The organism is Roseimicrobium gellanilyticum (assembly GCF_003315205.1).
Lineage (GTDB): Bacteria > Verrucomicrobiota > Verrucomicrobiia > Verrucomicrobiales > Verrucomicrobiaceae > Roseimicrobium > Roseimicrobium gellanilyticum.
The window spans coordinates 173,015-230,685 of the sequence record NZ_QNRR01000008.1 but is presented as its reverse complement, the minus strand read 5'-3'; the positions used below and the strand labels follow the sequence as shown (position 1 = coordinate 230,685).

Sequence of the window (57,671 nt, the reverse complement as noted above, 5' to 3'; positions counted from 1 at the left end):
AGTGCCGGAGGTGCGCATGGCACCTTTTCAAACGCGGCAACCCGCCGGAAACAAGCAAAAACTTCGTTTCGAAAACTTGCTTCCCCATCTGTCATATTCGCGTGTCGTTTGACAATGGATTCAGACATTTTGTCTCACACCATAACTCGGTGTTTTACTTCTGATTTTTTGAATTTTGAAGCGACCCGCATGTCTAACATAGTGAACCCCCACTACAGTCATGCGCGCCTCCTCGCCCATACTGCGCTTCCCGTGGTTTAGTATTGACGGACTGCTGAAGCGATTTCACGACCCTGCTCCCGCCTCGGCCCAGGACCCTCCCAGAATCGGTCTGGCACTCTCCTGCGGCGGTGCGCGAGGCCTAGCACACATTGGTGTCATCCAGGTCCTGGAGGAGGCACAGATACCCATTTCTGTCATCATGGGCAGCAGCATGGGGGCCTATGTAGGCACCCTGTGGGCCGCCGGGGTTTCCGGACAGGAGCTTACCAAGCTGGCTGCTGAGATCCGCGATCGTCGTACGCTGATGCGTTTGATGGATCTCGCCCTGCCTCCGCTCAAAGGATTTCTTCGAGGCCACAAAGTCCGCAAGCACCTGGAACGCACCCTGGGGGACATGACCCTGGGGGACCTTGCCAGACCCGTGCATGTGGTGGCCACCAATCTCGACACGGTGTGCGGAGAGGTGCTTCCTGCCTCCACCCCGGCTGCGGCCGCGGTGCAGGCGAGTTGCGCCATTCCCGGCATCGTGTCACCGGTTTTACTCAATGATAAACGCTGGATCGATGGCGGCGCTGCGGAACCCCTTCCCGTGGAATTGCTGCATAAGGTCGCGGATCTGGACTATATTATAGCCGTGAATGTGATGCCCACTCTGGAAGACATCTCTTCCAGCAAGATGCAGAGCTATCCCATCCCCCCGCCCATCCCGTCCTCCATGATGTCCCGTTTCTTTGGGACACTCAGCCGGAACCTGAACCTCTTCGCCTACGGTAATGTACTGGATACCTTCAAGCGCTGTCTGACGAGCTCGCAGCTCCGCGTCATCGCACACGAAGGCGCCCGTGCCGACGTGCTCATCCACCCCTTCTGCCAGGAGTCACGCTGGTACGACTTCGAAAACTTCAACCGCTATATAGAATCGGGCCGCACCGCCGCACTGGAGGCACTGCCGCAGATTCGGAGGCTGCTCCAAATCCCGCGCCCCGAGGCGCCCTCCCCCTTGGAGCAGTCGCCACACCCAGGCATGGTGCTGGGGCCGAATGATCAGAAGGCAGGCTATGCAGTCGCCGCAGCTGCCGAGTGCGGCCAGCCGGAATGATTCCCATCATTTTGTATCATGTATCAACATCGCCATCAACCCAACCTCATGAACGACAACAGCCATGAAACCATTCCTCTCCTCTCCACTGTGGGACGCCGGGACTCCGGAGTTCTGGAAAGCCTGGCAAGTCCGCCGCCTCCGCGAATACCTGAAACATAGGGTGCTGCCCTTCTCGGCGCACTATCACAAGATGTTCGAGGAGCACGGGATTCACCCGGATGACATCCGCTCCTTCGAAGACTGGGCAAAGGTCCCGCTCTCCAGCAAAGGTGACCTCGCGGGCAACCGGGAAAAGCAGCGCGAGTTTGTGCTCATTCCTGATCAGAAGGTCCTGAAGCGCGAGCCGCGCACGATCTTCAATGCCATCTTCCACGGCAGGCAGTATGCAAAGGACAAGCTGGAGGCGGAGTTCCGCCCCATCCTGCTGACCAGCACCACAGGCCGCAGCAGCGACCCGGTGCCTTTTGTATACACGAAGCATGACCTCGCCCACCTCGAGCTCGCAGGCAAGCGCATCATGGAAGTCGGCCGCAGCGACCGCGAGTACCGCCATGTGAATATGTTCCCTTATGCGCCGCACCTCGCCTTCTGGCAGGCGCACTACGCAGGACTGGGACTCGGTACTTTCATGCTCTCCACCGGTGGCGGGAAGACTCTCGGCACGGAGGGGAACATCAATCTCATCGAGCGCATCCAGCCCGATGTCATCATCGGCATGCCCACTTTCATGTATCACGTCCTGCGTCAGGCCGTGGAGGAGAAGCGGCGCTGGCCGAACATCAAGCGTATCACGCTCGGTGGTGAAAAGACACCCCAGGGGCTCCGCGCCAAACTGCGCGAACTCTGCGCCCAGCTCGGCTCGCTCGGTGTGCACATCATCAGCACCTACGCCTTTACGGAAGCCAAGATGGCCTGGCCGGAATGCCCCACCATGCCTCATGAAGGCGCGAGTGGATTCCACCTGTATCCGGACCTCGGAATCATCGAGCTCATCAATTCCAAGACGGGAGAAGTGGTGCCGGATGGCACGCCCGGTGAAATCGTCTACACCTCGCTGGATGCCCGCGGCACCGTGGTGCTGCGCTATCGCACCGGCGACATTGCCGAAGGCGGCATCACGTGGGACATGTGTCCGCACTGCGGCCGCCACTGCCCGCGCCTCATCGGCCCCATCTCGCGTGTGAGCGAGGTACGCAGCCTGAGTCTGGACAAGCTCAAGGGCACCCTGGTGGACTTCAACATGCTGGAGCATCTGCTCGATGACCAGCGCGGTGTCGCCGCCTGGCAGATTGAGCTGCGCAAACGCAACGATGACCCGCTGGAGTGCGACGAGGTGCTGCTGCACGTGACACCTGACGACGCGGTCAGCGAGAGCACCTTGCGAGAGCACCTGAACCGCCGCTTCCTGGAGGTGACCGAGTTGAAGCCGAATGCCATCACCTTTCACCCGCTCGCGGAGATGCGTGACATGCTCGGCGTGGGCCGGTTGCTGAAGGAAGAAAAGCTCGCGGACCGTCGCCCCAAGGTGGGCACAGCCAGCTCTGCGCCCTCGTCCCCCTCGCCGTCCTCACAGCAGTCGTCTGTGAAGTGATCTGCTGAGGCGTCCAATTCCCATCGGGGGCGCGAGCCCCTGATGGCAGGATCCAATTTCACCCTGATCTTTCCCATGAAATCTCTGGTTATTCTCGATGGTGCCAGGACACCCTTCTGCCGCTCTGGTTCCGCTCTCTCGGAAATGCATGCCGCGGACCTCGGCCGACTCGCGGCTTCAGGCGCGCTTATCCGAAGCGGCTTCGATCCTGCCTTGGTGGATGAGACCATCTTCGGCTGCGTCGCCCAGCCGGCGGATGCAGCGAATATCGCCCGCGTCATTGCCTTGCGCACTGGCATCCCGAAAGAGAAGCCCTCCATGACGGTGCACCGCAACTGTGCCTCCGGCATGGAGGCCGTGACCACCGCGCATCAGAAACTTGCCGCGGGACAGGGCGAAGTTTTTCTCGTCGGTGGTGTGGAGAGCATGTCCCAGATGCCACTGCTCTTCCGCCATGAAGCAGCACTGAAGTTTGCCATGCTGGGGCGGGCAAAGACCTTCGGCTCCAGGGCTCGCGCCATGGCGGCCTTCCGTCCGCAGGACTTCATGCCGCTGCTCGCGCTGAAGATGGGCCTCACCGATCCCGTGGCCGAACTGAACATGGGGGAAACCGCTGAAGTACTCGCTCGCGAGTTCGGTATCACACGCTCAGAGCAGGATGCCTTTGCCGTGAAATCCCATCTGAAGGCGGCGGCGGCCGCAGCATTCCTCGCAGAAGAAATGGTGCCCGCCTTCTCCGGCACGCGCGAGGTGAAGGCCGTGATGCAGGACAATGGCGTGCGAGCAGACAGCTCCGTGCAGAAGCTCGCGAAATTGCCTACCATCTTCGACCCGCTCACCGGCACGGTCACCGCGGGCAACTCCTCACAAATCACAGACGGAGCGGTCGCTATGATCGTATGCAGCGAGGAGAAAGCATCCTCACTCGGCATGCAGCCGCTGGGTCGCATGGTGAGCTATGCCTACACCGGTTGTGATCCGGAGCGCATGGGCCTCGGTCCAGTACAGGCCAGTGCGCTTGCACTGCGCCGTGCTCGCTGGACGCTGGCAGACGTAGATCTTATGGAGCTCAATGAAGCCTTCGCCTCGCAAGCATTGGCTGTGTTGAAATGCTTCCGCGATCCAGCCGCAGCAAAACGCGCTGGTCTCGATACCCCTCTGGGTGAGGTTGACGAAGCGCGGCTCAATCCTCAAGGCGGCTCCATCGCCCTCGGCCACCCCGTCGGTGCCACAGGATCTCGACTCATCCTCACTGCCCTGAAGCAACTCAAGCGCACCGGCAAGAAGCGCGCCCTCGTCACCCTCTGTGTCGGTGGCGGCCAGGGCGGCGCCGTCTGCCTCGAATCCCTCTGAAATAAGCCATTCCATCTCTCCACCCCTCACCCCCATGGACCTTTTCGTACTCGATCCCACACAGGACCCGGTGGAAGACACCATCCTGCGCCCGCAGCCTGCGCATGCGCATCGTGTGCATCGCACGCAATGTTTCCACCACGAGGTGGATGCAGACGGCATCTGCTGGCTCACCTTCGACACGCCGGACTCCGCGGCGAACGTGTGGAACCTGGACACGCTGGATGAGTTCGACTGCCACATTGAGGAGTTGCATCGCGATACGGACATCCGCGCGCTCGTCATCCGCAGCGCAAAGGACCGCGTCTATGTGGCCGGCGCAGACCTGAAGGCCGTACAGACTCTGCCTCAGGATGAGCTGAACGAATTGCTCTCCCTGGGCCAGGACGTCTTCACACACCTTGAATCCCTGCGCATTCCGAAGATCGCCCTCATTCACGGCGCCTGCGTTGGCGGCGGTTTTGAAATGACCCTCGCCTGCGACTGGCGCATCGCCAGTGATAGCGATGCCACACGCATCGGTCTGCCTGAGACACAACTCGGCCTCGTTCCCGCCTGGGGAGGTTGCACACGATTGTCGCGCCTCATTGGCCTGCCAAAGGCCATGGACCTCATTGTGCGTGGCAAGCTGCTGAAGTCGAAACACGCCAGGCGTCTCGGCCTAGTGCATGAAGTCGTGCCCGTGGAGAACATGGAAGCCCTCGCCCGACGCTTCGCCTTCAAACCCACCGGAGCGAAGAAGCACCACTTCCACTTCACTCAGGTCTGGCCCGTGCCGCAGTACCTGCGTCTGCGGGCGAAGGCGATGATTCATGGCAAGTTCCCCTGGACGCGCAAGCATGCTGCCGCGCCTGTGAAGGCCGTGGAAGTGATCACCCGCGGCGCAGCAAAGTCCTTCGAGCACTCACTCGCGCTGGAGCAGCAGGCCATTCGTGAGCTCACCGCGACAGATATGACCCGCCGCTTCATCGGCGCCTTCCTGCGCAAGGAGGCCGCGTCGAAGAAGCTGCCCAAGGCATGCATTGGCGCCAATCCACGCCCCGTGATGAACACTGCCGTCATCGGCTCCGGGGTCATGGGCTCAGGCATTGCGTACACCATCGCGGGAAAGGGCACCCGCGTGCTCATGACGGACACCAAGCCGGAATTCCTCGCTCGTGGCATGGGCAACATCCAGAAACTTGTCTACACGGGTCTGAAGAGTCACGCCCTCACCCGCAAGCAGGCTCGTGAAACGATGGATCGCATCGGCACCACCGCTGAAAATGTCCCGCTCCATCGCATGGACGTCATCATCGAAGCCGTGGTCGAAGACATGGCGGTGAAGAAAAGTCTCTTCAAGGAGCTCGCCAGCCGCTGTCATGAAAAGACCGTGCTCGCCACGAACACCTCCGCGCTCTCCGTGACTGAGATGGCGGCGGACGTTCCCAATCCTGAGCGCGTCATCGGCCTGCACTTCTTCAATCCCGCCCACCTCATGCCCTTGGTGGAGGTGATTGTGACAAAGCACAACACGCCCGAGGTCATCGCCACAGTGGTGAAGTTTGTGCAGTCGCTCGGCAAGACGCCCATCCTCGTGCAGGACCGTCCCGGTTTCGTGGTGAACCGCATCCTCATGCCCTACCTCCTGGGCGCAGTACAGCTCGCCGAAACCATGCGCGATCCCTGGGCGCTGGATGACGCCATGACCGAGTTCGGCATGCCGATGGGACCGCTGCGCCTGCTGGATGAGATCGGCTTCGACGTCGCTCTTCACGTGGAGAAGACCATGCGTGACGCCTTCGGCGATCGCATCCCGCGCTCCACGCTGCTCACGAGCATGGTGCACGCCGGCATGCTGGGCCGAAAGAATGGCCGCGGCTTCTACCGCGCCTTCGGCAGCAAGGCGGGTGACCAGCCCAATCCCGAGGTGATGAAGCTGCTCAGACCCCGAGCACTCTCCGCATTCGCCAATACGGATGCCATGGCAGAGCACCTGAACGGCCTCATGCAGAAGGAAGCCGCGCTCGTGCTCGAAGAAGGCGTAGCCTCCAGCGCCGGAGACATCGAACTCGCCATGATGCTCGGCTCCGGCTACCCGCCTTTTCAGTCCCTGTTCCCCTCCCAATCGAACCCATCCCCACAAATAACTTAACACTTGTTTAACAAATAAATCGAAACAAAATTTCCAACCCTCACCCGCTCCTTCTCATCGAATCCCCATCTGCGCCCTCTGCGAAATCTGCGGTCAACTCAGTCAGCCCCACAACGGCCACATCCACCCGCTGAAATCCAACGCCCTACAAAACGATAGTTCGTTTGGCCGATTTCTGAATTCTTTCCTCCCCTCACATCTCCACATCTTCACCATGGATTGCCATGAACTCCACCAACACCCCATCCGATGAGAATACGAAGTCGGTGATCGACACTTCCAAGATGTCGGCCGGGCAACGCGCTGCGCTCGAAATGACCGAAGCAGCCCGTGACGATCGCGAGCGCAACCTTGGCTTCGCTGCCTCCATTTTCAATGGCGCCCCGGACAGCTCGCGCCTCCTCCCCTTCCCTGTGCAATCCCTGGAAGATCGCGACCAAGGCGATGCCTTCCTCGCGCGGCTGAAACGATTCCTCGATGAGCATGTCGATCCCGACGCCATCGACCGCGAGGGCGAGATCCCGGATGACGTGCTGGATGGCCTGAGGAAACTCGGTGCCTTCGGCATCAAGATTCCCATGAAATACGGCGGGCTCGGACTGAGCCAGACAAACTACTCACGCGCCGCGATGCTGCTCGGCAGCTACTGCGGCAATCTCGCCGCTCTGCTCTCCGCCCATCAATCGATTGGCGTGCCACAACCACTGCTCATGTTTGGCACCGAAGAGCAGAAGGCCAGGTACCTGCCTCGCTGCGCCGGTGGTGAGATCAGCGCCTTCGCACTCACCGAGCCAGATGTCGGCTCCGATCCCGCGCGCATGAAGACCATGGCCTTTCCAGACGGGGATGACTTCATCATCAACGGCGAGAAACTCTGGTGCACAAATGGCACCAAGGCCGGACTTCTCGTGGTGATGGCGAAAACGCCCACGCCAAAGAATCCAAACGCCACCACCGCCTTCATCGTGGAAGCCCATGCCCCGGGTGTGGAAGTGGTACGCCGCTGCCACTTCATGGGACTGCGAGCTCTCTACAATGGCGTGATGCGCTTTACCAATGTGCGTGTGCCGCGTGCGAACATCCTCGGAGGTGAAGGCCGCGGGTTGAAGGTGGCCCTCACCACGCTGAACACAGGTCGCATCACCCTGCCCGCCGCCTGCGCGGGACTCGCCGCACGTTGCGTGGAAGTCTCCACGGAATGGGCCAGGACCCGCGAGCAATGGGGCGCTCCCATCGGCAAACACGCCGCCATCGCAGACAAGCTCGCGCGCATGTCTGCGCATCGCTTCGCCATGGAAGCCATGGTGCGCTATGTGAGCTCCCTCGTGGACAAGGACAAGATGGCCGATGTGCGCCTCGAAGCCGCGCTGGCCAAGCTCTGGGGCTCCGAGAAGTGCTGGGAGATCGTGGATGATACGATGCAGATCCGCGGCGGTCGTGGCTACGAAACCGCCGACAGCCTCCGCGCTCGCGGCGAACCTGCCATTGCTGTGGAGCGCTTCTTCCGAGATGCACGCATCAACACCATCTTCGAAGGCAGTAGCGAGATCATGCGTCTCTTCATTGCACGTGAAATGCTGGACCCGCATCTGCGTCTGGGTGCGGCCATGTTCAATCCCACCCTGTCTCTGAAGGATCGTGCGAAGGTCTTCTTCCGCGCCGGGAAGCACTACGCCACCTGGTATCCCGCGAAGTGGATTCCCCTCTCTGATGATGCCGATGATCGTGCCCTGCATCCCTCATTGGAGTGGCCCATGCGCATCGCCCGCTCCCGCAGCCGCCGCCTCGCCCGCGGCATCTTCCACGCCATGCTGAAGTTTGGCCCGAAGCTGGAGCGTCAGCAACTGGTGCTCGGCCGCCTCGTGGACATCGGCACCGACATCTTCGCCCTGAGCTGCGCTGTCTCCCATGCCCAACGGATCATTGAAGACGCCATGACCACGCATGAAGAAGTGGATCGCGTCACCGAACTCGTGAGCTACCTCGGCAGACTCGTGGAAGCCAGAACTGGCGATCTCTTCCGCAGCCTCTTCAGCGTCACCGACAGCAAGGGCTACTTCGTCGCCAAGCGCATGATGGAGTCATAAGAAAGTAGTCCGCCGAGCCTCGGCGGTCAGCCACCCTACCATCACCCCTCCATCAAAAACGTCTCCTCAATCCCAAAAACCTCACTTCTCCTTCCCACTCTTCCCCTTCTCCTCCCCATACGGCGCACCCCAGATCCACGGAATCACCTGCGAGCGCTTCGCCCACACCTCCCACTTCGCAGCCATATCCTTGACCACATCCTGATGCTGGCCCGCAAGGTCATGCTGCTCCGTGCGATCCGCCTCCATGTCATAAAGTTCCCATTTACCGCGCGGTCCCTTTGCCACCAGCTTCCACTTCCCGTCACGCACTGCCCGGTTCCCTTCATGCTCCCAGAAGATGGGCTGCGAGCGCACCACTTTGCCACCCAGGAAAGGCGCCTTCAGACTCACCCCCTCCATGGGAGTGATCGCAACACCACCCAACTCCTTCGGATAAGTGGCCCCGCTCAGATCCACCACCGTAGCCATGATATCGATGAGGTGCGCCGGTTCCTTCACCAACCGACCCGGATGGTCCGTGCCCGCTGGCCAGTGAGCGATCAATGGCGTGCTGATACCGCCCTCGTGCACCCAGTGCTTGTATTCGCGGAAGGGCGTGTTGCTCACATTCGCCCATGCCTCGCCATAGCCGCAATACGTATCCGCACCTCCCGGCATCACGCCATACCCCTGGCGCATGGGATAGCCATCGCGCGTCTGCTTGGGAATCATGTCAGGCTGCAGATAGTCAGCCGCCAGCGGAGGCAACGAGGGCTGCGGGTAGTCTGCCGACGGTGAGGGCTTCTCCGCACGTCGCTGCGCCGGACCACCGGCCGCGTTTGCATTCTGCTTCTTCTTGTTCCCACCACCAGTGCCTCTGCCGATGGTCTCCGCGCAACCACCATTGTCCTGCATGAAGAAGATGAGCGTATTCTCATAGCGCCCCTGCTTCTTCAGTTCCTCCACGATGCGCCCGATCCCCTGATCCATGCAATCCGCCATCGCCGCATACACCTCCATGCAGCGCTCTTCGTATTCGCGATTCTTCACCGCCTCCCACTTGCCTCCCGCCTGCGGCGCGATGGCCCAGCTCTCATCCACCACACCCAGCTCCCGTGCCTTCTTCAGTCGCGCTGCCCTCACGGCATCGTAACCCGCAGCATACCTGTGTCTGTACTTCGCCATGTCTGCCTCCTTCGCATGCATGGGCCAGTGTGCCGCGGTGTACGCCACATACATGAAGAAGGGCTTGTCCTTGTTTTCCTTCGCATGGTCCGCAATGAAACGCACCGCGTGATCGCTGATGGCATCCGTGTAGTAATACTGCTCCGGCTTGTAATCCGGATCTGCGTAGGGCGAGATGAGCGTGTTGTCCTTCACCAGCGAGTTTGGATCAAAGAAACTGCCCGCCCCATGGATGGTGCCGTAGAAGCGCTCGAAGCCACGCTGCAGCGGCCAGTTGCCCTTCTCGTTCTCACCCTGCGGATTCACCTTCTTCGTCACATGCCACTTGCCCACCATGTAGGTGCGGTAGCCCGCGGGTTTCACCACCTCCGCCATGGTCGCACCGTTGCGGCTGAGCTCGCCGCGATAGCCATCCAGCCCCTTGTCATCCATCATGTGCCCGATGCCTGCCTGATGCGGATACAGTCCTGTGAGCAAAGCCGCACGAGTCGGACAGCACCGTGCTGTATTGTAGAACTGCGTGTACTTCAGCCCACCCTTTGCCAGCGCGTCCAGATTCGGGGTTTCAATTTCGCCGCCGTAGCAGCCAATGTCGCTGAAGCCCATGTCATCGCTCAGGATGACGATTATGTCGGGTTTCTCAGCGCGAGAAACCTGGGCTGCAAGCACGATGGAAAGAGCCAGGGAAAGAAGGAAGCGGCACATCATCCGAAGCTAGACGACGTGGAGCCTCCTGCCCTTGCATCTTTTCCCAAGATGCGTTCTCACTCCTCCCGCTTTCCCTTGCCCAGTTCGTCGGCCCTTGCAGCATCATAGTTCGGATTCGGCACGGGCATTCTCGCACCCACCTTCTGCCTCCATTCCACCAGGGCTGTGCGCAGCTCCTCCGTCTTGGCCTTCTCCATCTCAGCCATGTTCAGCTTCTCACCGGGATCCGCTTTCAGATGGTAGAGCTCCAGATCGCCACTCTCAAAGAACTCGATCAATTTCCAGTCGCCACGACGGATGGCGCTCGCTGGCGTGCTGTGATGGTAGTGCGGCAGATGCCAGCACAGGGTCTCGCGAGAGAGCGGCGCCCTCGGGTCCTGCAGCAGGGTGGCCAGGTTCGTGCCGTCCAGCGCTGCGGCACCCGCTTCCTCAAGATTTACCCCAGCGAGGTGCATCAAGGTGGGATACACATCCATGGTGATGGCTGGCACGTCACACACACTGCCGGGCGGCACGTGGCTGGTCCAGCGCATGATTGCCGGAACCCGGATGCCACCTTCGTACAGCATGCCCTTTTCACCACGGAGGGGTCTATTCGTCGTCACGACCTTGCCACTCTGCTCGTGCTCGAGTCCCCCATTGTCCGAGAGGAAGATGATGAGTGTCCTCTCCGCCAACCCGGTGCGCTCCACGGTGTCCATGATGCGGCCCACGCTTTGATCCAGTTCTTCCAACAATCCGGCGTACGTGGGATTGCAGGGATAGCCCGCGGTCTTCGCCTTGCCCTCATACTTTGCCTGGAGCGCTGGTGTGGTGGAAAGCGGGATGTGCACGGCAGCATGAGAGACTTGCAGAAGGAAAGGCTCCTTCTTGTGCTCCTCAATGAATGCCGTCGCTTTTTGGGAAAGGAAATCCGCCATGCGCTCCGCCTCCGATTTGCCGTTCACCTTGGGTGACGCAACGTTCCCCTTCGCTTCCAAAGCGGTCTGCCAGCCCTGCTTCTCCGGCCCAAAACCCTCGCCTCCCAGATGCCACTTGCCAAAGTAACCCGTCTTGTATCCTGCCGCACCCAACCGCTCGGCGAAGGTCTTCACCTCCAGCGGCAGCTGCCTGGGCACCTCAGGATCACTCAGCTTCGCAAAAGGACGCCGATGTCCCGGGATATGCTGCGTGATCCCAAAACGCGCCTGGTCCTGCCCGCTCTGCAGGTTCGCACGCGTGGGTGAGCACACCGGCCCCGCGTAGAACTGCGTGAACCGCATGCCTTCCTTCACCAGCCGATCCAGATGCGGCGTCTCATGAAAAGGATGACCATACGCAGGCAGGTCCGCCCAGCCGAGGTCATCTGCAAGGATGATGATGATGTTCGGCTTCTCCGCCGCGAAGATTCGCGGGCATGGCACTGCGAACAAAAGAAGCAGCAGGACAAAAGATCTCATGGTCTGAACAGAGGATGCAGGGGTGGGCCGCACTACTTCTCCAGCGAAAGCAGATAGTCCGCCACCCGATTCGCAGGCTCCGCAAACTTCACCCCACGCACCATTTCCTGCGCCCTCGCCAGCGGCACATGTCCGGCCGCGCGCATGGCATCCAGCGCATTCAATGCGGCAACCACTTCGTACCGCGAACCATTGCGGATGACTTCCGCAAGGGCATTGGCCGCTGCATCGGACTCGCCCAGCCAGCCCAGGGCTTCCGCGGCAACGATGCGCACGTCGTTCCACTCATCCTTCAGCCGCGCGATCAGTGCGGATTTCGCCGGCATGGCGTCCTTCTGCAACACCAGACAACCCACCGTGCCCCAGTAGCGCATCAAAGGCTGATCCGTGTACATGGACTTAATCAGTGGTTGTACACGAGGAGGATTTTGCGCAATCGCGAAATCCGCAACACTGATGATTTCCGCCAGGGGATAGGCATCCTTGTTCTGAGCAAAGTCGAAAATGGTCCGCTTGCTCGCGAGCTTCTCATACATGCCTTCTGGTATGAATCCTGTGTCCCGCACCGAGAGCATTTCCTCAAGAAGCTTCTTCCGCATTGCTGCGACAAGCTCTTTCTGTGCCGGGTCATCAATGAGATTTTTGTTCTGGAATGGGTCATTGCCGATTTCGTACAGCTCTTCCGAGGCCTTCAGTTTCCAGTAGGCAGACTGCACCTCGTTGCATCGCCCCGCCAGATATTCCGCATACCAGGAGCGCATGCTGGGCTGCTGCTCGAAGGCATACTCGTAGTACTGCCCCCATGGACGATGCGGCGAGTAGTTCTTGATATAGAGGTATTGCTTGTCCCTGATGGCGCGGGAGTTGTCATAGCGCGCATCCATGCGGCCTCGATACAGGAACACATACTCACGCGGTGTTTCCTTCTTCTCACCGAGGAAAGCACGTCCCTGGTAGTTCGCAGGCTTCTCCACCCCGCACAGACTGAAAACGGTTGCGGGCAAATCCACGAAACTCACCGGGTCCTCCACCCACTCTCCGGGCTGCGCAGGCCGCCACTGCTTCCACTTCTCCGGGATGCGCACAATCATCGGCACGCGCGTGCCGGAATCATGCAGGTGCCGCTTCCCTCCTGGTAGCGCGCCACCATGATCGCTGTAGTGGAAGACGATGGTGTCCTCTGCGAGCCCCGCATTCTCCAACTGATCCAGCATCTGCCCCACCTGCTCATCCATGAGCGTCATCTGGTCATAGTAGTTCGCCCAGTCACGGCGAATCTCGGGTGTATCAGGGTGGTAGGGCGGCAGCGGCATCTGCTCAGGCGGAATGCGGAAGTCTGTCTTCCCTTCTTTCGGCGCCACCTGGCTTTCGTGCGTGGTGGTGAAGTTGAAGACGGCGAAGAACGGCTGGCCCTGCGCACGATTTTTGTAGTGCGCATTTTTGCTGCTCTCATCCCAGATGCCCTGGCGGTCAGTGAGGTTGTAGTCCGTCTTCGAGTTGTTCGTGCAGTAGTAGCCTGCGGCCCGCAGCACTTCCGGGTAAAGCTGGAACCCTTCCGGAATGGCCACCTTGCTGCGATGATGTTGCACGCCAAGCGCACAGCCATTCATGCCCGTGATGAGAGTCGTGCGCGCCGCCGAGCACACCGGCGAATTCGCAAACGCATTCCGATAGCGCACGCCCTCCGTGGCCAGCTTGTCGAGATGGGGAGTCTTCGCGAGCTTGTCCCCATAGCATCCGAGGTAGGGACTGTTGTCCTCACTCGTGAGCCACAAAATATTCGGCCTCTCAGCCGCACGCACGACACCCGGCAGCACCGCCATCAGCAGCCCTGCCAAACCAACACCAAACGACACCCATCGGAAACGCATCCCCCGAGAACGCCATCCCCAACCGCGTCTTGCCACCGAGGGCAAAATTCACGCGTCTCACTAACTACTAACCACCAACCCCTTCCATAATCTCCACCACCACCTTGTCCGTCACCATCTCACTCAGCCGGACCGCGTCCCAGTTCGCGAGGCGGATGCAGCCATGGCTCGCCGCGCGGCCAATCGTTTCCGAGTTGTTTGTGCCGTGGATGCCAATGCCCTTTTTATTGAGCTGCATCCAGAGCACGCCCACGGCGCTGGAGGGTCCCGGTGGGATGAGGTGGTATACATCACTGCGTACCCCCGTCTTCAGCATGGACTCATCCCGGCGGAAGAGCGGCAGTGTGGTCATGGTCTCGATCTCCCACGTACCCACCGGCGCAGGCAATGACTCGGATCCGGGAGTAATGGGAAATGCCGCGAGCACCTTCCCGTTCTCCATCACGTCCAGCATCTTTTCCTTGGTGTCCACCCGCAGCATGCGTTTCTGGAATTGGGGCTTGGGCTGGATGCGGTCCTTCACCTTCAGCTTCTCAACCAGAAACGGCGTCACGTTCGGCACCCTCACCACATCGCCCGCCTTCAGGGCATCCATGTTCAGTCCCGGGTTCAGCTTGCGCAGGTAGTCCCCATCGCAATGGAAGCGCTCCTTCAGGAAGTGCACCATGGTGGGATACGGACTCGACTTCTGCTTTGACTGTTCCTCAGGCGTAGCCCCCACCTCACCGACCTGGCTGAAGTCTTCTTCCTTCACGGTGTACTCGGTGAAAACATCAAAATCGGTGGGCAGATCCACGGCTGCATTCGCAGCCACGCCATTCCGGTGCATCTGAAGTCGCTTGAGCGCCTTCCCGGTGAACTCACCCCATTTCCCATCGATCTGCCCGGGCGGGAAGCCTTCGCGGTCCAGGTACACCTGCAGCCGCTCAATTTTCTTCGGGTCCTCGCTCTTCTTCACCTCCTCCACCGGAATGGCCTTCGGCACCGCTGGCTGTGCAATACCCCGCATCGGAGCCATGAGTCCACACGCCATCACGCCACACCACACAGACATCCAGGGGGATTTCATATCAAGAGTCATCAGCGGGGAACCTCCTTAACACAATCAAACATCGCACCGCCGCCCATCTCTGGACGATCACCTCACGCCCCTCATTCAATCGCCGCAATCCAGGGACCAAGAACCCATCCAAACGCATCCACCTCATTTTCCGGTACCGATTCACTCACATGAAAACAGACCTGTCTGACAAGCATGTGGCCATCCTTGCTGCGGATGGTTTTGAACAATCCGAGCTGGAGGAGCCCCTCCACGCCCTCGAGCGGGCCGGAGCGAATGTCACCATCATCTCACCCCATGGCGGGCGCATCCAGGGCATGCACCACCTGGAAAAGGCCGATGAGTTCGACGTGGACATCCCGCTCAAAAGCGCGCACTCCGAGGACTTCGATGCCCTGCTGCTCCCCGGTGGCCTCGCCAATCCGGATGAACTGCGCTCCAACGAGCAGGCCGTGGAATTCGTTCGCGAATTCGCCGATGCAGGCAAACCCATCGCCGCCATTTGTCACGGTCCGTGGATTCTCATTGAGGCCGGCATTGTGAATGGTCGCCGCCTCACCTCCTGGCCGGCCATCCAGAGCGACATCCGCAACGCCGGCGGAGAGTGGGTGGACGAACCGGTGGTCGTGGATCACGGTCTCGTCACCAGTCGCAAGCCGGATGACCTGAAGGCATTCAATGCAAAGGTCATCGAGGAAATCGCGGAAGGCGGCTACCATTCCTCCACTGGCAGGACTCCTGCTGGTTGAAGTGGGAGGTCTGGACGACCACCTGCAGACCGATGTCTCACCCATGGGACGACGAAGAGGGGCAGAACTGCCCCTCTTTTTTTCGGGGCTTACAGAAGGCCGAGGGAGTATCACCACCCGCCATTGCCCCCGGGCCAAAAAAAACGGCGACCAGGTCGCCGTTTCCGGGTCGCTCCGCTGCTTTGCGATTGCTCCCAAAGCAGCCAGAGGGCCACATCTCACTCGGTCAGGGGCTACAGCCTCCCCATCAAAAGGAGAATGATCAGAATCACGAGCACCAAGCCGAGGCCACCGCTAGGAGCGTAACCCCAGCCCGAACTGTAGGGCCAGGACGGCAGGGCGCCGATGAGGAGAAGGATCAGGACAATGAGAAGAATGGTTCCCAAGCTCATAGTATTCAGGGGGTTGTTTCACCCACTGAATCGCGAACCGGCAGATCCGCGGTTGCACCAACCAAGAACCAAGAACCAAGAACCAAGAACCAAGAACCACCCCCTCACTTCCCTTCATTCACCTCGTGCTCGAACTTCCGGCTGTACCGCACAAAGGCGAAATAGGCTGTCGACACCGCAATCCAAAAGCCCGGAAAGCCATCCAGAAAGCCCCGGCGCAGAAAGTAAGCCCGGAAGAAACGCCAGAACGGACGCGTGACATTCGCTCCCACCGACCACTTTTTCCCCTCCGCCTTTTGCCGGGCGAGGAAGACATCACTGAAGGTATTGATCTTCTCCACGTACCGGCTCATCGAGGGGAAGGAATAGTGGTGCAGGTCCCCCTCGAGCCGCATCGTCGGGCCTGCGAGTTCGATGTAATCGTGCTCCGGGCTGCCGCCCCACTTGGATTTTTCACGGCGGAAAAGTCGAAGTTTCCGATCCGGGTACCAGTCGCCATGAGTGATCCAGCGTCCGAGGAACCAGACCTTCCGGTTGCACTCCGCTCCATCGAACCTGTCCGCCAGCCCGTCCTGGAAGAAGCGCTCGATGCTCCGGCGCAGCTCCGGTGACAACTCCTCATCACAATCCAGCGCCAGCACCCACGGTCGGGTGCACAGGCCGAGGGCCACATTCTTCTGGTCGCGGTGTCCCAGCCAATCCTGGTGGCTCACCTTCGCCCCGAACTCTTCTGCGACCTCGCGGGTGCGATCCTTGGACCCCGAGTCCACCACCACAATCTCCTCCGCCAGGTCCGCGGCACTTTTCAGGCAGCGGGCGATGTTTGCCTCCTCGTTGCAGGAGATGATGGAAATCGAAAGCGGAAAGGCCATGGGGAAGACAGCCCCAGTCAAGGAGCCAACAGGGCGGAAGTCAACGGGCGGTTGATAGTCTGTGGCGGATGGTTGACAGCCTGAAACTGAGCGGGGCAGGACGCAGGATCCAGCACAGACGCAGGCAAGGGTCGAGGGGGCAAGATATGGGCGTCGGTCAGTTTTCGGACCACAAATGAGGAATCATCCATCCATCGTGCCACTTGCCCGCTATTGTGGATCCTCTTATATTTTTAGCAATGGACCTCCAGCTCAGTAATGCTGTTCTCACCGCCACGTTCAGCAACGAAATCCCCAATCTCGTCACCGGCACCATTCAACTCGCGGGCGCTCAACACGTTATCAATGTAGAATTACAAGGCAACTTCCTCAGTGACATCGCTGGATGCAGTCTTGAAATTGTCAATCACGTCCCAAAGACCGACAATGCCCTGCTGGCAAAGCTTCACCGGCATCAAATTGGCACGGTGGGCGAGATGACTGCCTCACGAAGGATTACACAGACCCTGCGGAAAAGCGCTCCACCCGCCAGCATCGTCATCGCTCCGCCGAAAGGCAGCCTCAAGAATTTGCTGTTCTTTGAGTGGTTCAATGAACAGCGCCAGCGAGTGCTCATTCACGCCTGGCACTGGAACCTGCGGGTCTCCCCACCTCGCTGGACTCTCTCCCGCGCTCAAGAGCTCGCCCAGATCAAAGCTGCCCGACTCCGCCGGAAGGAACACCTTTTGACGCGCGGAGAGGGGTAAGTGACAATCGCACCTGCGTAATTGATCGCAATCCGTGGGGAGCAAAGGCCCCACGAACTGCGTAATCGTAGGGTGCCATGAGCTTGGATCTGGAAAGCACCGCATCCACCCGCAGCTCCCACAGCCATGCCGGCCGCTGGCTGCATCGTCTGCTCACACAACTGGTGCAGCAGTCCACACGGGACATCCACAAGGTGCCGCAGTGGGAAGAGCAGGGAGTCCACAGCCTGCGCAAGCGGATGAAGAAGCTGCAGGCCATGCTACGCCTGGCTGCACCCGTGGCCCCGGAGTCCTCCATGAAATCCGTTCTCCGGGATGTCCGCGATCTGAAAAACCTTCTCTCAGGTCAACGGGACACCTTGGTTCTCACGAAACTGGCGCGTAAACTTGATACTCCAGTGCCTGATCTGCACGCGGAGTTCCAGTCGTCTGGCGGCAAAGTCCGGAAGGCCATGCTCCTCTCCGAGCAACTACTCATCGACATCGGCTTGCTCGATCTGTCCCAGCTCACTTGGGACATGGTAGGAGCCATGTATGTGAAATCCTACAAGGCCAGCCGCAGGGCGTGGAGGAGAGCCCAAGAGGACCCCAGCGCGGAGAATCTCCACGATTGGCGTAAAAAGGTGAAGCGTCTCTACTACCAATCGACCGCGCTGGAGCGGTGGCTTCACCACCCCAAACGCCTTCGCCGCACCCGCAAGCTCGGCTCCCTGCTAGGAGATTGTCACGATTTGGACGTGTTTAATGACTCCGTGCAAACGGGCAGAATCCATCCGGAGAGTGGATGGAAGTCCAAAGTGAAGCAGGAGCGCTCCTCCCTGCTCTCGCGAATTGAGCAGCGGGCGGAAAAAGCCTTTTCACGTCCTTCATGCAAAATCAAGACTGAGATGCGTCACGCATTGCCTTAGCTTTCTCCGGCGTGGTAGTAGCCTCAGAAACAGGCTTGTTCTTTAACAAGCTTACAGCGAGACCACCTGCCAGTGTGAGGAGGAGACCAAGAATCTGGGTGAGATTTAACGACTCTCCCAGAATGAACCAGCCCAGGAAAACGGTGCCCAGCGGGCCGACCATGCCTATGATTGCAAAGGCCTGAGAGCCCGCTCTTTTCAAACCGATTCCGAACAGATAAGACGGAATCACCGTGCCAGCAATTGCAAGCGCGATTCCGCACCCGTATGCACCGGAAGAAAGATTTACAAGCAACGATGGCGGGTGCGTGAGGCAGAAATGGATGAGCACGAAAATTGCGGAAAAACCTACCACGCACGAGGTAAATCGGACCGGACCGATGCGAGAAACGACCTGACCACTTAACATGACAAAAACGGCATAACTCACCGCGCTCGCGAAAACGAGGAGGGCACCATAGAGGGTTTCAGAGCTCGAGGCAGCAGCCTCCGCTTGGTATCCGATGACGATGCCAAGATAGGAAACAGCCATGGCCCCCACCACCACGAGCCGCAGCGGCTTCTTGAAAAAGAGCACGGATCCCAGGATCACGATCGACGGGTAGGTGTAGAGGATCATCCGCTCCAGACCCACGCTCACGTGCTCCAGCCCCATGAAGTTCACCACTGAGGACAGGTACCATCCGAAGAAGCCGAGCAAGGCGAGCATTCCCCAGTCTTTGCGTGAAATGGGGCGCGGATTCTTCCGCGCATCCAGCCAGCCACCGATGAGGAAGAAGGGCAGCGCCATTGCCATGCGGAGTGCCAGCACCGTGACCGCATCCATCTGGTAGCGGAAAGCCAGCTTCACAAAGACCGCCTTGGAACAAAAGAACAGGGAGCTCGCCGCCACGATGCCATAGGTGGCGAGCGAGGACCGGAGGGGAGATGATGATGGTGGTAGTAATGACTGGGACATGGAGTGGTCTGGCAGGGGTAGGGGCTGGAAAACAAAAAACCCGCTCACCGGGGAGGCGGGCGGGTGGTGGGGAAACTTGGGAAACCGACTGCTGCTGCTGTCTCGCGTTTCGCTCGGCTGCGTCAATGCATCACCGCGTCACCACTCCGCCCGTCCGGCTTGATGAGCCAGAGGCGGATGGCGCTAATAATGATGGCGGCGATGGCGCGCATGAACGGTCACTCCATAAGGTACGAATGCTGGCCCGTCAATGGCAGGAACAAACGCATCCCTGCTCTACTGCCCTGCGCTCTGACTCCACTGGAGCGCAACGCGAGGCCTTAGTTTTTCTTCACCATGCCCAACGCGGCTTGACACTTCCGCGGCGCGCAGGTCCAATCGCCAGAGAGCCATCTCCCCTACCCCCACCCCCGACCAGCATCCTCCCACATGCACACCCACCCCACGCTGAGCCGCCGCCATTTCGCCAGGAGCCTCGCCCTCGGAGCTCTCAGCAGTCAGCTTGTCAGTTGTGCCAGCAAATCGACCGGCCTTCCTGAGCACCTGCCGGACCGGGACAAGCGGATGAAGCGCGGCTACCTCTACTTCCTCGATGGCGCTGGCGGTGGCACGGAAAAGAAGAACTGGTCCGAAGGGGTGAAGGAAGGTCTGTTGGCCGCAGGCTACCGGGGTGCAGGCGAGATGTTCTCCTGGGAGACAGGCAGGGGACTCGTGGCCGACCAGGACGCCCCCGTGGCCTACAAGCGCGCGGGCGCGAAAAAGATGGCCGCCGAGGTCCAGCGCCAGACCGCCGCCTTCCCCGACGCCCCGGTCAGCATCCTCGGGTTCTCCGCCGGCACCGCCGTCGCCATTTACGCACTGGAGTATCTTCCCGAGTCCGTGGATGTGGAGCACGTGGTGCTCCTCGGCTGCTCCATGAGCGAGGACTATGATCTCACCAAGGCCCTCCGGCGGGTGCGAGGCAAGGTCTACCTCTACACCTCCACCCACGATCGCATGCTCCGCTTCCTCATGCCATTTTCCGGTACCGCCGACCGGAAGAAGCATGACCCTGGCGCGGGCATCCATGGCTTCATCCTGCCGCGTGGGGCCAGCTCCGAAACCCGCCAGCTCTATGCGGAAAAGGTGGTCGCCATCCGCTGGACCAAGGAACTCGAAGCCGATGGCGACTACGGCCACCATTTCGACAACATCAAGATGGAGTTCATCCGCGACCATGTAGCACCGCTGCTCATGGGCAAGACAGTGCCGGGGCTGAGCCAGTAGCGACGCTTGCAGGCCTGGGCGGCGGCCGGAGGCTACTCACCCCCTCGCGTCGGGGTGCCCAAATCCTGTGCTTTCCTCAGATCGGACACCGCCTTGTCAGACTCGCCCATCTCCCGGTACAGCTTGCTTCGCTGAAGGTAGGCCCAGGGCTCCTGGGGTTCGAGCCTGATCATGGTGGTCAGCCGTTCCACGGCTTCCTCCCTCCTGCCAGCCTCGATTGCATCGTAAGCTTTTACTCCCTGCCAGGTGGGAGACCACGGTGCCCACCAGAGTGGCACGAGAGCCAGCCCAGCCAGCACCACCGCGCCAGCCGCATAGGGAAGACGAGGTCTCCGCACCACAAAGCACTCCGCCATCACCACTCCATAGACCAGCCCCGCGAGGTGCGCTCCGTTGGCGATGTTCATGAGCTTCCCCGCAGTCAGGAAAAAGCAGGCGACCAGCCAGATGAAGAATACCTTGACGGTCTGGGGTACGATGATGCTCTGAAACCGCGGGTAGACCATGCGGGTACGCCACATGAAACCAAAGATGGCATACAACACGCCCGATGCCCCAATCCCGGTGGTGTCGGAAACCGCTAGCTGCACCGTGGAACTGACGATGGATGCCCCCAGATAGAAAACAAGGAAGCGCGAGGAGCCGATTTCATCCTCCATGAGCCTCCCCAGCAACCAAAGCCAGTACAGGTTGAAGAAGGCATGGATCAAATTGATGTGCACGAACGTGGAGCTCATGGTCCCCCACCACAGCCCCTCCCAAATCCGCTCGGCAGTGAAGAATCCAAATCGGGAAAGCACCTCCAGGGATTTGGTCTCCTCCAGATTCACCCCGATAAAGATACCGATGCAGGCGAAAAATGCTGCCCAAGTCACCCAGGTAGGTTTCGTGATCAGGGGGACAGGCGAGGGCGCACCTTCAGACTCGTGAAGTGCATGGTCGTGGGTGCTCTCCTGTTTTTGCTCCATCGAAATGTACTATAGGTAGTGAACCGGTCCGGACAAGCCGGACACGCTTGGACCTTACTCCGCTTCCGCCAATTTTTCGGTTTCAGCCTGGGCGGCCTGCTCCAGTTCCGCAGCCTTCGCAAAATCCTGCTCAGCGAGGTCAAACTCCTCCATCTGCTCATACACCCAGCCACGCTCCTGGTAGGCCCACGCGTTCTGGGGATCCCGTTCAAGCACATGATTGAGTCTTGAGAGACCTTCCTCAAGACGGCCATCGTTGGTGGCGTTTGCAGCCATGGCAACCTGCCAACTGAGGGACCATGGCGCCCACCAGAGCGGTACAAGCGCCAAAACCACACCTACCGTCAGAGCCGGGACCAGAATGATGCGGGGTCTCCGTACCACCAGACCCTCCGCCACCGCCATCCCGAGAAGCAAGCCACTCACATGCGCTGAGTTCTCCGTTTCAAGCAAGTCCGCTTCGTCTAACACCAGACACACAACCACCCAGACAATGAAAGTCAGCACGGTATCCCTCACCATCACGGGCTGGAACCGCGCGTAGCTCCCTCTTGCCCGCCACATGAACCCAAAGAGGGCGAATAGCACGCCGGAAATCCCAATGCCTGTATCATCTGACATGGCCAGCGTCACCGTGGAGGTGAGCATCGCAGCCACCGCGAAAAACACCAGAAACCTCACCGAGCCCAAGGCAGCCTCCATGGATCGACCGAGCACCCACAACCAATAGAGATTGGGAACCAGATGAAGCAGATCGTAATGAACAAAAACTGAGGTGAAGGTTCCCCACCACTCACCTCCCCAGATCCAGGTCCCTGGCACATAGCCAAAACCGTAGAGGTCATCCCCAGACTCAATCTTTTCCTGAAGATTGATGCCGACAAAGATCACCACGCACGCCAGAAAGAAGGCGGTCGTCACCCAGGTCCGCCACCATGGCCACGCAGGGTATTGCGCGAGCACTTCTACAGCGCTCGAGGCCAGTGCAGGCTCCGTGTATGCCTCCTTTTCCAATTCAGGAGCCCTCCGTGGAAGATGAAGCCGGGGAAAAGCTACCCCCTCGTCAGACCACGTGTGTCCGAGGTCTCAGCACCGCTGAGATTCAGGCCACCCTGCTTGGCATCCGTGAGATTCGCACCATCGAGATCCGCCTCGCTGAAATCAGCCTCGGTAAGATCCGCTCCTACGAAGCTCGCACCGGAGCACTGGGCACCCTCGGCAAAGGCGTGGCTGAGATCCGCGCCATCGAGTTGTGCGCCCTGCAGGCTGGTCTCGCAGAGATTGGCATCGCGCATGTTCGCATTGATGAAGCGCGCGCCATCCGCATCCGTGCCTTCGAGGTTCACTCCACGCAGATCCGCACCGGTCAGATCCGTGCCCACCAGGGTCGCCCGATCTAGGCGCGCATCCGGAAGGATGGCTTTCGCCAGGTTCGCTCCCGTGAGGTCGGTCCCCGTGAGGTCGGCATTCTTTTTGGACAGCTGCTTGCCAGACGCTCCATTGCTGGAGAGCCATTCCGAGTGCGCACGCAGTTCCTGGGGTGTCAGGTCTTGGGACATAAAGGTATGGCCAGTGTTACCCACACCTACGCGGGTCCGTCACGCGATTTTCTCTAAATTTCAACGGGTCGGGGCGCGCAGGGATTGCACGAAGGAGGGTAAAAACGCAAAGCAGCGAAGCAGCAGAGGAGCAAAAGGAAGTCGAATGACCGGAACTAAGGGTAGGCAGTACATCAGGGGCAGCTGTGGGCGAACTTGAAATGCCCTCCCGACCCTTCACCTCCCATGACCCACTCATTCGATGTTCTTTGCTGCTCTGCTGCTGTGCGTTCCAACGAAATCAGCGCACCCACCCCCACGTAAGTCCTCACTTGCGCCGTCACGCTTCTGCTTAACCATGCACGCATGCAGATTTTCATCACCGGCACGGATACGGATGCCGGAAAGACCTACGTGACTTGCCGCCTTCTCGAAGCCTTCAAAGCCAGCGGGCGCGTCGCCGTGGGATGCAAACCCTTCTGCTGCGGCAGCCGTGAAGACGTCGCCAACTTGCGCGCCGCCGGCGCCGATGGCTTCAGCATGGATGAACTCAATCCCTGCTGGATGAAGATCCCTGCATCACCCTACGCCTCCTCACTCATCGAGAACCAGCCCATCGAGCCGGGTGCCGTGCTCGCCGCTTGTGTCTCCCTGCGCTCCCGCTCTGAACACATCCTGGTGGAAGGCGTGGGTGGCTGGGAGGTGCCCATCACGGAGAAGTACACCGCCGCCGACTTCGCCGAACACCTTGGCTGGCCCGTGGTCGTGGTGGTGAACAACAAACTCGGCGCGCTGAACCACACCATCCTCACCGTGCGGAACATCAATGCCCGCGGCCTCACCTGCCCCGGCATCATCCTCAACTACGCCTCCGCCGAACGCGACGCCGCCAGCATCTCCAACAGCATGATCCTCGACCGCATGGGCATCCCCGTCCTCGGCGAACTCATGCATGGCGAAACGGATGCGGCGGAGCTGCTGCGGGCGGTAGAGGCGGCAGTTCCCTGAGTCGATGGGAGGTCTGAAACTGGCGTATCTTCACGCCTCAGATCTCAGTCCTCGTCCTCAAGCCAGAACACTCCCGCAGCGGTGGCCCCAAGGGCCAAGATGCCTCCATCAAAGGTTGCCTCGGTCGCTGGCATCCATCCCCGGTTCGTGCCGCGGCCCCAGTCTCCGTTGGTGAAGAAGCGGCCATCAGCCGGGCATGCATCCAGAAACTCCCGGATGGATAGCGCAACCATGGAGGCATCAAGCCTCGGAAGATTGAAGGACATGTACTCGCCCAGAATGGTGGCCAGCACGATCTCTGCATTGCTACGATCCACTTCCTCCCAACTGGTTCCGATAGGTTTTAATCCCACGGCCATCGCAGCGTCATCCACACTGGCGAAACATCCAGGCACCACTCGCAGGTGCAGCGCCATCGCGATCGGCTTCGACTGATGCAATCGGGAGAGGGCAAACTCAGTACTCATGAGGAAGATGCGTGGAGAAGCGGACCTGTGATATGGATTCGCTCTGGCATGAACTTCACACGCCTCCGTCAGTAGTCATTGTTGAAGAATGCATAGAACAGCGTGTCCGGATTTCCCATGTTGGACTCCGCCGGCGGTTGCAATCCCAGCGAGCGCAGCTGCAGACAGGCCTCCTCCCTCGTCAAAACCTTGATTCCATGCCGTTGCATCACCCCAAGCAGTTCCATTTCCACGTCTGACCAATCAGGCGAAGGCAAGGACTCAATCTCCTCCGGTGCCAGCCAGCCCGATCCTGTCGAGTGGCTCCCCGCATACACCCCCATGGCTCCATAGACAGCGACCGGGTAACTTGTGCACAGGTACAGCAGCAGTCCCGTCCCACGGTACGATATCCGATCCAGACGAATGGAACGTTCGTCCCGTGGAAACACCAGGTATGTAAGGAACGTGCTCCCATAGGCCTCGTCATCCCTCATGAAGCACTCGAACAGGCTCGACCCCTCGAGCTCAGAAAGGCAGGGTCGATAAAACTCACGGCTCGATGTGATATCCATCGCAGGCTTGTCTGTGGAGAGCATGCCTAGCAACGCGTCGAGGGTGGGTGTCATGGGCATGGCTGGCTATTCTGGTTTTAGTTCCGCAGAATGCCAGACAAGAAAGTCCCCGGTACTCCGGATGGACTGTGCAAGCGTACCTTTCCTGCACACACACTCCTCTCTTGACCACCGCCTCCTGACCTCGGACTGTCACACCCCTCAACACGCCAATGTCCTCTCCTTCCACATCCCCCACCCCCGAGTCCCACGGCCATTTCGAAACGGCTGCCATTCATGTTGGGCAAAACTGGAAGGATGAAACGGGTGCGGTCATTCCGCCGGTGTATCTCACCAGCACCTTCGAGTACGGCAACTCCGGCGGCTTCGACTACACGCGCAGTGGCAATCCGAATTTCCGCAACCTCCAGCAAACGCTCGCCGCGCTGGAGGGCTGCAAGCACGCCTGCGTCTTCGCCAGCGGAGTGAGTGCCATCACCGCCGTGGTCTCCACCTTGAAGGCCGGTGACATGGTAGTGTTGGAGGAAAATGTCTATGGATGCACCTACCGCCTCTTTGCCCGGGTGTTTGAGAAGTTCGGCGTAAAGACCGCCTACTTCGACCTAAGCAATCCTGCCAACTACCACCACATCACGGACCTCAAACCCGCGCTGGTGTGGATCGAGTCGCCCACCAATCCACTCCTCAAGGTGCTCGACATCGCCGCCATCTCCGCCGTGGCGAAGGAAGTGAACGCCCCCGTGGTGGTGGACAATACCTTTGCCTCCAGCTACGTGCAGCAGCCCATCGCGCTCGGCGCGACGTTGTCCCTCCTGAGCACCACAAAGTACTCCAACGGTCACTCCGATGCCCTCGGCGGTGCAGTTTGCACGAATGATAACGAGTGGCAGGAGAAGATGATCTTCGCCCAGAAAGCGCTCGGCCTGCAACCCTCCCCCTTCGATGCGTGGCTCACCTCCCGTGGTCTCAAGACCGAGGCGGTACGCATGGAGCGTCACGCGTCCAATGCCCTCGCTTTCGCCGGACGTCTGGAGCGCGTGAAAGGCGTGAAGTGGGTACGCTATCCCTTCCTGCTCTCCCACCCCCAGCATGAGCTGGCCATCGAACAGATGCGCAATGGCAGCGGTATCGTCACTGCCGACCTCGGCCTTTCGCTGGAGCAGACCATGGCCTTCATGGAAGCCTCCCGCTATTTCACCAAGGCCGAGAGCCTCGGCGGCATCGAGAGCCTCATCTGCCACCCCGCCAGCATGACGCATGCGAGCATCCCGCGCGAAGTCCGCGAGGCCGTAGGCATCACCGATGGTGTCGTGCGTTTCTCCGTGGGCATCGAGCACATCGAGGACTTGTGGACGGATGTGGAGCAGGCCCTGCAACGCGCTGGCTGATTGCAGTGCTGCGCGAGCAGTCTCGCGACAACAAATAGGTGCAAGAATCGACCATCTTTGAGACGAATCAAAGATGGGCCTTTTCACGGCTTTCGCTCCCCCGCACCCCCACGTTTTCTAGTGAGACATCGTCGCTTCCGTCTTCTGCCACTTCTGCTGGTCTCTCTCGCCACGACATCCTTGCGTGCCGACATCCTCACCTGGGACGGCGACACTACCGCCGCAAACCTGCAGGACGGAAGCGGCACCTGGAACACCACAGCTCCAGACAGGTGGTTCAATCCTGCAGCGCTTCCAACTCCAGGCTACCAGCCTTGGAACAATGCCACACCGGACAGTGCCATCTTCGGCCAGGGTGGCGCTGGTCCCTACACAGTGACACTCGGTGAAGCCATCACGGTGGAGGACATCACCTTTCAGACAGCGGGATACACCATTGCCGGCGGTGGAAATGCGCTCACGCTGGCGGCGGGCTCCAGCATCACCACCACGGCCAATGCCACGATCAGCGCCTCCCTTGCCGGCACGAATGGTTTCACCAAGGAAGGGACAGGAAATCTCACCCTGGGTGGCGGAGCCGTGGCCAATACCCTTACAGGCACGGTCACCATCAATGCCGGCACGCTCACGATGAGCAAGACGGCGGGCGTCAATGCCATCGCCGGCGACATCACGGTGGCAGGCGGCACCCTGGCATGGAGCGCGAGCAATCAGATCGCGGATACTGCGAGCATCACCGTAAGCGGCGGCTCCCTGACCTTCAATGGCGCCAGCGAAACCTTCGCCAACTACACCCAGACTGGCGGCACGGGCATCCCCAATGGGTCCAACTCCGGCATCGTGACTCTCACTGGCACCCTCGCCATTTCCGGTGGCAGCGGGATGACCCTGAACAGCAATGCCCGGTGGTCTGTGAACAAAGTGGACTTCACCGGATGGTCGGTCACCGGTGACGCGATCCTCTTCGGTGGAAATGGCCTCAACCGTCTGACGTCGCTGACCGTGGGTTCCGGAGGCATGACCCTCACCGGCCAGCAAATCACCCTGAATGTCGCCACCACCACCAATGCCTTGGGTGCCGCACTGATCCTGAACGGCGACCTCAATGCCAGCGGCACCAACCTCATCCGCGCCAGTGGCAATCCCTCCGCCATCCCCGGGGCGGTGACACAAATCGATGTTGGCTCTGTGAATCGGAATTTCAACATCACTGCCGGCACCACCACCATTCAGAACGGCCTCGCCATTGTCGGAACGGGCGGCTTCACCAAGACCGGCGCAGGCACGCTTGCCCTCGATACCACCACGAATGGCAACCTCATCGCGCCCGGCAGCATCACCGTACAGGGAGGCACCCTCCAATGGGTCAAGGGCGGTCAGGTCGCGGACACGGTCGGCATCCTTGTGAATGGCGGCGTGGTGAATTTCAACGGCCAGACCGAAACCATCGCCAGCTTCACGCAAACATCCTCCACCACCGCAGGCAGTGTGACCGGGAATAATGCCTCACTGACCATCTTGGGCGAGTTGAAGATCTCCAGTGGCGCCGGCACCGGCACGGGATTCACCATAAACTCGGGAGCACAGGTCAGCGCCAATACCGTGGATCTGCGCGGCAGCAACTACAACGGCTCGGGAGGTACCTCCAACATCTCTCTTCTCATGGGTGCCAACACCAGCACCGTGCTAACGGTGGGCACGGGCGGGCTGTTGCTCGACGGCCAGTTCATCCAGATGAACGCAGGGTCAGGAGGCAATCGCATTGTGCTCAATGGCGATGTCACAGCCTCCGGCACGAACACTTTTCGCATGAATGCCGCCACCCTGATCGCTGGCGCGTTTCATGAAATCGATCTGGGCGGAGGTATTCGCACTTTCAACATCAACGGCGGCACCACCTCCATCAACAGCACCGGCTCCAATCAGGGCATAGTCATCGTGAATGGCTCGCTCACCAAGACGGGTGCAGGCACACTCACCTTCAACGGCCTCGCATCCAATACCTACACTGGTCTCACCACCATTTCCCAGGGCATCCTCAGCATGGCCAAGACAGCCGGGGTAAACGCCATCGCGGGAGACATTCTCGTGAACGGCGGCACGCTCTCCTGGGGACAAAACAATCAGCTCGCGGATACCACCAACATCACCGTCACCAGCGGCACCATGCTGTTCAACGGTCGAAGCGAAACCTTTGCCAGCTACACCCAGTCTGGCGGCGGCCTCCCTGTCAGCAGCACGGACAACGCGGGCTCCGTGAATATCACGGGCACCATGCGCATCTCCGGCGGAAACATCTACACAGTCAACAGCGGCGGGCAGACCACCGTGGGCAAGGCAGATTTTACTGACTTCACCGGCAATGTCCTGCTGGTGGGTGGCAATTCCAGTTCTGTCGTCACCACCTTCACCGTGGGTTCAGGCGGCCTGTTCCTCAATGGCCAGACCATGACCTTCAACAAGGGCACGGCCGCAGGCAATCAGGGCAGTGCTCTGATACTGAATGGCAACGTCACCGCTTCCAACAACAACACCATCACCCCCAATGGTGATAGCAATGGAGTCTCTCAAATCGACTTGGGAACTCAAGTCCGCACCTTTGACATCACGAGCGGAACGACCACGGTAAACATGAATGTGGTGGGAACAGGGGGCGGCATCAACAAGACTGGTGCAGGCATCCTGGCCTTGAACGCAGTGAATTCCTACACCGGCAAGACCACCGTGAGCCAGGGCACCCTCACGCTCGGTGCCTCTGGCCGCATTGACTCCAGCCCGTGGATTCAGGTGGACTCGGGAGCCACGCTCAATGTCAGCGCCATCTCCGGCGGTTACTCGTACGCCTCCGCAGGCACTGGCGTCATCAGCGGCAGCGGCACCATCCAGGGCAGCCTGAACATCGGCGCGGGCAAGGTGCTCAAGCCCGGCACCACCTCTGATCCCGCGAACATCGCCACCGCTGGCGATGGCGTCGGCACACTCACCGTCACGGGGAATCTCACCTTCAATCCCTCCAGCCTCTCCACCGTGGCGGAGTTCAAAATCCAGAGCCCCTCTTCCTCCGACAAGATCGACATCGGTGGCTCCCTCTCGCTGGATGCGAACAGCAACATCGTCGTGACCTTTGACAACGCGAATCCCTTCACGCTTGGTGCGGGTCAAAGCTGGACTCTCATCGACTGGGTCGGTGCTCTGAATGCCGCGGGCTTCAACCCCGGCGACAACAACCGCACCGGCAACAATTTGGATGGCAATGAAGGCAATCTCGATCTCCCCGAACTCTCCGCCGGCCTCTTCTGGCAGGTGGAAAACTTCACCGGCTCCAGCTCGCTCACGGTCAGCATCGTGCCGGAACCCGGAAAGGCATTGCTGTTCGTATTTGGCATGGTCGGCATGCTCTTCCGCCGGAAGCGGCAGTAGCAAACGGCCGCTGTCGGAGTGAAACGCAAAGCAGCAAAGAGGTGAGATATGACGAGCCACGTACGCTCTGGAGGATGGTCCCACCGGCGCCCATGCGTGTGACCTGACCCTCCCTTTGCTCCCATCATCTTTGCTGCTTCGCTGCTTTGCGTTTCACCTGAGCATGCGCTACTAACCCCGTCCCGTGAGCACACGCAATCTCCTGACCGATCCCCTCTGCAAGCCCGAAGACCTCGGCTCTGCCGTACCACCCACACCGTACGGCATCTCGGTGTGCCTGCCTCTCTGGGAGCACGTTATCGGCTACGAGGAAGGCGACCAGCGGGTGGTGGAGAAATTCAAGAGCGGCTACCCCCGATTCTTCGTGCCACCGGCCATCGCCGCAGTCTTCACCGCCGCGGAGAAGGAGCATGCCAAACCCGGTGAGCGCGCCCTCGTCTTCCCGCGCCTCGTGCATGCGGAGCGTTGTGCGGAGTTCATCGAAAAGAACAACGCCGGTCCCGCACGTGTGGCAGAGTTCGGCAAGGAGTCCTTCGGCGTCACTCTCTTCCCCGAGGCCTCTTACAAGACCGCACGCCTCTTCTGGCGCTTCTGCGGTGAGGTGCTCAGCATCCGCCAGAGCGAAGCCGCCCTCGGTACCGCGCACAACGAATACACCGAGAAGGAAGGTCACATCGCCACGGAACTCATCAAGCAGCGCCTCGCGGACATCACGGGCCAGAACAAGGAGGACGTCTTCCTCTTCCCCTCCGGCATGGCGGCGAACTACGCCGTGCACCGCATGCTCTCCACCATCCTGCCAAATCGCAAGACCGTGCAGCTCGACTTCCCCTATGTGGATGTGTTGAAGCTGCAGGAGCGCTTTGGCGCCGGGGCGCATTTCCTCCCGTTCGCGGACGATGGAGACTACGAGAAACTTCGCGCCATCATCAAGAGCGAGCCGCTCGCCGGCATCTTCGCCGAACTGCCCAGCAATCCCCTGCTGAAATGCGTGGACCTCCGCAAGGTCACCGAGATGCTCTTCCTCGAAGAGAAGGACGTGCCCATCATCGTGGATGACACCGTGGGCTCCAATGTGAACGTGGACGCCTTCCTCATTGCGGACATCGTCACCACCAGCCTGACCAAGTCCTTCTCCGGCGTGGGGGATGTGCTTGCAGGCAGCGTGATCATCAACAGCGAATCCCCCTGGCACGACGAGTTTGCCGCCTTCCTCCGTGCGCACGCCGACCACGAACTGTGGCGCGGCGATGCCGTGGCACTGGAGCAGAACTCCCGCGACTACGTGGAGCGCATGAAGACGGTCAGCAAGAACAGCGTGGCCCTCTACGAATTCCTCGCCGAGCATCCCTCCGTGGAAAAGGTGTATCACTCCATCGCAGATGATAGTGGATTGTATGATCACTTGCAGAAGGTGGACGGCGGCCACGGCTGCCTGCTTTCCTTCGTGCTGAAGGATCGCGACAGCACCCAGCGTGTGTACGACGCCATGCAGTTCAGCAAAGGCCCCAGCCTCGGCACGAACTTCACCCTCGTGTGCCCCTACACCCTCCTCGCCCACTACGACGAACTCGACTGGGCCGCCCGCTGCGGCGTGGACCGCTTCCTCATCCGCGTCTCCGTGGGACTCGAGCCCACAGAACTCATCATCGAGCGCATGAAGCAGGCGCTGGAGGTATAGGCCTCCAGAAAAGACCCTCCATCTCGCGGCTCCAAGGGTTTGAGAATACCTTCTCACCTCCTTGGGGTGCTTTGCGTCGTGGAGTGCGTGTGGCAAGCGCTCAAGCGCGACACCGCTTTCGAACGGAGCGGGCTGACATCACGTACCCCATCAGCTCGGCAGGAACAAATCCCGGCCATCGGATCAGTCTCCGAAGTTCCACTGCGTCTCTGTGTCTCTGTGTTGAATCCAGTGCACCCCGCCACACCCAGCACCCTCTTCCCGACCCAAGCGCAAACTCTCGCCATTTCCCCACACTCCATGTAACCTTCCCCCCGCCCCACGCGTCTCAGGTGGCATCTCACCCATGAAGCCCCTCCGCCTTCTCCCCGTCCTGCTTGCCAGCACGCTCGCCATCCCTGCATCGCTCCGTGCAGACGATCCGCTGGCCAATCAGTTCAAGGCCTTCGACAAAGACGGCGACGGACGTGTCAGCATGGCGGAACTGGAAGAGAAGCCCATGCTCAAGAAGCTGGACCAGGACGGTGATGGCTTCGTGACCTTGGAAGAAACCCGCTCCGGCATGGCCCGCCTCCGCGGCGCCGTCGCGAATCGCATCAAGAACGGCAAAGACGAGCAGGGCACCGTGCCACTCGAAGTCCTCTTCGGACAGGTGGATGCGAACGACGACGGCAAGATCAACAAAGAAGAACTGCCCAACCCAGAGTGGTTCAACAAACTCGATGGCAACAAGGACGGCATCGTGGTGCTCGACGAAGCCCGCACCGTGCTCGGCAGCCAGGTCTCCCGCAAGTACCTGCCCCGCCCTGAAAACTCCGCGCCCATCGCGAAGCCCGACGAAAAATCCCTGAAGGAACAACCCCAGCAACTTAAGGGCTCAGACCATGGCATCGGCCATCTGGTGGCAGACATCACCTTGAAGGATCTCTCCGGCAAGGATGTCACCCTTTCCCAACTCAAGGCAAAGAACGGCCTCATCATCGCTCTCTTCAGTGCCACCTGTCCCATTAGCAACAAGCTCGGTGCGGAGTACGCCCGCCTCGCCAAGGAATGCAGCGAGCGCGACATCGCCTTCGTCCTCCTCAATGCCGTGCCTTCCGACAAAACGGAAGACCTGCAGAAATTCACCAAGGATCATCAGATCACCGCCGCCGTGTTGAATGATCCCCAGTCCACTCTGCTGCGCACCCTCTCGGCCACGACCACCACGGAAGTATTCCTCATCGATGCCGCTCGAACACTGAAGTATCGCGGTGCCGTGCATGACCAGTATGGGCTGGGCTACAGCAAGGATGCTCCCACGAAAGAGTACCTCCGCATGGCGATGAATGACCTTGTCAAAGGGCAGCCCATCTCCATCGCCGCTACCACCGCACCCGGCTGCGCGCTGGATCTTCCCGCCAATGACAAGCTGGCCACCGCCAATACGAACGTCACCTACCACAATCAAGTCTCCCGCATCCTGCAGAATCACTGCGTGGAGTGCCACCGCGCCGATGGCGTCGGCCCCTTCCCGCTCGAAACCCTCGCTGACGTCATCGACAACGCCGGCATGATTCGCAAGCAGGTGGAACGTGGCACCATGCCTCCGTGGTTTGCAGCGAAGAGCGATGCTTCCAACGAGAGCCCGTGGGCCAACGATTGCTCTCTCTCCACACGCGACAAGACTGACCTGCTCTCTTGGCTCACCAGCAGTGACCGTCCCGCCGGCGATCCGAAGGAGGCTCCTCTGCCCCGCCAGTTCTCCGGTGAGTGGACCATCGGAAAACCCGACGTCGTCTTTGCGCTGCCCAAGCCTTTTGCCATCAAAGCGGAAGGCACCATGCCCTATCAAAAGGCCACCATCACCACTTCCTTCCCCGAGGACCGCTGGGTACAAGCCTACGAAATCATTCCCACCGCACCGCAGGTCGTGCATCACGTGATTGTCCGTGTGCATGAGAAGGGCTCAAAGATCTCAGACCGCGATGAAGGCAGCGATGGCTACTGGGCCGCCTATGTTCCCGGGAATACGCATCGCATCCTGCCGCCTGCCCACGCGAAGCGCCTGCCTGCCGGCTCCACCATCAGCTTCCAGATCCACTACACGCCGAATGGCACGACCGTGGAGGATCAGCTGAAGATCGGCATGATCTTCTCCAAAGAACCACCCGAGTACGAAGTGAAAGTGGCCGCCGTGTCCCACCCCCGCATCCGCATCCCTGCTGGTGCCTCCGATCACGTTGAAGTGCGCAATCAAGGCGTGCCCACCGACATGCTCTTCAGCGCCTACATGGCCCACATGCATGTGCGAGGCAAAGCCTTCAAATACGAAGTCACCTACCCGGACGGCAAGACCGAGACCCTGCTCGACATTCCCCGCTATGACTTCAACTGGCAGCTCGCCTATGACTACAAGCAGCCCAAGTTTGTCCCTCGCGGCAGCGTCGTGAAGATCACCGCCGTGTACGACAACAGCACGAACAATCCCGCCAATCCCGACCCCACCAAGGAAGTCCGTTGGGGTGCCCAGACTTATGATGAGATGATGATCGGCTACGTGGAGCACTTCGTGCCACTGCCGAAGGCGAAGGTGGCGGTGAAGTAGCCCTGGTGGTCCCATCAAAGTGGTCCGACACACTCCGTGTGCGGTCAGGCCGCGTCGCACACCCCGACGCGACGACTCCCCCAGCATTTCACACCACTCACCAACAAACTTGGACTGCTGGAGCTTGCTCCAGCTTTCCGCAGGCAGCTTGCTGCCGTGAAGCCAGCGCTGAGTCAGTCATCCTCCAGTGCGGGTGCACCATCAATGTAACTTCACGCAGAGCAAGCTCTGCTCCCAAAAGCTGGAGCAAGCTCCAGCACTCCAAGAAGCTCTCTCGCCACTCAACGAAACAAACGACATCACACGCCATAGCGCGCTGCGCCAGTCCCAAGGACCGGGAACGCCTCATTCCCGAAAGTGTGGCAAAACCTCCCGACGTCCTTTCTTCGGTAACATGTCGCACCCGCCAAGGAGTGGGGGCATTCCTGCCCCCATTTCGGTCTGTAGCACACCTTCTCCAACAAAGGCGATAGTACCTTCAGACTAGGCAACGCGTCGGAGAACACTCAACGCCAAATCGGCATGCAACACCAATTGGGGCAGGAATGCCCCCACTCCTTGACAGCATGCAACGCTCTCACCTCATATGAGAGCCGAGCCATCCTGACACATGCCATCCGCACACGGAGTGTGCGGACCACCATCACGCTCGGCACCTCCTCACCTCGCCGCCGTCTTCACCTCTCCACTGGCCGCCACAGGCTCCACCGCCGCCAGCCGTACCTCAGTCCCACTCGCCAGCGAGTCCGGCGGATTCAGCACCACGCGGTCTCCCGTCTCCACACCACCGAGGATTTCCACATTAGGACCGAAGTCGCGGCCAATCTTCAGCGTGCGCATCTGCACCTTGTTCTGTGCATCCACCACTCCCACCTGGATGCCTTCCGCACGGAAGAGCAGGGTGTTCGCAGGCAGCGTCAGCAGCGCATCCGGCTGATTCTGCGCCAGGCGCACACGGGCATAGCTGCCGGCAAGGATCTCGCCCTTCTCGTTATCAATCTCCAACTCGGTCAGCAGTGTACGCGAAGCGGTATCCATGGCACCTGCAGTGCGGATGATCTTCGCAATGAAAGTCTCACCCAAAATCTCAGGCACCACCACTTCCGCGCATTGGCCAATCCGCACGCCACGCGCCTGGGTCTGCGGCACGCGGATGTAGGCACGCAGCTTGTTCGTTTTCGCGAGACGGAAGAGTTCATGGCTGCTGCCCGCACTCACGAGTTGGCCCACGTCCACTTCACGAGAGGTGATCGTGCCATCGAACGGAGCCGTGATCCTCGAGAACGAAGTGAGTTGTTCCAGCCGCTGCACCCGCGCCTTTTCCGCCTCCATCGCGGCAGTCTTCAGCGCGGCATCGGCACGCTTTTCCTCCACTTCCTGCGCGCTCACGGACTTGGTGCCGGCGAGTTCTTCCCAACGTTTCGCGGTGGATTCCGCAAGGCCCAGTGCCGCCTCCGCCTGGCGCAGCGTGGCGCGACCTTCCGCGAGTTCGCGATCAATCTCAGGCGTTTCCAGCTCTGCGAGCAGCTCGCCTTCCTTCACCTTCGCGCCGAGATCCACATACCACTTCCGCACATAGCCGCTGGCACGCGCATACACCGGGGTCTCGATGATCGGCTTGAGCTCCGCAGAGAGCGTCACCTGCTCTGGCGGCTTTCCGGGGGTGGGATTCACGGTGGCAAAGGTACGCAGCGAGAGTTGCTTGGATTCCTCCTCGACGGCCTTGCGTTGGGCGATGCGCGGAGACATGCCCGCATACACACCCGCACCAAGGAGCACGAGCACGCCAACAAGATAGAGGCTCAGGCGGGGCTTCCGCTGCTGGTCTGGCAAAAGTTCTTCGGTGGGCGGGCTCTGACTGCTCGGCTCCGAAGGTGTGGGATTGGAAGGTTGCTCGGACATGGAATGAAAGGTGGGGTTTTAAAGGGAAAAAAATCGATACGTTAAGCCGTCGCAGTCTGAGCAGGCAGCTCGCTGATCTCATCGTCTTCTTCACGAAGCAGAGGATCCATCACCTGCTCGCGACGACGGTGCAGCAGGGCAAACACCGCAGGCACAAAGAAGAGCGTGGCAAACGTGGCAACCGTCAGACCACCAATCACCGCGCGGGCGAGTGGCGCATTCTGCTCGCCACCTTCACCCACGCCCAGACTCATGGGCACCATGCCGATGATCATCGCCAGCGCGGTCATGAGCACCGCCCGGATGCGCGTGCTGCCTGCATTGAACGCAGCCTTCAGCGGCGAGGCGCCTTGTCGCACCTCATCTCGCGCGAAGCTCACAATGAGCACCGAGTTCGCCGTGGCCACACCCAGACTCATGATGGCGCCCATCAGCGCCGGCACACTCAGCGTGGTCTGTGTGAGGAAGAGCCCCCACACCACGCCCGTGATGGCGCCAAGCAACGCAGTGATGATGATGAACGGATCCGTCCAGCTTTGGAAATTCACCACGAGGAGCATGTAAATCAGCACGACGGCCATCACGAGACCAGCAGCAAGTCCCTGGAAGCTGCTCTGCATCGTCTCCGCCTGACCACGCACCACGATGAAGCTGCCGCGCGGAAGCTCATGCTCCACTTCCTTCACCAGCTTCTGCACATCGCGCACCACGCCACCGAGATCGCGACCGCTCACACCTCCAAAGATGTCGATCACCGGCTGCACGTTGTAGTGGGAGATCACGCCCGGTCCCTGGCCTCGCTGTAGCGTCGCGAGATTCGAGAGGAGCTGCCCATCACCCTCACCTGCCTGGCTGCGACTCACCGGGATGGCTTCGAGATTCGCCAGCGAACTCATCTCATGCTCCGGCGTGCGGGCATTGATGAGGTACTGGATGCCGTTGTTTGGGTTCAACCAATACAGTGGCTGCACCTGTCCACTGCCGCTCAGGCTGAGCAGCACGGAGTTCGCCACGTCGCGCTCGGTAAGTCCAATCTCCTGTGCCTTGTCGCGATCCACATTCACCGTGAACTGCGGCTGATCTGCGGCCTGCTGCACGCGCACGTCGACCGCACCGGGAATGGCGCGAATCTTTTCCGCGAGCCTTGCCGCGACCGCACGGTTGCCTGCTTGATCGCGCCCATAGATCTGCACGTCAAACGGCGCAGGCAGACCGAAGTTCAGTGTCTGGCTCACGATGTCCGCAGGCAGGAAATAGAATGTAGTGCCGGGGAATTCCTGATTCAGCCGCAGGCGCAAGCGACGGATGTGCTCCTCTGTCGGACTGTGTCCATGCTTCAGCGATACCAGCACATCGGCATCGCCCGTGCCGTACAGACCATTGTTGGAATAGGAAAGACTGATGCCCGAGTTCGGGATGCCAATGTTGTCCAGGATGCCCGCGAGTTCCTCTTCAGGAATCTCCTTGCGGATCACCTCCTCCACCTTGTCCACGAGACGCGCCGTCTCCTCGATGCGCGTACCGCTGCGAGCCCGCAGGTGCAGCTTGATCTGACCTGCATCCACCGTGGGGAAGAAGTCCTGACCGAGCTGCGGCACCAGGGCCAGGGAGCCGCCACACAGCAGGATGAAGATGAGCACGAACGCCACACGCTTCTGCAACACCGCAGCGAGCAGGCGCTGGTAGCCAGCGCGGAACTTCGTGAAGCCGCGCTCAAACGCCTGGTAGAATGCCACAAACGGCCGCTGCCAGAGAGGCACCTTCTTCGCCACATGAGCAGCGCCTTCCTCATGATGCGGCACGTTCTTGTAGAGGAACATGATGAGCGTAGGCACCAGCGTACGGGAGATGAAGTAGCTCGCCATCATCGCAAACACCACCGCCTCGGCGAGCGGCACGAAGAGATACCGCGCCACCCCCGTGAGGAAAAACATCGGCACGAACACGATGCAGATACACAGCGTGGACACGAACGCAGGTAGCGCGATTTCCTTGGAGCCATCGAGGATGGCCTGGATAAAGGGTTTCCCCATGCTCATGTGCCGGTGCACGTTCTCAATCTCCACCGTGGCATCATCCACCAGGATGCCCACGGCGAGCGCAAGCCCACCCAGCGTCATCAGGTTGATGGTCTCACCCAGCGCACTCAGCACCGCGATGGAGCACAGCACCGAAAGCGGGATCGAAATCGCGATAATCAAAGTACTCCTCCACGACCCCAGGAAGAGCAGAATCATCAACGCCGTGAGCGCCGCCGCGATGATGCCCTCATGCACCACGCCACTCACCGCCGCTTTTACGAAAACAGACTGGTCCGCGAACTCCTCCACCTTCAACTCTGGCGGCAAGCCGCTCATGATTTTCGGCAGCTGGGCCTTTACGCCGTCTACGACGTCCAGAGTGGAAGCCATGCCGCTCTTCATGACCGTGAGCAGCACGCCGCGCACGCCATCCTTGCGCACGATGTTCTGCTGCGGCTGGTAGCCATCGCGCACCTGGGCCACATCCTTCACATAGATGGTGGCGCCATTCACGGTCTTCACCGGGAGGTTGTTCAGCTCCTCCAGCATGCGCGGGCTGCTGTTCACACCCACGTTGTATTCCGTCTCCTGGATCTTCGCGGTGCCACCCGGCAGGATGAGGTTCTGCGCATCCATGGCGTTCACCACATCGCGTGCGGTGAGGTTCTTCGCCTTCAGCGCTGTGAGGTCCAGGTCCACGGAGACCACGCGCGTCTTGCCGCCATACGGCCACGGAAGCTGCGCCCCCTGCGTGCTGGAGAGGCCCACGCGCACCTGTGTCTGCGCTGTGTCATAGATCGCCTGCTCGGACATCTTGTCGCTCGTGAAAGCGTACTGCAGGATGGGCACCGTGGAGGCATTGTAACGGATCACCAACGGTGGCGTCTGACCAGGGGGCATTTGGCGAAGAATGGTCTGCGCCACCGCGGTGAGCTGTGCGACGCCCGCATCCACGGAGGCGCCGGGGCGGAGGAACACCTTGATGATGCCCACGCCATTGTAGGAATTCGATTCGATGTGCTCGATGTCATTCACCGTCGCACTGAGGGAGCGCTCATGATTGTAGATGATGCGCTGCTCCACCTCCTGGGGACTCAGCCCCTGGTACTGCCAGATGACCGAGATCACCGGGATGTTGATGGACGGGAAGATGTCCGTCGGCGTCCGCATCAGCATGAACGGCGTCATGAGCAGCAGCACCAGCGCCGCAACGATGAAAGTGTAGGGGCGGCGAAGCGCGAGGCGGACAATCCACATGGCAGTGATTCCTTTTCGGGAAGTACGGATGGCTGCCATGAATGGCGCAAAATGCCCAATACAAGATTGCTCCCGCACTGATATATGGAATGTATTAATCCAACCTGATTACCGAATCGTATGGAACTACGCCATTTGCGCTATTTCACCGCGGTGGCGGACACGTTGAACTTCCACCGTGCCGCCGAGATCCTGCACCTCGCCCAGCCTGCGCTGAGTTCGCAGATCAAATCCCTTGAGGATGAACTGGGCGTGCAGCTCTTTCACCGCACCACCCGCTCCGTGTCGCTCACGCATGCCGGTCGCGTGTTTCTTGCGGAGGCGCGCACCGTGCTGGCGTCGGCCACTCAGGCGGAAAATCGCGCACGAAATGCCCAGCACGGCCTCGTGGGTCACTTGCGCGTGGGCGTGCTCGCTCCGGCAGCCAATGCCTGGCTCGCACGCATCTTGCGTGGCTTCCATCAGACCTATCCCGGGGTGCAGCTCTCCCTCTTCGATCTCACCAGCCCGGATCAGATCACCCGCCTGCGCAGTGGCGAGCTGGATGTGGGCCTGCTGCGCCCCCCGGTGGGCTATGCCGACTTCGAGTCCATGCTGGTGGACGAATCCGGCCAGGTCCTCGCCATGCCAGCCGGGCATCGCCTTGCCAAGCTGAAGACACTCAGGTGGCAGGACTTTGATGGCGAAGGGCTCGTCATGATGGATCCCCGGGTCCAGCACGGCTACTACGACACCTTCCTCGCAGCGTGCGCGAAAGCGGGCGCAGCGCCCCGTCCGGTGCAGTATGCCCATGATATCCAGATCAAGATGTGGCTCATCTCCGCCGGATTCGGCATTGCCCCCGTCACCGATACCCTGCGCCAGGTGAAGCGTCCGGGCCTCGTCTTCCGGGCGTTGCCTTCGACTCTCCCGAGGGTGCCCACCGTGCTCGTCTGGAGGAAGAAGGACGACTCGCCCGTGCTCGCAAACTTCCGCGCCGCCTTCAAGGAGCTGCAGCGGTAGCGCCTGCCACCGTGTTTGTTGCACGTAACTGCCTGCAACCTTCACACGTCACCACGGTTGAATGATGCATCACCCGCTCACCCTTCAACCGGCATGAAACGCTCCACCTTCAGCCTGCTTCTGGTCCTGGCCGCTCAGGCCGGTGCTGTTCATGGCGAACTCACCGACGAACAGCGCAACTTCTTCGAGCGGAAGATACGCCCCGTGCTGGTGGAGCAGTGCTACGAGTGCCACTCCACCCAGTCCAAGAAGGTCAAGGGCGGCCTGATGCTGGATACGAAGGAAGCCACGCTGCACGGCGGCGATACCGGTCCCGCAGTAGTGCCGGGCAAGATTACGGACAGCCTGCTCATCGAAGCCATCCGCTATGGCAACAAGGACATGGAGATGCCACCCAAGGGCAAGCTCCCCGCGAGTGTCATCGCCGACTTCGAGGCATGGGTGAAGATGGGAGCACCGGATCCACGCGGTGAGCAGGTGGCAGATGCAGGCAACGCTGCCTCACAATGGAAGAAGAAAGACATCGATGTCGTGGAAGGCCGGAAGTTCTGGGCCTACCAGCCGCCGAAGAAGTCGCCGGTGCCTGAAGTGAAAAACACCGCATGGCCAAGATCGGATCTCGATCGCTACATCCTCGCAAAGCTCGAAGAAAAGGGACTGCAACCCGTGGCCGATGCGCAGAAGCTGGATCTGCTGCGCCGTGTGACCTTTGACCTCACAGGATTGCCTCCCACATTGGATCAGATTCAGGCCTTCATGAAGGATGCCTCACCGGAGGCTCTCACGCGGGTAGTGGACAATCTTCTCGCATCAGAGCGCTTCGGCGAATACTGGGGCCGCCACTGGCTGGATGTCGCGCGCTATGCGGAGTCCAGCGGGAAGGACATCAATGTCCCCTACCCCTTCGCTTGGCGCTATCGCGACTGGGTGATTGGAGCCTTCAACGAGGACATGCCGTACAACGAGTTCATCCGTCAGCAGGTCGCGGGTGATTTGTTGCCCTTCAAGGATGCGGTGGACCAGAGCAAGAAGATCGTGGCCACGGGATTCCTCGCCATCGGCACGAAGCCGCACAACGAACGCAACCCGCGCCAGTTCGCACTCGAAGTGGCGGATGAACAAATAGATACTCTCACCCAGGCCGTGCTCGGCACCACAGTGGCCTGCGCCCGCTGCCACGATCACAAGTTCGACCCCATCCCTCAGAAGGACTACTACGCCCTCGCCGGCATCTTCCTGAGCAGCGAGACGCTGTATGGCACCAATGGTGTGATACAAAACAATCAACCATCCGACCTCATCGAGCTTGGTCGTGACTCCGGCATGGCCCCGGGCTTCGAGGGCATCAGCGCCTCTGCACGCGCGGATCTCGCCCGCCGCATGAAACAACTCGACGACACCCGCGCCGAACGCCAGCAGGAGGCCATGGCTGCACGCCGCAGTGGCAAGGAGATCGACGCTTTCCGTCTGCTCGCCGTGCGCCAGCAGACCAGCGAGCTCAAAGGACAGATCAATCGCTACGCGGAAGATGGCAGCGCCCGCATCCTCGCCATGGGCGTGTATGAGCGCAGGACTCCCGTCAACAGCCCGCTCTTCAATCGGGGTGAAGCCACCCAGCCGGGCGAGATGGTGCCACGCGGCTTTGTGCAGGTGATGTTCCCCTCCACGCCACCGCAAGTCACGAAGGGCAGCGGGAGGCTCGACCTCGCGAACTGGCTCGCCAGCACGGAGAATCCCCAGACCGCGCGCGTGATGGTGAACCGCATGTGGCGCTGGCTCTTCGGTCGCGGCATTGTAGCTTCCGTGGATAACTTCGGTGCCATGGGCGAGAAGCCCTCCCATCCCGAGTTGCTGGACTGGCTCGCCCTTCGTTTCATGGAGAACGGATGGTCCGTGAAGAAGATGGTGCGCGAGATCGTGCTCAGCCGTACCTACCAGCTCTCGAGCCAGCACGCTCCGCAGAACTTCGCCGCAGATCCGGACAATACCCTCTTCTGGCGCATGAGCACACGCGGTCTCGATGCGGAGTCTCTGCGTGATGCCATGCTCTCCGTCAGTGGCGAGATTGATTTCTATCCACCGCCGGGCTCACCCGTGTCACGCGTCACGGGCGAAGGTCGTGAGGCCATCTTCCGCTTCTACCAGGCCACGCAGCAGCCCACCAGGTATCGCTCCGTGTATCTGCCACTCATTCGTGATGTGGTGCCAGAGGCGCTCGCGCTCTTTGACTTTGCCAATCCAGCACTCGTCACCGGCGACCGCGAGACCACCAACGTCCCCTCGCAAAGTCTCTACCTGATGAACAACGCCCAGGTCATCGCCTTGAGTGATGCGTTCGCACGGCGCGTGTATGATTCCTCCAAGGACAATCCCACACGCGTGGTGAATGCCTACTGGCTCGCCTTTGGCCGTGCCCCCACGCAGCAGGAGATCCTGGCCACACGCACCTTCTTCAGCGAGTACGCGCAGGACGCGGCAAAGGCAAAGAGCGCCAAAGATGCCGATATCACCATGTACGCGTGGAGCGCCTTCTGCCAGGCGCTCATGGCTTCCGCGGAATTCCGCTTCCTGAACTGATCATCGAGAACCCAAACCTGTCTCCCACGTGAATACTGCCATTCCCTTCTCGCGACGCAGCTTCCTGCAAGGCACCTCTGCTGGTTTTGGTTACCTCGCTTTCTCAGCACTTTCCACCTGGGGCGCGGCTGCCACCTCGCCACTCGCGCCCAAGCCCGCTCACTTCGCTCCGCGTGCGAAGCGGGTCATCTTCCTCTTCATGCCCGGTGCTCCCTCGCATGTGGACACCTTCGACTACAAACCCAAGCTGACTGCGGACACTGGAAAAGAATCCGGCCGTGGTCGCGGTGGTCCAGCCACGTTGTTGGGTTCTCCCTGGAAATTCTCCCAGCACGGACGCAGCGGCCTGTGGATCTCCGAGTTGTTTCCGGAAGTCGCAAAGCACGCCGACCATCTCTGCCTCGTGCGCTCCATGCACACGGACATGCCGAACCATCCCCAGGCGGTGATTCAGATGCACACCGGCACCGCGCAATTCATCCGGCCCTCGCTTGGTTCATGGACTCTGTACGGACTGGGCACGACGAATGAAAATCTCCCAGGCTTCATCACCATCAATCCCGCGCCCCAGGGCGGTGCCAGGAACTATGGCAGCTCCTTTCTTCCCGCGATCTATCAGGGCACGCGCATCGGTTCCAACTTCCCCGGAGGCGGCGGTGCTGGCCGACGCTATGGTGGCGGTTCGCCTCAAACCATCAGCAACATCGCGAACCCTCGTTACACGACGGAAGCACAGCGCACACAGCTCGATTTCATCCAGACGCTCAACAAGGCAAAGCTCCAGCAGGAAGCGTACGAGCCACAGATCGAAGGCGTCATCGAGAGCAATGAACTCGCCTTCCGCATGCAGAACGTGGCTCCCCAGGTGATGGATATCGAAAAGGAATCCGAAGCCACAAAGAAGCTGTACGGCATCGGTGATGAAGGCACGGACACCTTCGGCCGCCAGTGCCTCATGGCGCGTCGGCTCGCCGAGTCCGGCGTGCGTTTTATTGAAGTCTCCCACGGCAACTGGGACCACCACCGCAATCTCACTGCGGATCTGGAGCGCAACTGCAACAACATCGACAAGCCCATCGCCGGTCTCCTCACCGACCTGCAAGCACGCGGCCTGCTCAAGGACACCCTCGTCATCTGGGGCGGTGAGTTTGGCCGCACCCCGCACGCGCAGTCCGGTGATGGACGCGACCACAACAACAAGGGCTTCACCCTCTGGATGGCGGGCGGCGGCGTGAAAGGTGGCCTCTCCTATGGCGCCACCGATGACTACGGCTATGAGGCCGTATCAGACAAAGTCCACATCCACGACTGGCACGCAACCATCCTCGCGCTGCTTGGCCTCGATCACGAGAAACTCACCTACCGCTACGCCGGCCGCGACTTCCGCCTCACGGACGTGCATGGCCGCGTGGTGAAAGAGATCTTTGCGTAGCTCCAGAGGCGAAACGCAAAGCAACAAAGCAGCAAAGATTGAAATCTGATGAGCCAGCGGAAGCTCGCTCTCCTCAGCATCCTTTGCTGCTTTGTTGCTTTGCGTTAAAGCCAATTCACACCGTCACCTTCCCCGCCCGCAGCAGCACATCACCATTCTCCTGCATGCCATGCATCCGTCTCCGGTACACATGGTGCTGCGGAGAGACCATGCCGTGCGTGAGTCCACACTTCACAAACTGCACCGCAATGCCCGGTGACTCCTGCCAGTCCTTGGCATTGATGCCACCGCCCTGACAGTAGAGCGTGTGATCAAACTCCTCCTGCGCATGAATCTTCCCATCATGGATGTGCAATGTGGGAAAGAACAGCGACTGCGGCATGGAAGACGGAAATGAAAACGCCATGGGATGCACCGGCCCGTGGGTGTCCTTCAGCTTGAAGACCGCGAATCCAAAGCTTGCGTAGCCGGGGAGCTTCTTCCAAACATCATCCGGCAACCGGAAGCGCTCATCCAGCCGGGAGAAATCCGCGATGGTGGGAACGAAGCTTGCATCAAACGCGCCCACACTCTGCACCTCCAATTTCTGCGGCGGGGCCGTCACCGCCGCGGAGAAAGGACCAGCCCCGCCTCTCGACATCGGGGGCAGCGGAAACCCCTTCCACAAATCATCAAACAGCCTCGAGTACTTCCCCAGGTTGATGAACTTCACCGCCTTCTCCCCGGAGCCGGGCACCACGGGAATGGGCAGCACCATGGAGAGCTCTTCATTCGCAGTAAGGTTCATCGCATAGGCGATGAACTGATCCACACCCGTGCCCATGCGGGCAAAGATCTTGGTGCTGCTGACATCTTGGACGGGACGACTGAAACAACACATGGCGGCAGTAGATTTGAGATTTCAGATTTGAAATTCCAGATGCAGCTCCGAGCAGCGCACGACTCAACAGACGCCGCTCACTTGAACTTGCCCAAGCGCTCTTTGCTCCAGTTCAGACCTGCATCGATGGTTTCATCATGCCCGTGCCGGCTCTTGAGAGCTTCCCAATGCTCAGACGCCTTGGCAAAGGAGGACTTCGCCAGCTTGCTGTCTTTTGCAGCCTCACCGGATTGGCCGAGAATGCCGTAAAGCTGGGCCAGCAATACACCACACGCCTTGCGATCGAGTTCGTCGAGGCTGGCATCGTTCTTCTGCATCAGCTCCTCCAGCCGGTCCACCCCTTCCTTGGCAATCGGGACGGCATCCTTCGCCTTGTTCAGGTCACAGAGCATCTGGGCGTGCGCCCCCTTCTGTCGCGCATACTCCGTGAGGAAGCGCGTGTTGTCCGGATTGTCCTTGCTGAGATCCTCCAGCGTCTTCACGGCGGACTCCTGTTTCGTACGAGCCTCGGTGGCGTTGCCTTGATCCCGCTCCAAGGCGGCGAGGGCGCCATAGTTTCGCGCCAGCAGGTAGCGGGCCTCCGCCCACTGTGGCTGCGTGCGCACCAGTTCCATCAGGATTGCCTGTGCCTCTGCCTGCGCATCTTTTGCATCCGTGGTGCCCAGCTTGCCGGAGACGATTTCACCAAACTCGATGTAGGCCTCCGCGAGCGTGAGTGCCTGCTCCTGATTGTGTGGCGCGGACTTCTCCACCAGCTTCACCATCACCTCCATGGAGTCGAAGAGCGCACGCATGGCCTCATCCAGCCTGCCTTCATCGCGGAGGGAAAGCGCCTGCTCAATGCGGCTCCGCGCCAGGAGGAATTGCTCCTGCGGGGTGAGTTCCTCACCCACCACCTTCGCATCCATGAGCGTCGGCACGCGGCCCAATGCATTCACCGCCACCGCCGTTTCACCATCGCGGCGGGAGCGCTTGCCAAGTTCATACCAGGCCATGGCGCACTCCACACGAGCGTTGCGGTCCTTTGGATTCTTTTCCAGTGCCGGGGTCAATGCTGCCACGGCTTCCTTGAAATACTGCGAGGCTTCCACGCGATGCCCCTCCTCCGCCTTCATCGTGCCCAGCCAGCGGCACGTGCGGCCCAGCATGATCTGCCGGCGCGTCACATCGGCATGGGTGGGCTCCCGCTGCAGCAGCAGGTTCAGCGTGCTGCGGGCTTTCTCAAACCACGCCTTCGCCTCCTTCTGCTGGTTCTTGCGCATCAGCAGCTGCGCCGTGTTGAAGTAGTTCGTCGCACGCAGCGGCAGCTGGGACTCATCCTTCTCCAGTCGTGGCCGCTCCTGCTCGCAGAAGGCCAGGGCATCATTCACATGCTTCTGCGATATCTCCGCCTGCAACCCAAGCCCGGCGGGAAGTTGCAGCAACTGGGTGAGGAACTGATCCACCGCCGCCTGGGACATCTGCAGGTTCGAGCTCGCCAGCCGCTCCGCCTCTTTGGCCTGTTGGAGCTTCGTGGCCAGATCCGTGATCTTCCCTTCCCTCGCCTTCTCGCCCTCCTCCTTTTCTTTCGCGATCACTGCCGTGGCTTTCTCCGCATGCTGCCACTTGGTGTACTTGTCATAGCCATACCAGAGACCATATCCGGCAGCGGCGACTAGCGCGACGAAGAGCACCTGCACCATCGTCCGCAGGAGCATCACGCGCCGGGCCTGGCGCCGCTTTTCGATGCCAATCTTCTCCCGCGCATCTTCCAGAAGGTAGTCCGCCTCGAGCTTTTCAAACTCGCGCATCACCTCACGCAGATCCGGCCAGCGCAGCTTCGGATCCAGCGCCAGGCATTTCTCCAGTATCTGCTTGCGCCGCTCGTCCCACTTCGAGGTCGGCTTCTTCGGCCACTCGATGTCATGCTGCGCACGCACCGCAGCGAGGATGGCGCCATTGTCCACCGTGCGCACCGTTCCATTGAAGTTGGCCTGCTCGCGGATTTCGCGTTCCAGTTCCTCCTCCGCACGCGGGAACTTGCCCGTGAGAAGGCGATACGCCAGCACGCCAAACGCGTACACATCCCACGAGGTGCCATGCGTGGCGAGCGCGTCCGGATGCTCCGCCTGCTCCGGCGGAATGTAGAGGAAGTGGTCCGTGGTATCGAAGTGGTGCACCCCGCCAATCCAGCCCTGCACCGGGTCGCCAATCTTCGTCGCGCTGGCCTGGTCATCCTCCAGCAGCACATTGCGTGGCTTCAGATTGCAGTGCACGAGGTTGTGCTTGTGCAGCCAGGCCATCGAGTCACACACCTCATAAATGTACCGCCAGGCCTCGTCCGGAGGCACCGTTCCGCAGCAGCCTTCCAGCGTGGGCGTCTCCCAGTGCTTCCGCCGCTGCGCGTCCTCCGTCATGAATCCCACCAGCGGCACCGCCACGTGGTAGGGAGCCTTGTCAAAGTCAAAGTGATGCACCTTCAGGATGCCCGGGTGCTCCGGCATCTGCTGCAGGCCGCGCATGCCGATGGTCAGCAGCTTGCGGTTGATCGCCATGCTGCTGAAGACCTTCACCGCGCACGCCTCCCGCGTCTCCCCCACCACAGCCCGGTACACCGCACCGCAACTGCCCTTGCCGATGAGGTCTTGTAGTTCCAATCCGTCGATATCTGGCAGACTCATGGGGAGGTCTCGGGCATTATTATTTGGCGGTTTTGCATCGAGCATGCTGCATTCACCCATGAAAAGCAAGAAGCTACCCGGGGGAGGAAGCGGCAGAATTTCAAGCCGCTAAGGCAGGCTTCAGCTCTGGGTATCAGAACCCGCAACAGCCCTGTGGGCCAGGGGCAATATGGACATGAATCCACCGCGAAATGTCTCGTGATGCGAGGAAACCCCGCCAGCGTGATGCAGCTCTTTGGCAAAGCGCTTTGGAGCGCGGGGAGCATCACCACTTTGGGTGGGAATGCTGGGATCGGAGGCAAGTGGAGGGCTGTTTTGTGCTCCAGCCCCATCAACTCCGCCTCTCGCCTACCGCGGCGGTTCCGTCGCGGCTCCACCGCCCAACAGGTCGGCATCGTCGAATTCAGGTGTCTCCAAGACCACCTCCCCATGCTTCACCTTCTTCTTCGCCATGGCGACGGAGATCCAGCGGAACTCGGTGGTGTTCTCCAGGATGACCTTGATCATCATGGTAAGCGGAACCGCGAGAAACGTCCCTATCGGCCCCCAGACGTAGAACCAGAACAAGCCGCTCAACACGACCACGAGACCGGAAATGCCAAACCGCCGGCCCATGAGCATGGGCTGGAGGAAGTTATCCAATCCAAAATTGATGATGCCATAGCCAATGCCCACCCCGATCGCGGTGCCCGGACCGTGATTCACCAAGGCCTCGGCGATGGCAGGGATGGAAGCTGCCGTGGAGCCCACCGCTGGAATATAATTGAAGAGGAACGCGAGGATGCCCCAAAGCAGTGGGTACTTCAGGTCAAACATCCAGCACCACATGAAGGCCAGCAAACCTGTTGCGACGCTGATAAGCGTCTTGACCCCAAGGAACTTCTGAATGTCCGAGGCGGACTGCATGAGCACCCTGAAATCAGGTCCACCGGCATTGCGAATGACTTCCGCGCGGCTTTGCGTGCCTGGCGCCTCCATGAGGATGAACATCATCAGCACCATCACGATAATGAACGCGCCCAGAGCCACAGCCACCGTGCCGAAGGTACTGGTGACAAACGAGGCAAGCTGCTGCATCACATCCTTCTGCTTGCCCATTTCCACCACCGACTGAAGGTTGAATTCTTCCACCGCCTTGATGGCACCCACCACGCCCACTTCCTTTTCCAACCACACGGCGGACTCATCCACGATTCCCTTCAGCTTGACGAGGTAAGTGGGCACCTCCTTGGAAAGGCTCTTCAGCAAGTCATAGCCTGCCCAACCAACCAGGCCAATGCCCAGGACAATCACGCCCACCGTCAGAAGCAGCGCAACCATGTGCGGGACCCGCTTCTTGATCATCCAGGACATGAGCGGGTAGCTCAGCACCGCCATGAAAAAAGCGACGGCCACGGGCACAAAAAAGACGGCTCCCGCCTTCAACCCAGCAACCACAAGTGCCACACAAGCCAGCGTAATCAGCGCACGAAGCCCCTGCATCGCTCCCTTGGGAGCTATGCTTTCACGTTCGATATCGTCCTGATCGTCAAGTGCCGCCATGGGGGTATGCGGAACATTACGTCTCTCAGACCCCGAAAGCCAGCATTCTACTCAGGTTTTCTTCACAGATGAGAAAACAACATACCGCATGGCGCCACGACGGTAGGCCACCCAGATGCGCAGCATGGTGAGGGCAAAGATGCGGTTGTCATTCTTCGGGTCCAGCAGGAACCGCAGGTACCCCGGCTTCCGGACCAGCCCCACCAGCATGCGCCAGGCACAGATGGGCCAGGTGCGGGCCACCTTTTCGGAAACGTCCAAAGCACCCGTCACCTCGAATCCTGCATTTTGCATCCACCCCATGTATTCGCCTTCCGTGCCCATGGCGGGCAGACGTCCCTCCCGACACACCGGCTCGATAAGATGGCGATGCTCCCACGGTTTCAGGTTTCCGCCGGACAGCCACGCACACACCACGAGTCTGCCCCCCGGCTTCAGCACCCGGGCGGCCTCAGTGAAGACACGCACCTTGTCCTGCATGTGCTCGGTGCTCTCAATCGCCACCATGGCATCGTAATGGCTGGGCTCGCGCTGGTTCTCCATCCAGTCCTCCAGCAGGTATTGGGGATTCCCCGGAGGCTCTGTCACGGACTCCGCATACCGCGCCTGAGCCGGTGACACAGTCAACCCGATGACGTGCACGCCATGCTCACGCGCCAGGATGCGCGAGGTACCGCCATAGCCACAGCCCACATCCAGCACCTCCATGCCGGGGGTCAGTTGCGCCCGCTCCGCCACCAGATCCACCAGCCGTCGTACCGCCTGCTCTGGCGATTCCTTTCCCGTCTCCCAAACGCCGTGGTGCACATGCTCACCCCAGATCTCCCGGTAGAACCGATCAAGCTGATCATAGTGCCGCGCGACATCATCCGTGGAGATGGACTGGGTGGACTCAACCATGCGAGTGGAAGCAACACGGGGAGGGCGCGATGTCAAAAGGATGCGACCAACACCCAAAGCCGCGCACAACGATACGGTGCACCACTCACCATCACTTCAGTCTCCGAAGTTCCTCTGCGTCTCTGTGTCTCTGCGTTGAAACCAATGCAACCCGCCACACCCAACAGCCATTTCCCAACCCTCCCACACCTCTACTGATGTTCTCATCCACGGCCAATAACCTGAGTGACACCACTCAAAACAAGCGGGGACGCCAGCGTCTGCCAGCATCCCCGATGTGTTACTAAAAACGAACTGATGGCGACACCTGCTACCGCTTCACCTTGCCGCGCATGCGCATCCAGGTGGGGATGTCGAGGTCATCGCCATCCACGATGGTCTTGTCCGTGCCCTTGAAGCGAGCCACTTCATCCTGCTGGAGATTCAGGGAGGGCTGCTTCGCTTCGATAACCTTCTTCGCAGGAGCGGACGCCGTGGTTTGCAGCGTACGCTGGGGTTCGCGGCGGGGCTCGACGCTCGGCTGTGCGCCGGCGTGCGGCTTGGGTTGGATGTACTTGTCCGCCCAGTGAGAAGCGGCGGCCTCCGGAGAGCGCGCTTCCACGGGAGCGGAGCTCTGCACTTCCTCCTCTTCTTCCTCCACCTCATCCTCTTCCATCTCGTCGACGAATTCCTCGTCTTCGTCCTCCTCTTCTTCCTCTTCCTCGTCCTCCACCATGGAGAAGATGGACTGCTTCACGAGCGGCTTGACCTCTTCCTCATCACGCGGCTTGGACTGCACCAGGATGCTGGTGGCCTTGATGGACTGCTCCTTCACCACTGGAGCTTCGTGCTCGACGGTTTCGTGCACCGGAGCCTCAGCGCGCACGGGCTCGGGCTCGGGCTGCGGCACCTGTGCCACAGGTGCTGGCGCGGGCGCAGGTTCCGGCGCAGCGACTGGAGCCGGAGCGGGGGCTTGCACAGGGGCTTCAGCAACCACGGGAGCGGCGATTGGAGCGGGTGCCGCATAAGCCTGCACCGCCGGAGCGGGCTCAGGAGCGTACACGGGAGCCGGGGTCTGCGCGATGGTGGTACGGACAGGCGGCAGCTCCTGCACTACAGGCGGAGGCACCGGAAGCGGTTGCGGAGCCTCCATCATCAGCGGCGCCGAAGGAGCGGCCTGTACGGGCTCCTCAAACAGCGGCACCTCCTGCATCTGCACAGGCACGGACACTATCGGAGCCTGACGAACAGGCTGCGGTGCGGGCTGCACGGGAACTGGAGCGGGAGCGGGCGCGGGCGCAGGTGCCAACGCGACAGGCTGCTCATGAAACTCAGCAAAAAGCTCCACGGGAAGCGGATCCTTCACCTTGGCAACGGGGGCAGGAGCAGGAGCCACGGGAGCCGGGGCTGGCGCAGCAACAGGAGCTGCCACGGCAACCGGTACAGGTGCAGGCAGCGGTGCCGGCTCAGGTTCTTCCATTCCCACGGGAGCATGAAGCTGCAGGCCATTGCCCGAGTAGGCCGGAGCCTTCTCAACCGGGGCCTTCGGAGCTGGTTGCGGCCGGCTCGTGATGCGCGGCTCCACCACTGCATCCGCCGAGGGCTCCAAGGACATCTGCTGCGCGGTGAGCGAGCTGATGAGGGTGACCGTCATCATGTCTCCCAGCTTCGCATCCACGGCGAGGCCGAACATGATCTGCGTTTCCTCCGGCACATACTTGCCGAGCTGCTTCATGAGCGCTTCCACTTCGGCAAGCGTCAGGCTCTCACCACCGGCAATGTGCACCAGCAGGTTGCGGGCGTTCTGCAGAAGCTGGCCCTGGTTCACCAGCGGGCTCTTGAGTGCGCGCTTGAGGGATTCCTGCACCCGGTTGGTGCCGCGGGCTTCGCCGAAGCCGAAGAGGCAGCGCGCGTTCGGGCTGCGCAGGGCGGTCATGAGGTCGGCAAGACCCATGCGCACCACGCCGGGCTGCGTGACCATCGTGGAGATGGCCCGCACACTGTGACCGATGAGCTGATCCGCCTGGCTGAACGCCTTCTGGATGCCTTCCTTGGGCAGCACCAGCTCGCCCATGCGGTTGTTTTCGAAAAGGATGACTGCGTCAGCGCTGCCCTGCAGTTCCTCCAGTGCCATCTCCGCCTGCGTGAGGCGGCGGCGGCCTTCAAATGAGAAGGGCATGGTGGCGAACACAAACACCATGGCACCCAAATCCCGTGCAATCTGCGCAACCACCGGAGCTGCACCCGAGCCCGTACCCCCACCCAGGCCGGCGCAGATGAAAACCATGTCATGCCCCTGCAGGGCCAGGCGAATCTGGTCGGAAGACGCGTCCGCAGCCTCGCGGCCCAGCTCGGGGTCACCGCCGCAGCCAATACCGCGCATCATCTCCGCGCCAAGCTGAATCTTCAGCGGCGCCATGGCATGGCCGAGCACCCGCACATCCGTGTGCATGGAAACGAGGCTCACTTCCATGAGGCGATCCAGACAGATGCGGTCCAGCACATTCAGACCGCCACCGCCGATGCCCACGACGCAGATCTTGAGTGATGATGTCGCCGAGGGTTCGCGATCCTGGTTGCGTTGGAATTCTACCATAAGCCTGGTTGGTTGAGGGTGTGCGGTTGGTTGCTGGCTAAGGGTGTGTAACTCAAAAACGGGCAAAGCACCAGAGTGAATCTGGGGCCGGTCAAAGTTTGGCTGTCGCGTCGTTCAACTTCCGGGCAGAGTGCAGCGCTCAGGGGCGGGCTACATGGTCCAGGAGCTGAACATTTCGACCATGCGCCGGCCAAGCTTGGCGAAGGGCGACAGCCAGGGTTTTTCAGAATCCATCAACTGGGCGTAACGGATGAGGCCAATCGGGCCCGAGTAGCAGGGATTTTCATAGGTGGCGGTGGCGCCACCCTGCGGGGAAGACCCCGTGCGGGTCACGCGCACCCCGAAGACATCACGCGCCACCACATCGATGCCGCGCATGAGGCTGACGCCCCCGGTCAGGAAGACGCCCGCGCCAAGCTTCGGCAGGTGCTCTTCCACCCGCTCACGCACACGCTCGAGGATCTCGCGCGTGCGGAGGTGAATCACTTCATTCAGCATGGCACGCTCGATCTCGCCCACGTACATGCCGTTCTCATCGTCCACCTTCAGCATTTCGCTGGGGTCCACGCCCTCAAAAATGGCCGAGCCCTCCTCCACCTTCAGGCGCTCGCAGCGCGCGTGAGGGATCTGGAAGCACATGGAGATGTCATTCGTGATGTGGTCCCCGCCGAGCGGCACACAACCGGAGGCGGTGAGCATGCCATCCACGTAGAGCACGTAGTCCGCCGTACCGCCGCCGAAGTCGATGAGCAGCGCCCCGCCCTGCTTCGCGTCCTTGTTCAGGGCGACCTGAGAAGCTGCGAGCGGCAGGAAGACCACGTCCTCCACCTCCAGCGGAATCTGCCGCACGAGGCGGATGGAATTCTGCACACGGCTGCGCACGCCGTGGATGATGTGGAACTCCGCCTCCACGCGTTCTGCGGGGCGGCCAATCAGCGAGCGCACCTGCTCCTGCCCATCCACACCGTACTTGCGTGCAATGCGGTGGAGGAAGACGTGGTTCTGCGGGATGTCGACATTGCACGCGATCTCGCGCACGTCTTCGAGGTCATCCTCAGTGATGGTGCTCTGGTCAGACGGCAGGCGGTACACACCACCGTTGTTCAGGCTTTCAATGTGCGCTCCGGAAACTCCGAGGAACACATTGCGGATCATCACGTCACTGCGATCCTCAGCACGGAGCAGCGCGTCATTGAGGCACGTCTGCGCAATGTCGAAGTCCACGATCTCCCCCTTGCGGATGCCACGCGAGGGAGCCTGGCCCACGCCGAGGATCTTGATCGCGCCGTCCTTCTTCACCTCGCCGACCACGACACAGATCTTCGACGTGCCAATCTCAAGTCCTGCATAGATGTTGCTACGAGCCATGGGATACGGGTGTTGGGTTGCGATGTGAAAATGTCAGTTGTTGCGGGCGAGCTGGCGGCGAACCGTCGGGCGACGTGGAGTCGTGGCAGGCGCCGGCTCAGGCACCGGCACCGCCATGACGGGAGTTCCACGGAGAGTGAGAGGCACATTGTCTGCGACGAGGAGGTCCACGGTGGCGAGCTCCCACTTGCGCTGGGCAGCTTCATTCACCACGCGCTCCAGACGTCGGATCTGCGGCTCAAATGCATCAGCCGGGAAGATCACGGTGAAAAGGGCATCGTACTGCGCCGAGAGCGAGTAGCCGCGTGAGGCATCCACGCGGCGGATGCGCATGGAGTGGGCCAGCGCGCTTTCCTCATGCGCCTTCAGCAATTGCAGGGCCTGCAGCACTTCAGGTGCCTCAATGACGTGTCCGGGCTTCAGCCGCTGCATCTTCGCCACGCGGATGACCGGCAGCTTGCGACGGGACTCGGTCACTTCATCACTGGGCAGCACCACACCGGCATCATCGAGCAGGCAGCCATAGCCAGCCACCTTCGCCTCCAGACGCTGCTCCGGGCACTCCAGCCACGCCACGGGACGGCGCTGCTCCACCTCCAGGAACACGAGTCCCGGATAGCCGCGCGTCACCTTCGCATGGCGCACCTGGGGCAGGGCCTCCAGCTTCTCACGCACCTGCACGAGGCCGATGTCCAGCATGTTCATGCCAGTCTCCAGTTCACTGGCAGTAATCAACTGCGAAGGAGAAAGCTCCCCTTCCGTCATCACCGAGATGTGCTGGAGCTGGAAGCGCGAGTTGTTCGTGAAAGCCTCACGCACCACAATGCGGCCTGCGCTGAACAGGCCGATGGCCATCAGCGCTGCCACCGCAAACTTGAAACCCCAGCGCATCGCCTTGCGACGCTGCTCACGGCGGGTCGCGTCCGTCTCCGGATTCATCTCCAGGCGGTGCACATCCAGGCGCACATGATGCACCCTGCTGCGCCGGCTGCGGAACGCATAATTCCCCCGCGTCGCATTGGGGCGGCGCTTTCTGTTCTTCGGGAATAGTTTGTCAAAAAACATTTCTCCACATAAGCGTGAAAGGTCAATCCTTCCCCCGGGCCTTGAGTGAAAGCTCGATGATGCGCTCCATCAGTTGCGGAAACTCCATGCCGGCCACCCGCGCCGCCTTCGGCAGCAGGCTGCTCACAGTCATGCCGGGGATGGTGTTGATCTCCAGGACGAAGGGCTCCCCATCCTTTCGCAGCATCACATCCACGCGGCCGTACACTTCCACACCCAAGGCACGCATGGCTTCCAGCGCTGCCTGCTGCACACGCGCCGTCACGCGTGCATCGAGATCCGCCGGGCAATGGTAGAGCGTCTTGCCCGTACCTGACATCCAGGGGTACTTGTTGTTGATGTCGTAGAAGCCGCTCACCGGCTCGATGTGGATGACTGGCAGCACCTGGTCGCCAATCACGCCCACCGTCAGCTCACGGCCTTCGATGTACTCTTCGACGAGAGTCTCGTCTCCGTACTTCTTCGCGTCTTCGAGCGCAGCAGCCAGTTCGTCCTTCGAACGAACGATGTGCACGCCCACGCTGGACCCCTCGCAAGGCGGTTTCACCACCACCGGCAGGGCCAGTTCCAGTTCATCCACCCCGTCGAGACGCAGCACCTGGCTGCGCGGCGTGGGGACACCTGCTTCGAGAAACTTCCGCTTGCTCAGCACCTTGTCGAACGCCACCCGGCTGGTCTCCACCCCGGCGCCCGTGTATGGCACTCCGAGCTTTTCCAGGGCCTCCTGAATCCCGCCGTCCTCACCGAACGTACCGTGAATCATATTGACCGCGATCAGCACATCCTTCGGCACCTGGAGCTCCGTGGTGAGCACATCCACCTCAAGGACGTCCGCGCCCAAACTCTTCAAGGCCTCCGTCACACTTTCCGCAGACTTGAGAGACACCGCCCTCTCGGAGCCGGGGCCTCCTTTCAATACTGCGATTTTGTGGTTTTTAAGAGTCATCGGGGCCAAAGCAGTGGGGCAACTGCCGACTATTGTGAGCAATTATGGTTTCGAGTGTATGTTTCAGAGCTTAAAGGTCAAGACAATTGAACTAATTTGAGTCGCATTTTTATTCACAGCTATTAACCGCCGCCGATTCCTTCTAAAAGCACTCCACCTTGTCACTAAGACCTCCCCGCGTACATTAACCCTCTCATGAACCTCCATCTCGACTGGATCCATCTCTGGGCCCTCATTCTCGGTTTTGTCATCGGTTTCCTGCTCTACATCTCCTCCTTCCGCGCTCACTGGAAGACCAAGGCTGAATTCCGCCGGTACAAGAAAATGCTGAGCGACAAGATGGACTTGGAGCACAAGCAGCTCTCGGAGATGACCAGGGAGCGCGAACGCATCTCCAAGGAAAACGAAAGCATGCGTCTGCAGATCAGCCGCTTGAACGACCGCAGCGACAACAAGCTGCAGCGTGAAATGGAAATCTACGCCCGTGCCGAGAAGCAGATGACCATCAATGCCCCCGGCTTCGCTCCCGCCTGGGAAATCGCCAAGAGCCAGGCGCTCACCCAGCTCGAGACCGAAGAGCGCGGCAACAGCTTCCCCCAGCGTATCTTCCGCAAACTCGTAGGTGGCAGCACCACCGCCGCCCTCCCCGCAGAAGCTACCGCGCACGCCACCTCCAAGAACGGATCGAGCTCCGGCGCCGTGACGAGCGATCACGGCATCTAAGTCAAGGCAGAGTAATGCGGAAACCAGAACCCAAAGTACGAAGTCTGCGCCAACGCTGGCGCCAGTTCGTGGGTGCTGCCGCATTCCCCCTCTTCGTGAGCATCGCGGCTCTGCTGATGGCCTCCAGTGACTGGAGGCAGCAGCAGCGCCTGCTGCAAGCCACGCTGCCCATCCAGGCCCAACTGGAAGCTTACCGCCGGGAGTATCAACAGTACCCCCTCACCCTTTCCCAGATTGGCATCGTGGACAAGGAGGACGATTGCATTCACTACCGGCGTGAAACCAGGGATGGCTACAGCCTTTGGTTCGGCGCACATGTCGGACAACCCAAAACGCTGCACTGACGCGGTGGCAAACATCGCAGATGCGCACGTAATTCCCCATCCCGCCCCACGCCCCTCCGCACTTTCTTCCATCATTCCATCATTCCATCATTCCATCATTCCATCATTCCATCATTCCTTTCCCATGCTCCCCCTCCCCGACCGCTCCTTCGCCGCCTACATCTTTGACTGCGATGGCACTCTGGTCGATTCCATGCCCATTCACTACGTGTGCTGGGTGGAAGCCTTGAGAAGAAACGGC

43 protein-coding genes (2 of these 43 running past the window's edge) are annotated in these 57,671 nt (G+C 60.5%); 20 read left to right on the top strand and 23 right to left on the bottom strand.

All coding sequences use genetic code 11. The features are described from left to right. Positions 1-18, bottom strand: partial view of a CehA/McbA family metallohydrolase gene (locus tag DES53_RS21290; RefSeq protein WP_113960335.1) — the start only. It extends 2,577 nt beyond the left edge of the window; the window shows 18 of its 2,595 coding nt (coding positions 1-18); it begins with the start codon at positions 16-18; its stop codon lies off the left edge, out of view. Between the two features lie 202 nt (positions 19-220). On the opposite strand from DES53_RS21290, the gene DES53_RS21285 reads away from it, so the two are divergent. From DES53_RS21285 to DES53_RS21265, 5 genes are all read left to right on the top strand, one after another. After that, complete coding sequence (locus DES53_RS21285) at positions 221-1,321, top strand: patatin-like phospholipase family protein (RefSeq protein WP_113960334.1); 1,101 nt, start codon at positions 221-223, stop codon at positions 1,319-1,321. A 64-nt stretch (positions 1,322-1,385) separates the two neighbouring features. Further along, on the top strand, positions 1,386-2,915 hold the full coding sequence (locus tag DES53_RS21280; RefSeq protein ID WP_113960333.1) for a phenylacetate--CoA ligase family protein: 1,530 nt from the start codon (positions 1,386-1,388) through the stop codon (positions 2,913-2,915). A gap of 75 nt (positions 2,916-2,990) precedes the next feature. After that, on the top strand, positions 2,991-4,268 hold the full coding sequence (locus DES53_RS21275; protein WP_113960464.1) for a thiolase family protein: 1,278 nt from the start codon (positions 2,991-2,993) through the stop codon (positions 4,266-4,268). Between the two features lie 34 nt (positions 4,269-4,302). After that, positions 4,303-6,402, top strand: coding sequence for a 3-hydroxyacyl-CoA dehydrogenase NAD-binding domain-containing protein (locus DES53_RS21270; protein WP_113960332.1), 2,100 nt, complete (start codon positions 4,303-4,305; stop codon positions 6,400-6,402). A 224-nt stretch (positions 6,403-6,626) separates the two neighbouring features. Then, positions 6,627-8,489 (top strand): acyl-CoA dehydrogenase family protein, encoded by a 1,863-nt coding sequence (locus tag DES53_RS21265; RefSeq protein WP_113960331.1) that lies wholly within the window; start codon positions 6,627-6,629, stop codon positions 8,487-8,489. Between the two features lie 81 nt (positions 8,490-8,570). Here DES53_RS21265 and DES53_RS21260 read toward each other — a convergent pair whose 3' ends face one another. From DES53_RS21260 to DES53_RS21245, 4 genes are all read right to left on the bottom strand, one after another. Further along, on the bottom strand, positions 8,571-10,325 hold the full coding sequence (locus tag DES53_RS21260) for an arylsulfatase (protein WP_245958226.1): 1,755 nt from the start codon (positions 10,323-10,325) through the stop codon (positions 8,571-8,573). A 95-nt stretch (positions 10,326-10,420) separates the two neighbouring features. Continuing rightward, the gene (locus tag DES53_RS21255) at positions 10,421-11,803 is read right to left on the bottom strand and encodes a sulfatase (RefSeq protein ID WP_113960329.1); all 1,383 of its coding nucleotides are present in this window, start codon (positions 11,801-11,803) and stop codon (positions 10,421-10,423) included. 32 nt (positions 11,804-11,835) lie between these two features. Next, positions 11,836-13,674 carry a sulfatase-like hydrolase/transferase gene (locus DES53_RS21250; protein WP_113960328.1) on the bottom strand — a complete coding sequence of 613 codons (1,839 nt, stop codon included), beginning with the start codon at positions 13,672-13,674 and terminating at the stop codon, positions 11,836-11,838. A 67-nt stretch (positions 13,675-13,741) separates the two neighbouring features. Beyond that, positions 13,742-14,743 (bottom strand): L,D-transpeptidase family protein, encoded by a 1,002-nt coding sequence (locus tag DES53_RS21245; RefSeq protein ID WP_170157280.1) that lies wholly within the window; start codon positions 14,741-14,743, stop codon positions 13,742-13,744. Between the two features lie 161 nt (positions 14,744-14,904). On the opposite strand from DES53_RS21245, the gene DES53_RS21240 reads away from it, so the two are divergent. After that, the gene (locus tag DES53_RS21240) at positions 14,905-15,483 is read left to right on the top strand and encodes a type 1 glutamine amidotransferase domain-containing protein (RefSeq protein WP_113960326.1); all 579 of its coding nucleotides are present in this window, start codon (positions 14,905-14,907) and stop codon (positions 15,481-15,483) included. 233 nt (positions 15,484-15,716) lie between these two features. Here the strand turns inward: DES53_RS21240 and DES53_RS21235 are convergent, their stop codons facing one another. Next, positions 15,717-15,875 carry a DUF3309 family protein gene (locus DES53_RS21235; protein WP_113960325.1) on the bottom strand — a complete coding sequence of 53 codons (159 nt, stop codon included), beginning with the start codon at positions 15,873-15,875 and terminating at the stop codon, positions 15,717-15,719. Between the two features lie 104 nt (positions 15,876-15,979). After that, on the bottom strand, positions 15,980-16,747 hold the full coding sequence (locus DES53_RS21230; protein WP_113960324.1) for a glycosyltransferase family 2 protein: 768 nt from the start codon (positions 16,745-16,747) through the stop codon (positions 15,980-15,982). Positions 16,748-16,950: 203 nt separating this feature from the next. Between DES53_RS21230 and DES53_RS21225 the strand changes: the two genes are divergently transcribed. Together DES53_RS21225 and DES53_RS21220 are read left to right on the top strand one after the other, a co-directional pair. Then, positions 16,951-17,493: a hypothetical protein gene (locus DES53_RS21225; RefSeq protein WP_147263530.1), complete on the top strand. Its 543-nt coding sequence runs from the start codon at positions 16,951-16,953 to the stop codon at positions 17,491-17,493. A 77-nt stretch (positions 17,494-17,570) separates the two neighbouring features. Then, positions 17,571-18,401 carry a CHAD domain-containing protein gene (locus DES53_RS21220; RefSeq protein WP_113960322.1) on the top strand — a complete coding sequence of 277 codons (831 nt, stop codon included), beginning with the start codon at positions 17,571-17,573 and terminating at the stop codon, positions 18,399-18,401. Here the strand turns inward: DES53_RS21220 and DES53_RS21215 are convergent. Continuing rightward, positions 18,370-19,359 (bottom strand): DMT family transporter, encoded by a 990-nt coding sequence (locus DES53_RS21215; RefSeq protein ID WP_113960321.1) that lies wholly within the window; start codon positions 19,357-19,359, stop codon positions 18,370-18,372. The two genes, DES53_RS21220 and DES53_RS21215, sit on opposite strands and share 32 nt — an antisense overlap. 429 nt (positions 19,360-19,788) lie before the next feature. On the opposite strand from DES53_RS21215, the gene DES53_RS21210 reads away from it, so the two are divergent. Further along, entirely contained in the window at positions 19,789-20,625 is an 837-nt protein-coding gene (locus DES53_RS21210) for an alpha/beta hydrolase family protein (protein ID WP_113960320.1), read from the top strand. A 32-nt stretch (positions 20,626-20,657) separates the two neighbouring features. Here the strand turns inward: DES53_RS21210 and DES53_RS21205 are convergent, their stop codons facing one another. From DES53_RS21205 to DES53_RS21195, 3 genes are read right to left on the bottom strand one after another with little or no spacing between them, the layout of a single operon-like run. Beyond that, positions 20,658-21,593 (bottom strand): rhomboid family protein, encoded by a 936-nt coding sequence (locus tag DES53_RS21205; RefSeq protein ID WP_113960319.1) that lies wholly within the window; start codon positions 21,591-21,593, stop codon positions 20,658-20,660. Positions 21,594-21,647: 54 nt separating this feature from the next. Then, a complete protein-coding gene (locus DES53_RS21200; RefSeq protein ID WP_113960318.1) occupies positions 21,648-22,607 on the bottom strand; it encodes a rhomboid family intramembrane serine protease in 960 nt (319 codons plus the stop codon). 38 nt (positions 22,608-22,645) lie between these two features. Continuing rightward, on the bottom strand, positions 22,646-23,152 hold the full coding sequence (locus DES53_RS21195) for a pentapeptide repeat-containing protein (protein ID WP_113960317.1): 507 nt from the start codon (positions 23,150-23,152) through the stop codon (positions 22,646-22,648). A gap of 345 nt (positions 23,153-23,497) precedes the next feature. Here DES53_RS21195 and bioD point away from each other — a divergent pair, with 345 nt between their 5' ends. Then, on the top strand, positions 23,498-24,139 hold the full coding sequence (gene bioD, locus DES53_RS21190; RefSeq protein ID WP_245958225.1) for a dethiobiotin synthase: 642 nt from the start codon (positions 23,498-23,500) through the stop codon (positions 24,137-24,139). A 44-nt stretch (positions 24,140-24,183) separates the two neighbouring features. Here bioD and DES53_RS21185 read toward each other — a convergent pair whose 3' ends face one another. Beyond that, complete coding sequence (locus DES53_RS21185) at positions 24,184-24,606, bottom strand: hypothetical protein (RefSeq protein WP_113960316.1); 423 nt, start codon at positions 24,604-24,606, stop codon at positions 24,184-24,186. 68 nt (positions 24,607-24,674) lie between these two features. After that, the gene (locus DES53_RS21180) at positions 24,675-25,214 is read right to left on the bottom strand and encodes a hypothetical protein (protein WP_147263529.1); all 540 of its coding nucleotides are present in this window, start codon (positions 25,212-25,214) and stop codon (positions 24,675-24,677) included. A gap of 158 nt (positions 25,215-25,372) precedes the next feature. Here DES53_RS21180 and DES53_RS21175 point away from each other — a divergent pair, with 158 nt between their 5' ends. The 4 genes from DES53_RS21175 (at position 25,373) to DES53_RS21160 (ending at position 34,236) form a co-directional block, all read left to right on the top strand. Beyond that, the gene (locus DES53_RS21175; RefSeq protein WP_113960314.1) at positions 25,373-26,548 is read left to right on the top strand and encodes a trans-sulfuration enzyme family protein; all 1,176 of its coding nucleotides are present in this window, start codon (positions 25,373-25,375) and stop codon (positions 26,546-26,548) included. Between the two features lie 180 nt (positions 26,549-26,728). Beyond that, positions 26,729-29,968: a beta strand repeat-containing protein gene (locus DES53_RS21170; RefSeq protein ID WP_170157278.1), complete on the top strand. Its 3,240-nt coding sequence runs from the start codon at positions 26,729-26,731 to the stop codon at positions 29,966-29,968. Between the two features lie 184 nt (positions 29,969-30,152). Continuing rightward, the gene (locus tag DES53_RS21165) at positions 30,153-31,649 is read left to right on the top strand and encodes a PLP-dependent transferase (RefSeq protein ID WP_113960312.1); all 1,497 of its coding nucleotides are present in this window, start codon (positions 30,153-30,155) and stop codon (positions 31,647-31,649) included. A gap of 346 nt (positions 31,650-31,995) precedes the next feature. Then, positions 31,996-34,236 (top strand): redoxin domain-containing protein, encoded by a 2,241-nt coding sequence (locus DES53_RS21160; RefSeq protein ID WP_113960311.1) that lies wholly within the window; start codon positions 31,996-31,998, stop codon positions 34,234-34,236. Between the two features lie 660 nt (positions 34,237-34,896). Here DES53_RS21160 and DES53_RS21155 read toward each other — a convergent pair. Continuing rightward, complete coding sequence (locus tag DES53_RS21155; RefSeq protein WP_113960310.1) at positions 34,897-36,138, bottom strand: efflux RND transporter periplasmic adaptor subunit; 1,242 nt, start codon at positions 36,136-36,138, stop codon at positions 34,897-34,899. Between the two features lie 41 nt (positions 36,139-36,179). After that, positions 36,180-39,416, bottom strand: coding sequence for an efflux RND transporter permease subunit (locus DES53_RS21150; protein WP_113960309.1), 3,237 nt, complete (start codon positions 39,414-39,416; stop codon positions 36,180-36,182). A 120-nt stretch (positions 39,417-39,536) separates the two neighbouring features. Between DES53_RS21150 and DES53_RS21145 the strand changes: the two genes are divergently transcribed. The 3 genes from DES53_RS21145 (at position 39,537) to DES53_RS21135 (ending at position 44,427) form a co-directional block, all read left to right on the top strand. Then, complete coding sequence (locus DES53_RS21145; protein ID WP_113960308.1) at positions 39,537-40,418, top strand: LysR family transcriptional regulator; 882 nt, start codon at positions 39,537-39,539, stop codon at positions 40,416-40,418. A 93-nt stretch (positions 40,419-40,511) separates the two neighbouring features. Continuing rightward, positions 40,512-42,995, top strand: coding sequence for a PSD1 and planctomycete cytochrome C domain-containing protein (locus tag DES53_RS21140; RefSeq protein WP_113960307.1), 2,484 nt, complete (start codon positions 40,512-40,514; stop codon positions 42,993-42,995). A gap of 28 nt (positions 42,996-43,023) precedes the next feature. After that, complete coding sequence (locus DES53_RS21135; RefSeq protein WP_113960306.1) at positions 43,024-44,427, top strand: DUF1501 domain-containing protein; 1,404 nt, start codon at positions 43,024-43,026, stop codon at positions 44,425-44,427. A gap of 115 nt (positions 44,428-44,542) precedes the next feature. On the opposite strand, the gene DES53_RS21130 is transcribed toward DES53_RS21135, so the two are convergent. The 8 genes from DES53_RS21130 to DES53_RS21095 form a co-directional block, all read right to left on the bottom strand. Continuing rightward, positions 44,543-45,307 carry a hypothetical protein gene (locus DES53_RS21130; RefSeq protein WP_113960305.1) on the bottom strand — a complete coding sequence of 255 codons (765 nt, stop codon included), beginning with the start codon at positions 45,305-45,307 and terminating at the stop codon, positions 44,543-44,545. Positions 45,308-45,384: 77 nt separating this feature from the next. Then, the gene (locus DES53_RS21125) at positions 45,385-47,967 is read right to left on the bottom strand and encodes a protein kinase domain-containing protein (protein ID WP_170157277.1); all 2,583 of its coding nucleotides are present in this window, start codon (positions 47,965-47,967) and stop codon (positions 45,385-45,387) included. 348 nt (positions 47,968-48,315) lie between these two features. Then, a complete protein-coding gene (locus tag DES53_RS21120) occupies positions 48,316-49,509 on the bottom strand; it encodes an AI-2E family transporter (protein WP_113960303.1) in 1,194 nt (397 codons plus the stop codon). Positions 49,510-49,560: 51 nt separating this feature from the next. Further along, entirely contained in the window at positions 49,561-50,409 is an 849-nt protein-coding gene (locus DES53_RS21115; RefSeq protein WP_113960302.1) for an SAM-dependent methyltransferase, read from the bottom strand. Between the two features lie 310 nt (positions 50,410-50,719). Further along, a complete protein-coding gene (locus DES53_RS33895; protein WP_113960301.1) occupies positions 50,720-52,984 on the bottom strand; it encodes a cell division protein FtsZ in 2,265 nt (754 codons plus the stop codon). A 150-nt stretch (positions 52,985-53,134) separates the two neighbouring features. Continuing rightward, the gene (gene ftsA, locus DES53_RS21105) at positions 53,135-54,352 is read right to left on the bottom strand and encodes a cell division protein FtsA (protein WP_113960300.1); all 1,218 of its coding nucleotides are present in this window, start codon (positions 54,350-54,352) and stop codon (positions 53,135-53,137) included. A gap of 33 nt (positions 54,353-54,385) precedes the next feature. After that, positions 54,386-55,417, bottom strand: a complete 1,032-nt coding sequence (locus DES53_RS21100) for a cell division protein FtsQ/DivIB (RefSeq protein ID WP_113960299.1) — start codon at positions 55,415-55,417, stop codon at positions 54,386-54,388. Between the two features lie 22 nt (positions 55,418-55,439). After that, on the bottom strand, positions 55,440-56,363 hold the full coding sequence (locus DES53_RS21095; RefSeq protein WP_113960298.1) for a D-alanine--D-alanine ligase family protein: 924 nt from the start codon (positions 56,361-56,363) through the stop codon (positions 55,440-55,442). A 195-nt stretch (positions 56,364-56,558) separates the two neighbouring features. On the opposite strand from DES53_RS21095, the gene DES53_RS21090 reads away from it, so the two are divergent. From DES53_RS21090 to DES53_RS21080, 3 genes are all read left to right on the top strand, one after another. After that, positions 56,559-57,086: a hypothetical protein gene (locus tag DES53_RS21090; RefSeq protein ID WP_113960297.1), complete on the top strand. Its 528-nt coding sequence runs from the start codon at positions 56,559-56,561 to the stop codon at positions 57,084-57,086. A 95-nt stretch (positions 57,087-57,181) separates the two neighbouring features. Then, positions 57,182-57,430, top strand: coding sequence for a hypothetical protein (locus DES53_RS21085; RefSeq protein ID WP_170157276.1), 249 nt, complete (start codon positions 57,182-57,184; stop codon positions 57,428-57,430). Positions 57,431-57,554: 124 nt separating this feature from the next. Beyond that, positions 57,555-57,671, top strand: the beginning of a protein-coding gene (locus tag DES53_RS21080; protein ID WP_170157275.1) for an HAD family hydrolase. Its footprint extends 474 nt past the window's final position; 117 of the gene's 591 nt are visible here — the first part of the coding sequence; it begins with the start codon at positions 57,555-57,557; its stop codon lies off the right edge, out of view.

What these genes read in the sequence shown, in the direction of transcription:
- DES53_RS21120 (WP_113960303.1), bottom strand. Translation starts at nt 49,509, where the DNA reads ATGGCGGCACTTGACGATCAGGACGATATCGAACGTGAAAGCATAGCT.
- DES53_RS21125 (WP_170157277.1), bottom strand. Translation starts at nt 47,967, where the DNA reads ATGAGTCTGCCAGATATCGACGGATTGGAACTACAAGACCTCATCGGC.
- bioD (WP_245958225.1), top strand. Translation starts at nt 23,498, where the DNA reads ATGCAGATTTTCATCACCGGCACGGATACGGATGCCGGAAAGACCTAC.
- DES53_RS21275 (WP_113960464.1), top strand. Translation starts at nt 2,991, where the DNA reads ATGAAATCTCTGGTTATTCTCGATGGTGCCAGGACACCCTTCTGCCGC.
- DES53_RS21285 (WP_113960334.1), top strand. Translation starts at nt 221, where the DNA reads ATGCGCGCCTCCTCGCCCATACTGCGCTTCCCGTGGTTTAGTATTGAC.
- DES53_RS21195 (WP_113960317.1), bottom strand. Translation starts at nt 23,152, where the DNA reads ATGTCCCAAGACCTGACACCCCAGGAACTGCGTGCGCACTCGGAATGG.
- DES53_RS21090 (WP_113960297.1), top strand. Translation starts at nt 56,559, where the DNA reads ATGAACCTCCATCTCGACTGGATCCATCTCTGGGCCCTCATTCTCGGT.
- DES53_RS21205 (WP_113960319.1), bottom strand. Translation starts at nt 21,593, where the DNA reads ATGGAGCAAAAACAGGAGAGCACCCACGACCATGCACTTCACGAGTCT.
- ftsA (WP_113960300.1), bottom strand. Translation starts at nt 54,352, where the DNA reads ATGGCTCGTAGCAACATCTATGCAGGACTTGAGATTGGCACGTCGAAG.
- DES53_RS21175 (WP_113960314.1), top strand. Translation starts at nt 25,373, where the DNA reads ATGTCCTCTCCTTCCACATCCCCCACCCCCGAGTCCCACGGCCATTTC.
- DES53_RS21095 (WP_113960298.1), bottom strand. Translation starts at nt 56,363, where the DNA reads ATGACTCTTAAAAACCACAAAATCGCAGTATTGAAAGGAGGCCCCGGC.
- DES53_RS21280 (WP_113960333.1), top strand. Translation starts at nt 1,386, where the DNA reads ATGAAACCATTCCTCTCCTCTCCACTGTGGGACGCCGGGACTCCGGAG.
- DES53_RS21150 (WP_113960309.1), bottom strand. Translation starts at nt 39,416, where the DNA reads ATGTGGATTGTCCGCCTCGCGCTTCGCCGCCCCTACACTTTCATCGTT.
- DES53_RS21185 (WP_113960316.1), bottom strand. Translation starts at nt 24,606, where the DNA reads ATGAGTACTGAGTTTGCCCTCTCCCGATTGCATCAGTCGAAGCCGATC.
- DES53_RS21115 (WP_113960302.1), bottom strand. Translation starts at nt 50,409, where the DNA reads ATGGTTGAGTCCACCCAGTCCATCTCCACGGATGATGTCGCGCGGCAC.
- DES53_RS21270 (WP_113960332.1), top strand. Translation starts at nt 4,303, where the DNA reads ATGGACCTTTTCGTACTCGATCCCACACAGGACCCGGTGGAAGACACC.
- DES53_RS21145 (WP_113960308.1), top strand. Translation starts at nt 39,537, where the DNA reads ATGGAACTACGCCATTTGCGCTATTTCACCGCGGTGGCGGACACGTTG.
- DES53_RS33895 (WP_113960301.1), bottom strand. Translation starts at nt 52,984, where the DNA reads ATGGTAGAATTCCAACGCAACCAGGATCGCGAACCCTCGGCGACATCA.
- DES53_RS21160 (WP_113960311.1), top strand. Translation starts at nt 31,996, where the DNA reads ATGAAGCCCCTCCGCCTTCTCCCCGTCCTGCTTGCCAGCACGCTCGCC.
- DES53_RS21235 (WP_113960325.1), bottom strand. Translation starts at nt 15,875, where the DNA reads ATGAGCTTGGGAACCATTCTTCTCATTGTCCTGATCCTTCTCCTCATC.
- DES53_RS21230 (WP_113960324.1), bottom strand. Translation starts at nt 16,747, where the DNA reads ATGGCCTTTCCGCTTTCGATTTCCATCATCTCCTGCAACGAGGAGGCA.
- DES53_RS21215 (WP_113960321.1), bottom strand. Translation starts at nt 19,359, where the DNA reads ATGTCCCAGTCATTACTACCACCATCATCATCTCCCCTCCGGTCCTCG.
- DES53_RS21180 (WP_147263529.1), bottom strand. Translation starts at nt 25,214, where the DNA reads ATGACACCCACCCTCGACGCGTTGCTAGGCATGCTCTCCACAGACAAG.
- DES53_RS21240 (WP_113960326.1), top strand. Translation starts at nt 14,905, where the DNA reads ATGAAAACAGACCTGTCTGACAAGCATGTGGCCATCCTTGCTGCGGAT.
- DES53_RS21255 (WP_113960329.1), bottom strand. Translation starts at nt 11,803, where the DNA reads ATGAGATCTTTTGTCCTGCTGCTTCTTTTGTTCGCAGTGCCATGCCCG.
- DES53_RS21250 (WP_113960328.1), bottom strand. Translation starts at nt 13,674, where the DNA reads ATGCGTTTCCGATGGGTGTCGTTTGGTGTTGGTTTGGCAGGGCTGCTG.
- DES53_RS21245 (WP_170157280.1), bottom strand. Translation starts at nt 14,743, where the DNA reads ATGAAATCCCCCTGGATGTCTGTGTGGTGTGGCGTGATGGCGTGTGGA.
- DES53_RS21210 (WP_113960320.1), top strand. Translation starts at nt 19,789, where the DNA reads ATGCACACCCACCCCACGCTGAGCCGCCGCCATTTCGCCAGGAGCCTC.
- DES53_RS21220 (WP_113960322.1), top strand. Translation starts at nt 17,571, where the DNA reads ATGAGCTTGGATCTGGAAAGCACCGCATCCACCCGCAGCTCCCACAGC.
- DES53_RS21100 (WP_113960299.1), bottom strand. Translation starts at nt 55,417, where the DNA reads ATGTTTTTTGACAAACTATTCCCGAAGAACAGAAAGCGCCGCCCCAAT.
- DES53_RS21155 (WP_113960310.1), bottom strand. Translation starts at nt 36,138, where the DNA reads ATGTCCGAGCAACCTTCCAATCCCACACCTTCGGAGCCGAGCAGTCAG.
- DES53_RS21265 (WP_113960331.1), top strand. Translation starts at nt 6,627, where the DNA reads ATGAACTCCACCAACACCCCATCCGATGAGAATACGAAGTCGGTGATC.
- DES53_RS21130 (WP_113960305.1), bottom strand. Translation starts at nt 45,307, where the DNA reads ATGTGTTGTTTCAGTCGTCCCGTCCAAGATGTCAGCAGCACCAAGATC.
- DES53_RS21140 (WP_113960307.1), top strand. Translation starts at nt 40,512, where the DNA reads ATGAAACGCTCCACCTTCAGCCTGCTTCTGGTCCTGGCCGCTCAGGCC.